Genomic DNA, 43,217 nt, shown 5'->3' with positions numbered 1-43,217 from the left:
TTGTTTCGTGTATAGTTGCCATGAGTAGGGTTCCTTTCTTGGTGACTTCACTAATCCCGAGAATACCCTACTTTTTTGTTGCCTGACTAGGCTCCAAATTGTGGTACACAAACAATTTTACACCGTCTTCCTCGCAAAAATAAATGCCAAATTAACGCCAGAAAATCAAGTTATATTTAAGCGTGCCGCCAAATTAAGGGAATTAGATGGAGCTTTTCCATCTATTCTAATCTATTGAATCAGCGTGGGCTCGACCGACCACCATGCAACGGTACCAAGCTCGCACGGGATTCGCGCGCGTTGGGTTCTTTTTCTGGTAATATCTAGTATTAACTTTCATCTAAAGCAAAAAAGTTTGGAGTTTCGTAAGCATTTAAATACAATATAATTAAGAATAAAAAACATTCATACATGAACCTATAGAAAGAGACGGACAAAAAACAGAGGGGCGTAGACTCGGGTGAAATCTTTTTTCAGTGTTGCGGTTATTGTGGTGTTGGGTCTTGCCGTTGCTATAGTTATCGGCTTTTATCCAAGCTTTATGCAGGCTCCTGTCGTTTATGATGATGAACAGATCGGATTTGACGAGCAGACTGTGATAAAGTTCAGTCATGTTGTCGCTGAAAACACCCCAAAGGGGTTAGCGGCACAGGAGTTTGCCCGGCTTGTTCAGGAAAAAACAAAGGGACGCGTTAAAGTAGAGGTGTATCCCAACAGCATTTTATATGCCGAGCCGGATGAAATAGAGGCCTTGCAAAAGGGAAATGTGCAAATGATCGCCCCCTCATTTCCCAATTTGTCCGAAGTGCTGCCGTCATGGATGGTGCTGGATTTACCTTACGCCTTTCTCACACAAGAAGCAGTCCAGGAAGCATTTGAGGGCAAAATCGGTAAGCTGCTGTTCGAACAGTTAAATCAGGTTAATATGGTAGGACTCGCTTATTGGAACAGCGGCTTCAAGCAGCTTACGAGCAATAAAGGACCGATTCTCCAACCAGATGATCTGAAGGGACAGCATCTTAGGACGATGCGAAGCACCCTGCTTGATGCCGAATTCCAGCTGTTAGGCGCAAAAACAACGCAGATGCCATTTAATCTTGTATATCGCGGCTTGGAAAGTGGAGCTGTAGATGGAGAGGAAAATTCCATCACCAACATTTATTCTAAAAAGTTTTTTAAAGTTCAGAAATATATGACGCTCACTAACCATGGTTATCTCGGCTATGCAGTGCTGATGAACCGCTCCTTTTGGCAGAAGCTTTCACCAGAAATTCAACAGCAAATTCAACAAGCGATGAAGGAAACGACTGCATGGGCTTACCACAATGCTATCCAGATGAATGATGAACAGTTCGAGAAAATAAAGCAGGAGTCGCAATTACAAATCAATTCATTGACAACCGAACAACTATCAGAGTGGATGCGGGCATGGGAGCCTATCTATCCGCAGTACGAAACGGTCATCGGGAAAGAGCTGATGGACGAAATTCGCCGATTGCGGAAAAAGTACATGCAATAATCAGCCGCCATGCAGGGGGATCTAACAGAAGCTCAAGCTGCCAAGCCTGCCTTTCGTTGTACATTGAGCTTTTGGAAAATACAAAAAAGCTTTCAAAACCACTGGTGTGGAGATGAAAGCTTTTTTGGGGGTAATGCGCTATTCATGCTTCTCAAGGTGCACCAGGCACTGAGCCAAATCATCAGGCAGCGGCGCTTCGAACTGCATCCATTGCTTCGTGCCAGGATGTGTAAAAGCCAGCAAACAAGCATGCAGTGCATGCCGTTTCAAGCCAAATGGAGCAGAAGCTGCGGCGAGAATAGCTTTACAGGCTTCATGGGTTTCTTGAGCTTCATGCGCTTCATGGGCCTCATGCGCTTCATGCGCTTCACAAGCTTCACAAGCTTCATGAGCTTCATGAGCTTCATGAGCTTCATGAGCTTCATGAGCTTCATGAGCTTCATGAGCTTCATGAGCTTCATGAGCTTCATGAGCTTCATGAGCTTCATGAGCTTCATGAGCTTCATGAGCTTCATGAGCTTCACAAGCTTCATGAGCTTCACGAGCTGCACTCGTACCATAGTCGCCTGCAGCATCGGGAGCTGTTCCTCCCGCCTCCAAGCCGCCTTGTACGCCCGCTATGCTTTGCTCATATTTGTCCAGCTTGTACAGTTTATCGCCCAACAGCGGATGTCCCAAATGCTTCATGTGCACACGGATTTGATGCGTCCGTCCAGTTTCCAGCCAAAGCCTCACCATTGTCGCTTCCCGAAACCGCCGCTCCACCTTGTAATGCGTGACCGCTGAGTATCCGTTCTCCGTCACGATCCTGATGTGCGGCTCCTCGGGGTCACGATCTATCGGCTCATTTACGGTGCCCTCATCGGCCTCCATTACACCATGCACCAGAGCTATGTACTCCTTTTTCACCTGATGCGCCTGCATTTGCTCGGACACCTGCTGGTGGATAAAAGGATTTTTGGCCACAGCAAGCGCCCCTGATGTTTCTTGATCGAGCCTATGAATCGGACGGAATCGATAGCTCTTCCCCTGCTGCTGCCAATAATGAACGACGCCGTTCGCCAACGTATTCACATAATGTCCATGGGTCGGATGAACAATCATTCCGGCTGCCTTATTAAGCATCATCAGCTGCTCATCCTCATACAAAATATCCAGAGGGAGCTCCTGCGGCAAAATATCATCGGATTCCTCCTGAAGCATTCTGACCTCAATTACATCCCCCGCATGAACCCGAATACTTATATATTGGCGATCACCATTAACCGTGATTCCCCGCTCCGTGAGCTTCAATCGCGATAGCAGCTTGCGGGAGAGCATCATCCGATTTTGCAAAATCGTTTTCAGATAGAAGCCTTCTTCCTCTTGAGAAACGATGTATACTAATGGTTCATAATAGGTACTCATTTGCGGCGAAACACATCCGCACTACGAGCATATTCAACATCTCCCACACCGCTTCTAACGTTTGCAAGGCGTGCAACAGTGAAGAACAAATCGGACAACCGGTTCAAATAGCGGCGTACTTCTTCATTGATCGGCTGCGTCCGGGCCAGTGTAACAACCCGGCGCTCCGCGCGGCGGCATATCGTCCGGCAAACGTGAAGCGCAGAGGACGCCTGCGAGCCGCCAGGCAATATAAACTTTTTAATATCCGGCGTCTCAGCATCGTACTTGTCTATCCATGCTTCCAGTTGGTCTACCATCTCCGACTTCACTTTATAAGGGCGAAGCTCTTGCTTAAGCAATGCCAAGTCGGAACCACAGTCGAACAATTCATTTTGTATATCCAATAAGTCCGCCAGCAAATCGCCAAATTTCTCCGCATCCAGAAACCCCATCGCTTGCCCTACAAAACAATTGAGCTCATCCACGGTTCCGTATGCTTCAACGCGCACATCGTCCTTGTCGACACGTCCCCCAATTACTCCGGTTTGACCGGCATCGCCAGTTCTTGTATAAATTCTCATCGTTTCGCCTCCCTACTCTTATAACCTATCATCTCATATAAACGATTCGTATCCAAATGACTTCTGACATGATCGGCTAGCCGGTCAAAAGCCGCCTCTCTGCGCTCCTGAAAGCGAAGCTCCGCTTGTAAAGGTTCCCAACCGCGACTTTCGCGAATTCCATTCAGCCAACCCCGGCGAAAATCATCGTTATGCAAAATTCCATGCACATAGGTGCCCCATTGTCTTCCGTTCGTCGAAACAGCACCATCCGGATGAGCCTCCTGACCGCTGCCCTCCTCCGCGATGAAGAATGGATGAGTTACCGGCTGTAAAAAGCGCGTTCGCCCCATATGAATTTCATATCCACTTACTTGCAGCAACGGATTTCGACCAGCAGCATCACTATATAAAAGAGACGTTCCAACAGCACGCACCGTCTTCTTATCAGCTGTGAACTCAGTCTCTGTCGGGAATAATCCGAGTCCAGCCGTTTCCGGATGTTCCGACTCCAGAAGATGCGGGTCCAGCAGCCGCTCTCCCATCATTTGATAGCCTGCGCAAATACCAGTGATCCAGCCGCCTCTTTGCGCGTGCTCCAGCAGCGCCTGATCAAGACCCGTTTCCCTTAAAAACAACATGTCGTCGACTGTGTTTTTGCTCCCCGGTATTATAACCGTATCCGGCCGCCCCAGCTCTTCGAGTGAGCTGACATAACGAAGGCGGACATCTTTTTCGTAGAACAGCGGATCAACATCGGTAAAGTTAGAGAGCCTCGGCAAACGAATCACTGCTATATCGAGCAGCTGCAAGCCCTGTCCTTCAGACGTACCTTGGGAAGCACCTGCATAATTATTACCATCGCTGCTTCCAAAAGCACCCGTTGCCAGCTTGCGATCCAACGAAGCCGAATCCTCATCCTCTAGCTCCAGATTGGGCAGATACGGAATGACTCCCAGCACCGGCTTGCCGGTTCTCTGTTCGAGCCAATCAAGGCCTGGCTTGAGCAAGGTTACGTCTCCTCGAAACTTGTTAATGATGAATCCCTTCACACGATCTCTTTCCTCAGGTGTAAATATTTCCATCGTACCGAGCAATGACGCAAACACGCCTCCCCGATCAATATCAGCCACCAATACTACAGGAGCATCCGCCCAACCAGCTAATCGCATATTGACGATATCGCGATCTTTCAGATTAACTTCTGCCGGACTCCCGGCCCCTTCGAGCACAACCACCTGATAATCGGAACGCAATCGGACAAGTGCATCCTTAACGATCGTCTCCGCCTCGGACAAATATTTTTCACGATATGTTCTGGCGTCAAAATCACGATATGGCTTACCATGCACAACTACCTGCGAAACCATATCCTTTTTCGGCTTAAGCAAAATAGGATTCATATCGGTTGTAGCCGCAATACGGCACGCATCCGCCTGCATCCCTTGCGCCCTTCCAATTTCTTTGCCATCGGCAGTAACGTAAGAGTTTAGCGACATGTTTTGTGATTTAAACGGGGCAACACGCAGACCATCCTGTAATAAAATTCTGCACAGTGCAGTTACCAGCAAGCTTTTTCCTGCATCCGAGGATGTCCCCTGCACCATTAAGGTTGGAGCGAGAGATGAGCCGACAGCTTCTTGAAGCACATCAACCTGCTGCTGTTGCTGCCCATGCCCGGTCGACAGAGTCACTTGTGCAGCATGGTCAACTGCTACTTGCTCAAGCTGCCGCACGTCACCCAACACCTCAATTGATGCTCGAAGCTCCTTGATCATCCGTTCGTTATGCTCTCTTAGTCGTATCGCTACACGAACATATGAGTTATCCAAACCTGGAAATAGGGATGCGTCACGGATCAAAATCCCCCTTTTCCCCATTTCTGCCTGCAAATCCTGCACAGTAATTTTTAACCGCTTAGTCGAAAATAATAAATAATTCGTATCGCTCGGCGTTACGATAAGCCCCAGTTCACTTAAACTGTTGGTCAGCCACGGACGTTCGGCAGCTAACCAATCATGCGTTCGGCGCTCGTAATCATGATCATCCAATACCGCCGCCCCTATCAGCTGGGCCATTGTATTAACACTCCACTGCACCTGCTGATGCTGCATTTCCCTAATCCTGTCTGGATGTGCCACTATAAAACCAAGCCGCAGCCCGGGTATCGAATAAAACTTCGTCATAGAACGAATAACCATCAGCTGCCGAGATTCAGCCGCTTTTCGAATCATTGTCAGGCGATTCTCTTCAGGATGAAAATCGATAAAGGCTTCGTCCAGAATAACCGGCTTTTTCGCTGCAGCCAGACGTTCAAGCACTGAAGCTTGCAACAGACGGCCAGTCGGATTATTAGGTGATCCTAGAAACAATAGATCCGCCATTGCCAGTGCCTGCTCAACATCTGCCTCCTGAAGCAGAAAATCATGACTAGCCTGCAATGGAATCTCGTAGATAGCTCCATTCGTTTTTTGCACCGCTTCCTCATACTCCGAGAAAGAAGGTCGCGCCAGAGCCGTAACTCCCGGCCGCAGGACACGCACCGCCAAATCTATCAGCTCCGCAGCACCGTTACCGACCAGAATGGCTTCCATAGGCACCCTATATTTTGCTGCCAGCTTGCTGCGCAGCTCCCTCACAGCAGGATCCGGATATGCGACTATATCTCGCCACCGTTCCCGCAATATGGTTTCTGCGGCAGCCGGCGGTCCAAGAGGATTCATGTTCGAGCTGAAATCAAGAAACGCGTCCTTACTTATGCCAAATGTTTCGGCAGCGGTCCACAAATCACCGCCATGCCCGTACCGTTCCAGCATGAAGTTTTCCCCTCCTAAAAGCCTTCCAAAGGAAAGCTTTTCTTCGTAAGCATAATCAGAGCTTTCATCAGGAAAGCTTTCTTCATTATTTTTGCTTGTAACAAATATTATTAAAATCTGCTATCCCTAACCTACTCGTTCCTTATCGAACCGTTATGTACAAAATTAGCAACAGCGCCGCTTCCAACAATTCATTCATGGCCCCATATGTATCGCCTGTTAATCCACCCAGCTTGCGGCTCAAGTAAATGCTTATGAGTACACCGGACAATACAGTACCAATCGCAGCAGCACTAACAATCAGCAGCCCGTCCAAGGACAAAATCCCCCCACCCGACAGCCAGACCAGTGCAAAAGACAGCAGCAACGCAAGCAAGGTATGAAAAATCAAATGCTTAACACTTAGTCCACGAAAAAAGGAACCGATCCCCCGGCTCGTTTGCCCTTGTCTAGCATAGGGCCAGTTAGCGATCGCCACGACCATGTACCAACGGCTCCACAATAATACAAGCGGAAGCATGAACATAAATGTATGATGCGGCAGGGTCAGCCATTGCTGCAGCAATGTCCATTTAACCAGCAGGAGCAATAGGCAAGCAATAACACCCATCGCACCCACCCTGCTGTCCTTCATAATCTCCAGCATCTGTTCTCTAGGTCGGTGGCTTAGGATGCCATCAGCGGTATCCATCAAACCATCGAGATGCAGCGCGCCTGTCAAACTAACCCACAGGAGGAGCAGTAGTGCAGCATTAACACTGGAACCAAGCCCGAGCCCTGCGGCTAACAGTAAATCCCCTTGTAGCAGCCCCCCTGCAAAACTTATCAGTAGTCCAAGCACCGTTCCTACCAGTGGATAAAAGATGACACTGCGCCGAAATAAAGAATCCGTATAGTCCAGCTTTACGGGTATGGGCAGCCGAGTTAGAAATTGAAAGGCGGCTGCGCAGCCCGCTAATCCTTTTACAACCAAGTCCAGCATAATGCGCACATCAGCCCCCCTGCAATTAAAAAGCTTACACCGTACAGCATATGGACCGTAACAATAATATCCTCCTTGCACCTTTCCCGAAGCGGCCATCCCATTCTCGCACGCTCACTTGTCCGCCCGTGATAGACATTGATGCCTCCAAGCTCAATGCCTAAGGCCCCCGCAACTGCCGATTCAGGTATGCCGCTGTTGGGACTCGGATGCAGCCGGGCAAACTTGCGAATCGCGCGGGCAGCCCGCGCAGCAGAGCAACCTTGCCGCAGAGCAGCCGTACATACAAGCAAGCAGCCTGTCAGTCTTGCCGGAAACCAATTCATCACATCATCCCAACGTGCTGAGGCCCATCCGAAATATAAATATTTTTCATTTTTATAGCCGACCATAGAATCCAACGTATTGGCCGCTCGGTACAGCATAGCAAGCGGCGCTGCACCTAATAAAGCATAAAACAATGGAGATACAACGGCGTCCACCGTATTTTCAGCTACCGTCTCTACTGTTGCGCGGGTAATTTCCGGCTCATCAAGCTTTGAGGTATCCCTTCCGACGATATAGCCTACATACTTCCGCGCTTCATCCATTCGCCCTTCGCGAAGAGGACGATACACCTTCATAGCTGCGTCTTTCAGCCCTTTGATAGCAATTGTCGTGGCAATGAACCACGTATTTATGGCATAACCGATCCATGGATGGATCTGGTGAGCGAGCCACAGCAGCAGCCACATTACAGAAAAAACAATCAGCAATGTCAATACAGTTAATACCACACCACGGCGTCGTAATGAACCAGGCGAAGCCGCGTTTATGTCAGATGGGAGCAGCCTGGACTCAGCCCAGCTTATCCATTGCCCTATTCGGATAACCGGATGCGTTGGCCAGCGCGGGTCCCCTATAATTATATCTATTATAATTGCGGCCAGCAGCATAACTGCGCTCTCCTGCCAAGAATAAAACAACAACTTACTCCCCACCCGCCTGCTTACTTGTGCTTCTTGTCGGCTTAGCGTTTAGCTAACATCAAATCGATCGCTGCCAATCTGCCAGTGCAACTCACTACCTAATTTAATTCGTTCTAGGTTCTAGGTTCTTTGTTCTTTGTTCTTTGTTCTTTGTTCTTTGTTCTTTGTTCTTTGTTCTTTGTTCTTTGTTCTTTGTTCTTTGTTCTTTGTTCTTTGTTCTTTGTTCTTTGTTCTTTGTTCTTTGTTCTTTGGTCTTTGGTCTTTCGTCTTTGGTCTTTCGTCTTTGTTCTTTGTTCTATGCTCTTTGTTCTATGCTCTTTGCTCTTTGTTCTATGCTCTTTGCTCTTTGTTCTTTGTTCTTTGCTCTTTGTTCTTTGCTCTTTGTTCTTTGTTCTTTGCTCTATGCTCTTTGTTCTTTGCTCTTTGCTCTATGCTCTTTGTTCTTTGCTCTTTGTTCTATGCTCTTTGTTCTATGCTCTTTGTTCTTTGCTCTTTGTTCTTTGCTCTTTGTTCTTTGCTCTTTGTTCTTTGCTCTTTGTTCTTTGCTCTTTGCTCTTTGTTCTTTGCTCTTTGTTCTTTGCTCTTTGCTCTTTGTTCTATGCTCTTTGTTCTATGCTCTTTGTTCTATGCTCTTTGTTCTATGCTCTTTGTTCTATGCTCTTTGTTCTATGCTCTTTGTTCTATGCTCTTTGTTCTATGCTCTAGCTTCAGCCTTCGTCTGAACTTACTTTCAACTTTTAATCAAGTTCGAGCAGAGCCCTATTATAAACTAATATTATTCAATATCTAAGCTTTAATCCCCTCTGGTCTCCTACCTCAGAACTCATAGCGGATGCTTTTCAACTCTACCGGAATTCCTGCTGTAACAAGAAACACCTTATCCGCTTCCCGGGCCAAAAGTTGGTTCATCCTGCCAGACAAATCGCGGAACTGGCGCCCCAGCTTATACTCGGGAACCAGCCCATAACCTACCTCATTGGTAACCAATACCAAATGCCTCACTTCATCCGCTGCATACTGACGGCATACACTATTCAGTTCGTCTAGCAGCGCATGCAGCCGCTCTTCCATATCTGTATTCTGCTCATACTGCAGCAGCCAATTTGACAACCATAGAGTCAGACAATCTACGAGGATGACTGGTTCTTGGTCTAATTTTCGATTGCATTCATCTCCAAGACCTATATCAGCAACACTAGTATCGTCGATGTGCAGTTCTTGAAGTATTTTGGCTAATGCATATGGCTCCTCTATCGTTGTCCAGCTAAAGCCTCCGCTGTCTCGCTGAAGCTTGTGCAATCCGATTCTCGCTCTCATCTCTTCATCATAGGCTTGCGCTGTTGCTATGTATTTGCCCTGCTGCCCCAACCTGGAGCTATACAGCTCAGCGAAAGAGCTTTTGCCGCTGCGGGCACCACCTGTTACCAGTATGAGCATGGTGTAACCTCCCTAAGAGCTTTGCCACAAGGCAAAGCTTTCTTCGTTAGCTTCAGCTTCGCTTTAACTCTTCGTTAGCTCAGCTCCGCTTTGCTGTAGGCAAAGCTTTCTTTGTTTGCTAAGCTTCAATTTGCCATAGGCAAGCTTTTTTTGGTTAGCTCGGCTCCGCTTTACCATAGGCAAGCTTTTTTCGTTTGCTCGGCTCCGCTTTGCCATAGGCAAGCTTTCTTCGTTTGCTCGGCTCCGTTTTGCTATAGGCAAGCTTTCTTCGTTTGCTCGGCTCCGCTTTGCCATAGGCAAAGCTTTCTTCGTTTGCTCAGCTCCAATTTGCCATAGGCAAAGCTTTCTTCGTTTGCTCGGCTCCACATAGCCTAAGCTAAGCTTTTTTCCTTTTGCTACACTTTCCTAGGCTAGACTTTTCTTATTAGCATGGGCTATTGCTCGGATGGGGCTTGAGATACCCCTGCACTTGCGAATGTTGCCATTTCTTTCATTACTCTGACTGAAGCCTCGATCAGCGAAAATGCCAGGACGGCTCCGGTGCCCTCGCCAAGTCGCATATCCATCCGCAGCATAGGCGACAATCCAATTGCTTCGAGTAATCGAGCATGTCCCTGCTCGTGGGAAAGATGCGAAGCAATTATGTAGGATGTGCTTTGCGGTGAAATTCGGCTTGCCACCAGTGCGGCCGCTGACGAAATGAACCCGTCGATCACTACAGGTCTGCGATAAATTGCCGCACCAAGGATCACACCGGTTAGCCCTGCAATTTCCAAGCCGCCCAATTTGGCAAGCACATCCAAAGGATTGTTAACATCAGGATTATTGATCTCAATTGCCCGTTCAATAACTTCTTGCTTGTGTCTCAGCATATCATTGTCGATACCCGTACCTCGACCTACGGCACCTGCCACATCCGTGCCCGTTAGCACAGCGAGCAAAGCAGAGCTTGCTGTCGTATTCCCGATGCCCATTTCTCCGGTAGCGAACAAGGTGTAGCCGTCATCAACCAGTTCTTTCACGAGGTTGATTCCGATGTGGATAGCTTCTAGAGCCTCTTGCTCCGTCATTGCCGGTCCACGCATCATATTGCGCGTTCCTTTACGCACCTTGCGCGAATACAGTTGTGGATGCTCCAAATCGGAATTAACGCCGATATCTACACAAACCACATCTGCACCGGCCTGACGCGCCAGCACATTAACCGCTGCGCCTCCACTCAAGAAATTAAGCACCATTTGCGGTGTTACTTCCGCTGGGAATGCGCTAATACCCTCCTCGCAAACTCCGTGGTCACCCGCCATGACGATGACTGCCTTCTTACCAAGCTCCGTAATCGTCTCTCCAGTAATTCCAGCGAGCTGTTGTGCTGTATCCTCCAGTTTGCCCAGACTTCCAGGAGGCTTGGTCAATTGGTCTAAATGGCGCCCTGCTGCCGCTATCGCCTCTTGATCTAACGGTTTTATTTCCTTCAATAAATGATTTAATGATTGAAGCATCTACCTTTTCCCCTCTCATGAACTATCTATCAATCTTTCATATTTTATCTATCATGTTCTATCCTTCTTCGTGATTATTCAGCCAAAGATTAAAAATCACGCTTTAGAAAATTTGATTGCGCAAAGCTATAAATTTAAGGGATATCAAACAATTACATGGAAAACCTCTGAAAACCTCCTGTTAATATCACTTCAAAATCATTTTTTAGAACATTAACAGGAAATCCTCACGCTAATCTTAGGTATTTATTGTGAAATGATTGAAATTCGAATTATTAGCACCCGTTTTTCCAGTTAAATGCTCAAAAAATGCTTAATACAGATAAAATACCTCCAGATATTCCAGCTAATTCTTTTCTATGTAATTCCAACTAATTTCCTGTGTAGTTCCTGCTAATTTTCTGCGTAGTACCTACTAATTTTTCTCTACCTATTTTTCATGCGTCCTGCTAGGTTTCCTTCTAGGTTGCCTATCACTTATCATAGTTCGATCACAAAAAAATTAGTCGCTCCTTCTTCCACCAGCTAGTAATACTGTAACTAAACAAAGCTTGAGGCTAACCTTTCAAGAAGGGGCAATTTCTTAAACGCTAAACAGGCTCACTATATTCCAAATACTTATCATCTTTCATCTTTCATCTTTCATCTTTTATCTTTCATCTTTCATCTTTCATCTTTCTCATCTTCTATCCGCCTGAAGCAAAATTTGCGGCACGTCGAGTATCGGATGACGCATTACGATCGGCTGTGTACCGTATACCTGTTCCAAAAGATCAGGTTGGATTACATCGTCAGGCTGACCGATTGCCACAGTTCGACCCTCTTGCAAAATCATCATCCGCCCGCAATACTGTGCAGCCAGATTCAAGTCGTGCAGCACTGAAATAACGGTCAGTCCTGTCTCCTTCTGCCAGCTGCTGATCCAATCCATCATCTGCATTTGATAGCCGATGTCCAAGAATGTCGTCGGCTCATCGAGCAGCAGCAGGCGCGGCTGCTGCGCCATCACCTTGCCCAAGGCAACGCGCTGCCTCTCGCCGCCGCTTAGTCCATCCACCGCGCGGTGCTGCAGCTTTCCAAGCTGCAGACGCTCGATGATGGAGTCCACCAAGCTCTCCGCATCGGTCAGCTCGGTGCCGAACCAATTCTGGAATGGGTAGCGGCCCATTCCAATGATCTCGCGCACGGTGAAGCCGAGCGGCGGCAGCGCATCCTGCGGCAGCACTGCCATCCACTGCGCCAGCTCCTTGCGCGGGTGATCGTGTGCAGCGCGGCCCTCCAGCTGCACATGCCCTGATGTCGGCGCCTCGATGCCCGACAACAGCTTCAGCAGCGTAGATTTCCCGCTGCCGTTAGGACCAAGGATGCCGAAGCATTCCCCGGCTTCTATATCAAAGCTTACGTGCTCAAGCACGCGCTGCTCCTGGTATATTTTGCACACATTACTCACCTGTACGAGTGCCACTGCATCACACCTCCCCAGTTGCAGCCCCAAGCAACTTGCACTCAGACTGACCGTTTATTTTTCCTGAGTAAATAAGCAAAGAAAGGAGCTCCCATAAAAGCGGTAACAACCCCAAGAGGGATTTCCGTAGGGCTCAAGAGCATTCTTGCCAAGGTGTCAGCCCACAGCACATAGATCGCCCCGCCTAACAGAGATAAAGGCAGCAGAAGCCGATAATCCGGTCCTATTATCAAACGCAGCAAATGAGGAATAATCAAACCAACAAACGCTACAACCCCTGATACCGATACAGCAGCCGCAGTAACTAGAGTAGCTGCGGTTAGCACGATCAGCTTGGTCCGCTCAACACGAACCCCCAGATGCGCTGCCTGCGCCTCACCCAACGCAAACAAGTTCATAGCCCTTCCAAATGACAGAAGGATGATGGCACCAACAGCCAAATAAGGAAGCAGCACAAGTGAATACGACCAGCCTCTCAGCGACAGGCTCCCCATCATCCAGAATACAATTTCATTAATAACCTGCTTTGACATAGCAACCATTAAAGACACAAAGGAGCCCAGAAACGAATGCAGCACCACCCCAGCCAAAAGCACAGTCTCCATCTTCAGCTTTCCATCCGTTCTCGCCAGCAGCAGCACCGTTAGCAGTGAAACTGCTCCTGTGGCAAAAGCAACAATAGGAACCGTCCATGAGCCAAAAAAAGCAAACTGCAAGCCATACAAGATTAGAAACGATGCCCCTAGAGCAGCACCTGAGGAAACTCCCAGCGTATATGGATCTGCCAGCGGGTTGCGCAGCACTCCTTGAAATGCGGCTCCAGCTACACCTAACGCTGCGCCTACTAATATTCCCAGCAGCACTCTGGGCAAGCGTACCCGCCATATAATTTGCTCCGCAGCTGGCTGCCAATCGACTGGAACATTTACACCTATCCACGGCAAATGGTGGGCTAATATCCCCCATACCTGTACAAGCGGCAGCCGGACTGTTCCAATCGACAAGCTGACCGTAACGGAAAGAAGAAGGAGAAGCATCCCTACTCCTCCCCACAACATCAGCTTACGTTTCATCTACTTCACCAGCTCCGGATAAATTCCTTTGGCAATATCGACTAAGCTGTCAGCCATACGAGGACCGGGACGACTCATAAGATTTTTATCCAAGCCGACAAAGCGGTTGGTCTTAACAGCCTCAATCCCTCCCCATCCGCTGCGTTCCTTAATTACCTGATCCAATGTCTTTTTTGATTTTTCATCAATTAAATTGTCTGGGTACAAAATAACCTGAGGGTTATCTGCAATTACTTTTTCCCCATTAATCTCCATATATCCTTGTTTGTCCGAAACCACATTAATGCCTCCGGCCAACGTAATCAACTCATCAATAAATTCACCTTTTCCAACCGTCCAGCCTGGTGAAAACTCTATAAATACCTTTTTCTTCTGCTCAGGCTTCAAATCCTTTACAGCATCGGTGACCTTCAAGCGCTTTTCCTTCATGGATGCAACAAGCGCCTCCGCCTGCCCCTGCTTGTCAAACAACTGACCAAACATCAGCAGGTTGTTCATCACATCATCCATCGTTTTTGGCTCGACCTTAAACACATTAACCTTCAAGCCTCGCAGCTGTTCAACAACCGGGACTTTAAGGGAAACTCCAGAAAGCACGATATCCGCATTCGCTGCGATCAACGACTCTTCATTCGGCTTCACAATACCGCCCATCTTCGGCTTCGACGCTGCTTCGGCAGGATAGTCACAGAAATCCGAAACTCCAACTACTCGATCCCCTAAACCGAGTGCAAACAGAGCTTCAGTCTCACTCGGCGATACAGAAACAATTCGAACAGGAGCCTTATCAAAGGTAAATTCCTTTCCTGTCGCATCCTTAACTTTATAGGGATAAACGGTTGCCTTGCTTGCATTAGCTGGCGGAGCTGCTGGTTGACCTTGTCCGGCTTGGGCTTGCCCCTCCTGCTTGGTATCCCCTGCCTTGGTCGAACCTCCAGGTGCTGGTGTGCCACCACAGCCAGCAGCGCTTCCTATCAAAGCAAGCCCCAGCAAGCCAATAATCCATTTGCTTCCTCTAAAAATATTCATGTCTTCCCCCTTACTTAATACTCAGCCTACACCGTTATGTATAGAACCTGACTCCCTCTTTTACACGAAAAAACCCTTCAGCTCCTTAACAAAAAGGATCCAAAGGGCGTAAACGCCTCAAACAACAAGAAAGGCTCAGGTTGAGCCCTTAATCATTTGTGCGTGACGCTCCTTTTTCCTCGAAAGAGACAGTCTCTATCTGAACAGGCAGGTCTCCTGACTCATGAGGGTATGAAGCTTCCTCGCCTTCCCGTTCCTTATACAGAACAGTGGCTTTCTTGAGGAACTCCTCATTCACAGTGGCGGGACCGTGCCGGATTCACACCGGCTTCCCTTTTAACCTATGGGCATCTGCTCACAGGCACCTGTTCAAAGCTTATAAAATTATTTAGAAGCTCTCTAAGCTCGCAACTCAAAACTTACTTCTGAGCAATTACTTTTATAACCTGCATGACTTTGTCTTGATTTTTAGCGTTAGCCGGCACAAAAGCAACTAAATCCTTACCGTTCACTTTAAGATCCGTAAACCACTTGGTATGTTCCAAAGGAATGCCGTATAAGTGCTTCTCTTTTTTGCCTTCCTTACTATCCTTACTATCTACAGGCAGTTCAAGCACACCCTCAGGGAAATCCTCCACCTTGGCAACAGCATCCAGACTTACATAACCACCTTGCTGTCCAATTGCTTTAAACTGCTCCATCGGTACGATAAGAATTCCATTATCCCCGGCAGCAATTTCGACAATCAGCTTCTCCATCGAAAAAATAGGCGTTGTCAGCACACTTACCGTTGGAGCTTCCCCTACCTTAGTCTTCAAATCTGCCTGCAATTTGTCCGCTATTTCATTAGGAACCCCGTTCTGAGCCATCATAAAAATAGGAACATCCGCTTTCGGACCTCCACCACAGCCTGCCAATGCAAATAATGATAACAACATAATAATTAACGTGAAATTCCTTTTCATCTGTTCTCCTCCTGCAAGTATTCCCTTTAGGAACACTGCTTTTATGCATAGGTAGTAACTGTTCGATACATAGTCCGATCCTGTAAATCACAACTCACATCTTACCATAAAAAAGTAGTTTCTACAAAAATTGCGCTCTAAGCAGGTCTTTAAATAAAATAAAAAAACATTCCAAAAAGCGGACACTTACGCTTCTCCACCCCACAGCAATTCCCTCTCTTGTTCTACGCTGTGGAGTGGGGTCTTGCTTCGAAGTTGATTCAGATACTTTGCGGGGAGCCCCGAAACATATAAGTTCTTTTAAGATTAAAAAAAGAACCGAGTTATCGGTTCCTCTTAGTTCGAGTCATGTATTCATTTATTTTGGTATCGAGCATCATGCTGATTTCCACTACCTTCGGAGAGGTTAAACTCTTCTCATGATGGACCAGCTGCTCTAAGTCACGACGTAAATGGTAAATTTCTTCTTCTAAAGATAAGACGGTAGATGATTGCTTCTTTGTTCCAAAAAACCACTTGGCCTGCTGATCCTTTTCACGAATCCAACCAACATTTAGAGAATGCCGAAGCTGATATTCCGGAAAAGCCACTATTCATCCCTCCTTGATGCATATCTTTAGATATAAAGTCTCATATATGACCAAATCTATGAAACTCTTATTATATAAAGATACCAGTTTTTCACGAGGTTGGAAATGGCTATTTTTGTCGTTTGATGCCGAAATTACAATTTTCTCAAGAAATTCCCAATCCTGTCTATCGCTTCAATTAATTGATTCACTGAAGATGCGTAAGAACACCGGAGAAACCCTTCTCCACCAAGGCCAAATACTCCTCCGGGCACTGCAGCGACCTTGCCTTCATGCAGCAAACGCTGGGCGAATTCTTCCGAACCTAGGCCTGTAGAAGCAATCGAAGGGAAAGCATAGAATGCTCCTTGAGGCTCATGACATTTTAGTCCGATTTCCCTAAAGCCCTGCACCACCAAACGACGGCGTTGGTTGTAAGACTCAATCATGCGGTCCTTTTCATCCATACCGTTTCTTAACGCCTCAAGAGCAGCAACCTGCCCCATAGCTGGAGCGCACATTACTGAATATTGATGTATTTTAAGCATGGCCGAGATCAAATCACGGTGACCACAAGCATAGCCCATACGCCATCCTGTCATGGCAAAAGCTTTGGAGAACCCGCTGACCAATATGGTCCGATCCCGCATACCCGGCATAGCGGCAAAGCTCACATGCTTTTGTTCATAAGTAAGCTCCGCATATATTTCATCAGATATGACCAAGAGGTCATGCTCTTCTACAATTTTGGCAATTGGCAGCCAGTCCTCATAGCTCATAATACCGCCTGTCGGATTGCTTGGGTAGCATAAGATCAGTACCTTTGACTTTGGAGTGATACTTGCTTTTAACGCTTCAGGCGTTAATTTAAACTCATCCTTCGCAAAAGTTTCGATACCGACAGGAATACCTCCGCCAATTCTGGTGATCGGGGAGTATGAAACATAGCATGGCTCTGTAATAAGAATTTCATCGCCCGGAACGATCAACGCTCTCAATGCCAAATCAATCGCTTCACTGCCGCCTACCGTAACAAGAACTTCATCAGAAGGCTCATAGGGTACCTGAAACGAATCGTACAAGTATTCGGCAATAGCTTCACGCAGCTCGTAAAGTCCGGCATTGGAGGTATATTTGGTATTACCCCGTTCCAGCGAATACACACATGCTTCACGTACATGCCATGGCGTACAGAAATCCGGTTCTCCTACGCCTAGAGAAATGATATCTTCCTTACTAGCACTAACCAGATCAAAAAACTTGCGAATACCTGAGGGGGGTATTTCTCTCACCAAAGGAGCTAAATAACCGCTCATAGTTTTATTAGATGATCCTTGTATTTGGTTCTGCTTTATCATAGCTCATCGTCCTTCACGGGGAGATTAGCAGGCGGGGATCCTCTTCTCTATCCTCAAAGATTATGCCGTCCTGCTTATATTTTTTTAATACAAAATGGGTTTTGGTTGATAGTACGCGTTCGATAGGAGAAAGCTTGTTGGATACAAAGGAGGCGACCTCCTTCAATGTTTTACCTTCAATCTCAACGAGCAGATCATAGGCGCCTGACATTAAAAATACAGACTTCACTTCCGGATATAAGTAAATCCGTTCCGCAATCGCATCAAACCCGCGGCCGCGTTCCGGCGTTATTTGCACTTCAATTAGCGCTGTAACCTTCTCATCATCGACCTTCGCCCAATTGACAACTGTCGCATATTTGACGATTACGTGCGCCGCCTCTAATTCCCGGATCGCTTCCGCCACTTCCGCTTCCGAGGCTCCCAGCAAGGTTGCGATCAGTCCAGGTGTTCTTCTCGCGTCTTCCTTTAATAATTCGATAATGCGCATTTTAAATTGTTCCATTGGTTGATAGTCCTCCTATTTACAGCAGCATTAAATCCTTGGATTCAAAGATTATTACTACATATTACACCCAATCAGCCGCTTATTGCAAAATAAAATTGGCAAAGCTCGGCATAGGACCAATTATGTGCTTCACTGTGTGGGCACAGCCCTCAAAGATCAGCTCTTTTGGCATGATCTGAACGCTGCTCTTATACTTGCCGCTCAACCGAAAAAAGCCCTCTGGCTTCCGTCTGCCCTGGGCTTTATTAGATGCTATTAGACATCGAATGGGGTCTATTGTGCATGAGTGAGTCAACCTATGCGGTTGGCAAATAGCAGCTTGCGCATATACGTATCAACATCACGAACCCGGTAGTTCTGCAGCATTGTAATATGGCATGTTTGATTGACCTCATTCTCATCGGCAACCCTGCCTATTCCAACAAGCCGACCTTGATCATAAGCTGCAAGTACATAACGACTGTTGCAATACTGTTCATACTGCTGTCCTGCATCCATCGAGTTGTCCTCCATAGAGGAAAGTAATTGCTTATATTCATTTAAGCCGGGAAGCTCGTTATCTAATGCTATTTTCATGATGATGACTCCACCTTCCAATAATTTTTTATTAGTTATTATATTCATAATTATACATAATGATGAATATTTATTCAATTAATTTTGTGTAAACTTAAAAAAAAGTCCCAGGAAGCATTCTCCTGGAACTAAACTTATTGAAATGTTATAGCTTCGATACAAGTTTAATAACCTATTATCTGGCAGCGGGTCTCAAAAGATATCCATGCTCAAATATCGCTCGCCTGTATCCGGAGCTATACAAAGCACCCGCTTACCCTTACCCAGCTTACGGGCTACCTGCAGCGCCGTCCACACGGATGCGCCTGCGGATGGTCCAACCAATATCCCTTCCTTGCTCGCCAAGTCGCGGGTTGTGCTAATCGCATCTTCATCGGCAACCTGAACGATTTCATCATATACGTTCGTATTCAATATCGCCGGAACAAACCCCGGGCTTGTTCCTACCAGCTTATGCGGCCCAGGCTGTCCGCCTGACAACACAGGTGAGCCAGCCGGCTCCACGACATAGATCCGGATCCCCGGCAGCTTCTCGCGCAGCACCTCACCGGTCCCTGTTATCGTTCCTCCCGTACCGGATGTCGCGACAAATGCATCGAGCTTGCCTTCCATCTGCTCGATAATTTCAACTGCGGTTGTAACCCGATGAATATCAGGGTTTGCCTTGTTTTCAAACTGCTGCGGTATAAAACTGTCAGGGATCTGATCCCGCAGCTCCAGAGCCTTACGGATCGCTCCTGGCATCCGTTCTGCGGCCGGCGTCAGTACAACCTGTGCGCCATAAGCCTTCAATATATTAATGCGTTCCTTGGTCATATTATCCGGCATGATCAATATAGCCTTATAGCCCTTCGCAGCCGCGTTCATCGCCAACCCAATGCCCGTATTTCCACTGGTCGGTTCAATGATCGTTGCCCCTGGCTTGAGAAGCCCATCCTTTTCCGCCTGAACAATCAGATTATAAGCCGCTCGATCCTTAACGCTGCCGCTCGGATTGAAATATTCCAGTTTTACATACACCTCTGCATCATTTTCACTTACCAGTCTGCGAATCCGTACAGCCGGTGTATCTCCAATGAGCTCGGTAATGCTGTTTACCATTCTACTGTTTTTATTCATGCTGCTTCCTCCCCATCATTTGCTCAAATCCTAGATTCCGGATAAGTCTACCGACCTTATTGTATCGAGACACATTTTTTTGTCAAGAATTAATAATAACTTATGAATAGATTTGGGGTCAAAAGACAGGAATTAGCATTCAATTGTCGAATATTTCCATAGCTTCAGCCTTATCTGCTCAATAGTTGTCACACCCAAAATCAATATGCCTTAGGAGGCCTGATCAATGTTTACTTCAATCGCCGCTTTTGAGCAAACCTGGGGGCATGAAAGTGCTTCTACTCTAAAAATTTTCGAGGCACTTACAGATGCATCCCTGCAGCAGGAAGTAACTCCGCAAGACCGAACGTTAGGCAGGATCGCTTGGCATATTACTACCACATTGCATGAGATGTTATCCCGCACCGGTCTGGATTTTGCACCGACTGAACATGAAGATCAAGTACCTGAAACCGCAAAGGAAATCTTGGATGCTTACCGTACCGGAAGCGAAGCCTTAATAAGCGCTATCAAAACCCAATGGACAGATGCCAATCTGTTAGAAAAAGTAGATATGTACGGCGAGCAATGGCCCAACGGAGTCACGCTGCAAATTTTAATCAGCCATCAAACCCATCATCGTGGACAAATGACCATCCTTATGAGGCAAGCCGGTCTCAATGTTCCAGGAGTATACGGCCCTTCGAGAGATGAATGGTCGCTAATGGGAATGGAACCGCCTGCTGTTTAACCCGTTCATATAATCAACTCTACATACAGCCGCTCACCTCTTGCAGAATGTCAGAGCCGTCACTCATTAATGAACGCTGACTTTTCTGCTTAAGGTGAGCGGTGTTTATTTACAGTTACATTTTACCCAGTATCGGCTTTCGCTGCATTCTCTTGGCCGCCCTGGACATGAACTTTACGCATAAAAAACCAGGCCGCTAGCGGCGAGCTCCCAATTCCCAGCAGCAACAAATTCAACGCCAGCGGTTCTTTCGTCATTGATACAACGATAATAAACACAGCAGAGCCCAGTATACGGCCAACATTCAACGCAAGCTCCCTCAGTACAATAAATTCTTCTCTACGTTTTACACTGTCTGAATTGCCCCCTATCAAATCAAACACGGAGGATGTAATCGGAATCGAGTATAAGGGGAAAAATAGCCCGACACCAACACCAAATATCAACAAAGTCGTAAAATTCACCTTCCAGAAAAATGGAACAACCACCAGTACAATCATTATTGCCCCGATGAGCATGGCCCCTTTACGTTGCTTGCGTTTTATTAATCTCCCTACAAACATAAAGCTGAACAAGGCTACGGTCGATGTAACTAACGAGAAATTGCCCAGCTTCATTTCGTTTCCGGTATGAACATATACGAGCAGCGCGATCATAAACCCGAAAACCCCTTCTCGAACCCCTTGAGCAATCAAGGCCGCGGTAACGGTCCGCCAAGCCGTTCCTTTTTCCCGTAAGCAGCGCGCCGCCAATAGCCACTCGTAATTACCTTCGGCTTTGCGCTTTTTCAGAAAAAAGCTGACTATTACCCCAAGCACAAATACAATTAAGGATATGGTAAAAATAAGCCGGTAGCCGCTGGTTTGCTTCATATGCACGATTAAGTAGCCAGAAATCCAAGGGGCCACCATGCCCGCCCCAGAACCTAATAAACCAGCCCAGCCATTAAATCGGTCGCGGTTCCCTGGATCGGTTACTTCAAAATAAACGACATTGAACGCCAGCCAGAAAAATCCCGCCGACATCCCCTGAATAACGCCTAACAACAAATAATAGTCAACGGCACGTCCGCCAAACCACAGCACCAGCATATAAAATATCGCCGATACCGCAACACCTGCCCGCAGGCAGTTCATTTTATTATGCTCCTTTACCCATTTGCCCGCGAGCCAGAAGGTCAGCGCCATTGCGACGTGATTCACCAGTGTAAACCAGCCAAGCACGAGAAAGTCTTGCCGGGCTTTCCATAAGAACACATTCACGAAGGTACCGGACAATGCATTAGCAACCGCACACAAGCCATGAACCGTTAACAGCAGACGCGATTGAGAGGTCAATGGTTCCTTTTTCTGAGAGGGAGAAGTGGAGTTGGTATGCTTGCCCCGGTAATTCCATGAAGGCCGTTTTTCCGAACTCCGCACCCATTTTTGTGGAAAATCCTTAGTTCCAGAATGCATATGTATCCACCTGTAATTGAGAGATATGACGTCCTAAGTTAACCTTCCCCATTCCCCCATAAAACATGACCGAATGACAAAAAGAGGGAATTCCTCGACACCGAAGCGCCCTGAATTCCCTTTTATAGATTGATGATTTTCAGTTAACTTTTGCCATGCTCTTTCAATAGTTGTATCATAGCATTTCTGTCATCATCCGCTAAAATATAATCTATTTTAAAACAGGACGGACATACGTATACTTTCGATGTATGGGATGGTTTCAACAAAGGCTGTTTAAGCTTGGAGGGGACAACCGGCGTATAACCAGGCGCCATTGTTTGAGTACCGGCAAACAGCATCAGACTATGGCAGGACGAGCATTCGGGAGCCTCTTCCTGTGTATCCATAACCCGCTGAACACCTTCTTCGTAATCATCGAAGGTATCCGCCTCCATGTCCTCCAAATCATCGTCATCTATATCTTCTTCATCCAATTCCTCTTCATCTTCGTCATATAAGAGCTGCTCCCCGTCCGACTTCACTTTCAGAGATACGCTGCGGTATTCACCAAGCTCATTATAGCAATGAGGACACGTGTCCTCCGGCCCGATCTCAGGGTCCCACACGATCTCGGTTTGGCACCAAGGGCACAGATGGTCAAGCTGCGTCATCATCATTCCTCCGGTTTCTTCATACTAATACTACTAATACTTACTATGCGTGATTAATAAAATAATAGATCCCTGCGCCTAAAAAAACAAGCGCCAAAGCAAATAAGGTTCCCCACAAATATTTCATGCTATGCCTCCCGGGCTGTCTGCAAACCAATTACGAAACACTGGCGCCAATGACATAAGAAATCGAAATCGAAATAATCATTGAAAGAAAACCGACGGCTTTATTATCCTTTTGGATCTCATCATCAATTTTAAAATACGGAGTCAGAAATTCAAAAATAAAATACGCAACCATCAATAAAATAAAGCCGTATCCAGCCCATAGTAAAGAATGAAGAATAGAATCGTTATTTAAGATTGCAAAACGAAAGAGGTTGCATATCCCAAATATTTTACCCCCGGTTGCCATTGCCACGGATAAATTACCCTTTTTAATTTCTTCCCAGTCTTTGTACTTTGTAACCAGCTCGAATATAGCCAAAAATACAACCAAGGCTACAACAGCCACTGAAAAGAATGCCAATGTCTCGATATACGGATTGCTTAACAACACATCCACCTCTTCATTCATCGTATAAACCTCACCCTCATAGACAAGTAGTCTGGCGATTGGATTCTCTTCCCATTATAACGGATGAAGAGACTGTGGCAAAAGCCCCAGCCTCCTTAAGCAACTCCATATTAAATTTAAAGTTCTTTCTTTGCTTGCAATTTGGCTCTGAGAGCGGCCATCTCATCATCAAGACCGTCACTCTTATTTAATTGATTCAGTTCGTCATCCAGGCTGCGATCCTTGGAACGAAGCTCATTGCTGGCTTCCGCTTCTGCTTCCATTTGCAGAACCTTTTCCGACATGCGGTCAAAGCCTCTGGATGCATTATCGACACCAAATCCGGACATTGCTTGATTGATTTGCTTTTGAGCTTTTGCTGCTTCTGCACGTGCTACCAACAAATCCTTTTTGTTCTTCATTTTGGTAAGCTCGTCTTTCATTTCACTCAGCTGATTGCGAAGACGGTCCGCATTACCTTTGGCAATATCGTATTGCTTCTTCATTTCATCAAAACGAATTTGATGTTCTTTCTTATCCTGCAACGCTCTGCGGGCCAAATCCTCATTGCCTTGCTCCAAAGCCTTCAACGCTTGCTCTTCACGCTTCGTTACCATTTCACTTGATTCTTCAAACTGTTGTTTGAATTTCTTCTCAACGGCGATTTGCTTAGCTACCGCAACCTCGGCCTCGTTGATGTCCTCTTCCATATCACGTAAAAACTGGTTAAGCATCTTAACTGGATCTTCAGCTTTGTCCAGCAAATCATTGATCGAAGCCGCTGTTAAATCACGCAATCTTTTAAAAATTCCCATTGTTTATTTCCTCCCATGATTTATTAATTTTATAATAACATCAGAATTAAACCTTTTCGAGAAGCTTGTATTATTTCTGATGTTTCAAGAAAAAACTTTCATATAAATTGAGGGAACTGCATTAACAATGATGTGGATGTTTTTCATACTATACATACGTATAAAAAGAAAAGGAGTTTCAGAGCGTCTCAAAAATTTTTTGTCATTTTAGCTCAGCTACTGTTACCCCCATACCGCCTTCGTGGTAACTGCCGATTCGGTAGCTCTTGACATGCTTATGCTTACGCAGAAATTCCTGGATACCCGTTCGTAATACGCCCGTTCCTTTTCCATGAATAATGTACACATTGCCGAAATTCGCCAAATACGATTCATCAAGGAAACGGTCGACTTCTATCATGGCTTCCTCCAGATTAGCACCGCGCAGATCAAGCTCCATTCGCGCGTTCTCATCTCGCGTCCGCTTCAAGCTGGCAGCTACCTGCTGCGGCTTCTTGGGCGCTGGGGCTGCTTTGATCAGCTCAAGATCGGCCAATTGCACCTTCATCTTCATAATGCCAAGCTGTACGGTTGCTTCAAGGTCACCTACTAATTCTACAATATGGCCTTTTTGGCGCAAGTTTGTCACCAATACCTCATCGCCTGCTTGCAGCTTATCAGGCTTGCTGGAGCCGCTCTTCACCGTAGCTTTTTTCTTTCTCAGCTCCGGTGCTGCTTGATCCAATCTTCGTTTCGCATCACTTAAGTGGTGATCCTTAACGCCAAGAACCGCTTCGCGCTGCATACGCCTCAGCTCAGCGATGATCTCATCGGCCTCGCGGCGCGCCTTGGCCACCGCCTCCTGCGCTTCGCGCTCAGCCTTCTCGAACAGCTTGTCGCGCTGTTCCTCGAAGCGCTGCTGCTGCGCCTCCAATTGAGCGCGCAAGGTCGCTACCTCGCGGCGCTGCTGCTCGGCGGTGTTCCTCTCGGCTTCTGCGATAAGCCGATTCTCCTCAAGCGTGGCGATCATCGATTCCACGCGCTGATCCTCTTCGCCGACCTGCCCGCGGGCATGGTCGATGATGGACTTCGCGAGCCCGAGGCGCTCGGCGATGGCAAATGCGTTGCTTCGCCCAGGAACGCCTACAAGCAGGCGGTAAGTAGGGCTCAACGTTTGCACATCGAACTCCATACTCGCGTTGATGATGCCTTGACGATCGAAGGCATAAGCTTTCAGCTCGCTGTAATGCGTGGTTGCAACAATTCTGCAGCCCATTCTGTGTATGTACTCCAACAGGGCGATAGCAAGCGCGGAGCCTTCAGCCGGATCGGTTCCTGCTCCGAGCTCATCCATCAGCACCAAACTTTTCGGAGTCATATCTCTAAGAATGCTAATAATGTTGGTCATATGGCTTGAGAATGTACTTAAGCTTTGCTCAATACTTTGCTCGTCTCCAATATCCGCATATATGGCATCAAAAACACAAAGCTGGCTGCCTTCCTCCGCGGATACAAACAGTCCTGACATAGCCATTAGAGAAAGTAAACCAATCGTTTTGAGGGATACGGTCTTCCCCCCTGTATTAGGACCGGTAACAATTATAGTTGTATAGTTATTTCCCAGCTCAATATCTAGAGGCACTACCTTATCTGCAGCGATAAGCGGATGACGGCCGCGCTTTATCTTAATGAATCCACGGTCATTCAGCATAGGCAGCGTTGCTTTCATTTCGTGAGCAAGCCCGGCCTTGGCAAATGTGAAATCCAGCTCAGCCAAAACGTCCAGACTCCCGAGCAGCTCGTCAGCAACCTCAGCGACCAAAGCAGTCAGTATTTGCAGGATCTTCTCGATCTCCCGCTCCTCCTTAAGCTTCAGCTCGCGTACTCTGTTATTCAATTGGACAACCTGCTCGGGTTCAATGAACAGCGTTGCTCCTGAAGCGGACTGATCGTGAATCATCCCGCCGAAATGGCCGCGGTATTCCTGTTTTACGGGTATGACATAACGATCATTCCGAATCGTAACCAAATTATCCTGCAGCATCTTTTGAATCGATGGAGTGCGGACCATTTGCTCCAACCGTTCACGTGCACGAGTTTCACTACCGCGAAGCTCTTGACGAATCCGCGCAAGCTCAGCGCTCGCTGAGTCGACTACTTGAGCGTTATCGTCGATGCACAGCTTAATTTTATCCTCAGTAGTCTTTAGATCAGCTATCGACTCCGTAAGTGCGACCAGCAGCGGAATCGAGTACTCCTCATGAACGGTTTCTAAAAACCGTTTTAAGCGGCGGCCACCCGAGATCGTATTGGCTATATCAAACAGCTCAGCCGGATTCAGCATGCCCCCGATTCTGGCGCGGTGTACAGCTGCTGTAATATCTCGAATACCGCCAAAAGGCGCACTGCCTTTGAGCCTGTTTACATTTACGGCTTCATCCGTAGCCTTCAGGCGTTCCTTAACCTCTACAAAATCCCCGCTGGGCAATAGTTTTTCCAGGCGAGCCTTGCCTAAGCTTGTCGCCGCATGATGGGCGCATTTATGTAAAATGGCGGAGAAATCCAATGTCTTTAATATTTTGCTGTTCAATTCCGCTTCCTGCCTTTCTTTCCTATACACAGGATATTCGCATAGCAGCTAAAGCTTAATGCCAATATACCTGATATTGTAAAAACTTCTCTCTATTATATTATATCCAAGACAAGAGGGATTAGCTAATTTTCAAATAAAGTCATTTTCGCCCTGCAGCGACCAAATAATGGTCTACATAAGCAGTTTTCACAAGGAACATAATATGATGTGCACCGATTAAACGATGTCGAACACATTGACGAACAAAAGCCAATATAACGTGCTGCGGATCACGATCCGCTATTCCCAAAAGGAGGTATCAGCGATGCATTTGATTGGACATTTAATCCGGTTTATCGTATCTGCTTTGGTGCTAATGTTTGTGAGCTTTATCGTTCCGGCTTTTGAAGTTGGCGGTTTCTGGAGTGCCTTTTTCTTGGCATTGGTCATTGCTGTTGCCGCTTGGGTCATTGAGGGTATATTCGGCAAACGAATTACACCATTCGGCCGCGGAATTGTAGGTTTCATTACAAGCGCGGTCATCATCTGGCTTGCACAATTTATAGTCAGCGGTGTTACGACAAGTATTATTGGTGCGCTGCTGGCGGCCCTAGTCATCGGGATAATTGATTTGTTCATCCCAGTCAAAACTCCCTTTGAACAAGGTCTCTCCGGGCACGAGAAACGCAATTAATCATGTGCTTGTGGAGGGACAGCGAAAAAATCAGCCTGCGGATCATCTCGCAAGGCTGATTTTTTTGTATAGGAAGCGTTGTACATACAATCCGACAAATGTCCATGATTAATCGCATAGTGCTGGTTTTTGTTCGTAAATACATCATTTTTTTGTCACCTTATTGTCACTGCAAACCCTGCGCAGATCATGTAAGATTGCGTTATAAAATAAATTTATTTTTATAACGGAGGGTTATTTGATGAAAAAATTAATCGTATTAGCCATGGCTGTATGTTTGGTGTTCGCGATTTCCGCTTGCGGTAAAAAAGAAGAGACAAAAGCGCCAGCCGCTCCTGCTGGAGCAGCAGGCGGTGCAAGCTCCGCGGCTTCGCAAGATTTAAAGCTCGTTGCATCGAACTTTAAATTTGACCAAGCTGAATACAAAGTAAAAAAAGGCCAGGATATTAAAGTTACCCTGGAGAACAAAGAAGGAATGCATGGCGTTGAAATTAAAGGCTTGAGCGTTAAACTTGACGGCAACACAAAGACAGCAACCTTCAAAGCCGACAAAGAAGGCACTTATGACATCATTTGCTCCGTCCCTTGCGGTCAAGGACACATGACTATGAAATCCAAGCTGATTGTTGAAAGCTAAGCTTAACCAATCCATGTAATTACATAAGCCGACTATCCCTCAAGCTTGCAGCAGGGAAGTCGGCTTTTTTGTGTGCGAAAAAGAGAGTTCAACACCATTATTTCTTAAGAAAGTTCCCAAACAATTTCCTCTAATTGCATCCCTCGGGAGCCCTTTACCAAAAGTATATCTTGTGACCGGATAATCTTACGGATCTCTTGGATTGCTTCTTTTTTATGTTGAAAAGCTTTGACACGATCAGTATTTTTGAATTTTTTGGTTGCTTCTATAGCCATTTCTTTGGCCAGCTCACCTAATGTAAATAGATAGTCGACTTTATCTGGGTTGATGCTCTCCCCTATTTCCCTATGAAATTGTTTTTCAAGCTCACCTAACTCCAGCATATCACCCAATACTAAAAATTTGCGATTATATCCTTGCAGCTCCTCGAAAGTTTCAATGGCTGCCCTCACGGATACAGGGCTTGCATTCCAGGCATCATTTATAATCGTAAATCCAGCTTCAGACTCCACCTTTTCCATTCTCATTCCGGTCATTTGTAATTGCGCCAATCCCATCCTTATGCGGTTTGTTGGAATGCCCAGAATTGAGCCAACAGCTATGGAAGCAAGGGCATTCTGAACATTATGTTTACCAAGGATTGGAATCTTGCAAGGTTCATTAAATGTATTTACTCTAAATGAAGTAGCTTCATCCTGCTGTTGAATAGCAGTCGCATAATAATCATTTGATTCATCTACTCCAAAATGAACTATCCGAATGGAGCTGGAAAGTTGTAGTTCATTTATTCCATTTTTTCAACAACGGCTCATCACCATTGAACACAAGAACACCATTACTCTGCAACCCTTTTGCTATTTCCAGCTTAGCCGCCGCTATTTCCTCTATGGATCCTAAAGATGATAAATGAGAAAGTCCAATCATTGTAATTACAGCTATATCAGGGTTGGCTATCTTTGACAGCCGTTCAATCTGTCCGCGTTCGCTCATCCCTAACTCAAGAACGACTACCTCCACATTTTCCTTTATCTCAAGAAGAGTTAAAGGCAGCCCGATCTGGCTGTTAAGGTTTCCTTTAGTTTTATGGACTTTGTAAGTAGTCTCTGCGATTGAGCTTACCATATCCTTGGTTGTAGTTTTCCCATTACTTCCTGTAATAGCGATTACTTTTATTGACAGCTGTTTTCGATAAGAACTCGCCAAATGCTGAAGAGCTGCTACACAATCATCTACGAAGATTAATGGAATGCCTTGAGGCGGATCAGGTTGATCCTTTTGCCAAAGTGACGCCGCAGCACCTTTTAGAATGGCCTCTTTAACGAAATCATGCCCGTTTTTCAACCTAACAATGGGCACAAACAAAGACCCAGCTTCAATAGTTCTTGAATCTATAGAAACGCCTTGAACCACTGTTTCTAAAAATGAGTCCTCCAAGCCTTCTCCGAAACACATTTCTTCTACTTGCCGAAGAGTACGTTGTATCACATTACTTCCCTCCTTAAATTCAAATGAATGTATTCATATATATATGATAGCTAAAATAAAATTCGATTAGTTAACGATAAGTGCAGTGGCTTCATTTTGCAGAAAAAGCTCAAAATAAAAAAACGGTTTTGTTCGCGAATCATTTCGCATAAAACCGTTTTCCCATTAACAATGGTTACTATGTGGATGATATGAACTGTATAATGCCCTCAACCTCACTACTACACATTTTTCTTGTTCCACAGCTCATGAAGCTTATCCGTGACAGAAGGCAATGCGTTCAGAATATACGGGGCTGTTGTGGATCCCTTCAGCAAGCGTTGTGCCGTATCATTCGGTATAACTGTCATTACTTGTACAGCAATAATTACAAGCAGCACTGCTTCAGCGAAGCCTAACAAGCCGCCGCTCCATTTGTTAAACATTTTGATTCCCGGTGTCAATGCTATCCAGTTCAGTACCCGCCCGACTATGCTTAGAGCCAGTTTTACTCCGAAAAGCAGCAGAGCAAACGCAATGGCATTGTACATATAAGCATCCAGGTTAAGTCCTTTGACAAGAAACTCATATTTCTTGTAAGTCTCATATGAAGGCAAAGACAGCACCTCGGCAATCCAAGGTGCTGCATCGCGATAAAAGGCAAATGCCACAACATAAGCGATAAATAAACCTGCGACGGATACTAGCTGACTGACTAACCCACGGTAATACCCTAACATGGTGCCAGCTACCGTTAAAACAACGGCCGCCCAATCCAATCCGTTCATGCTGCTTCCTCACTTATGCCTTTATTCTATTCCTTTTCTACAAGCTCAATCCATTCGTTGTATTCGGTTTGCAGCTTTTCATATTCGGATTTCAGTTCCCCGAGCTCCGTGAAAATCCGTTCAGCACGCTCTTGATGGCTCATGTATTCATTTTGCAGTGAATGATGCTGTTGAGTCTGTTCATCATATTTGTCCTGCAGCTCATTATATAGCTCTATTTGCAGCAGCAATTCTTCTTGCTGGCTTGTAAACTGACGGCGGATCTTCTCGGCCTCTCCAGATAATTCGTCCGTACGGGTCTGCCATTGTCTGGACTGCTGCTCCAAAAGTTCAATTCGCCCCTGTTGTTCCTCCTGAAGCTTATCCAATGCTTGGTTATGCTCCAATTGTTCGAGATATTCACGCTCAAGCGCTGCATATTGACCAGTACCTTGCTGAAGTTGAGCTTCAAGCGCTGCTGCTGCTTCCCCTTGCCCTTGAAGCTGCTCTTGCAGCGAATGGCAACGTTCTTCCAGCTTCATTATCGCTTCGCGGCTCTGACCCTCCTGCTGCTTTAAACTGGCTTGCAGCTCGGTAAACTGGCCTTCAAGCTCGCTGTAGAGCTCCTCTTGAAGTTCCAACTCTTCGCGTTGTCCATTCAATTGACTGCGCTGCTCCTCGATCTGCTTGGTCAGTTCATCGCTGCGGCGTTGCCATTGACCGACAGTATCCTGCAGCTGCTGCTGATAAGCTTGCTGCTCACGGAATTGCGACAATAATCCGCGATGTTCCTCTTGCATAGTCGTAAGCTGCTGCTGCTGCTCTACAAGCCGTTCTCCACGCTGACGCAGCTCCTGCTCTAGAAGAGCATAGCGCTCATCTCGCTCGCGAAGTGCTTGTGCGCTTTGAGCATACTGCTCCTGAAGCTGCTTTTCTAGACTTTCATGCTGCGACTGCAGCTCATCTTGCAGCTCCTGTAGCAGCTGAGCCTCCTCCAACGCGCTATCCAGCTGACGCTGCTGCTCAGCGAATTGCTCCCGCTGTGCTTCTAGCTGAGCCTGCAATTGAGCTGCAACTGCTTCATTTTGCTTGCGCTGCTTCTCCTGAAGCTCCTGCTGCTCCATTAGCGCTAGCTCGCTCGCTTCACGCTCTTCCGCCAGCTGTCGCTCCAGACGTGCCTGCTGCTCGCGCTGCTCTTGCACGCTTTGCTCGCGCAATTGCGCCAGCTGCTGCTCCAAGCTCTCTTGCTTCTCTTGCAGCGCTAGCTCACTCGCTTCGCGCTCATTCGCCAGCTGTCGCTCCAGACGCTCTTGCAACTCGCGCTGCTCTTGCGCGCTTTGCTCGCGCATCTGTGCCAGCTGCTGCTCCAAGCTCTCTTGCTTCTCCTGCAGCGCTAGCTCGCTCGCTTCGCGCTCTTCCGCCAGCTGTCGCTCCAAATGTGCTTGCAGCTCGCGCTGCTCTTGCTCGCTTTGTTCGCGCACCTGCGTCAGCTGCTGCTCCAAGCTCTCTTGCTTCTCCTGCAGCGCTAGCTCGCTCGCTTCACGCTCCTCCACCAACTGTCGCTCCAGACGTTCCTGCAGCTCACGCTGTTCTTGCGCGCTTTGCTCGCGCACCTGTGCCAGCTGCTGCTCCAAGCTCTCTTGCTCCTCCTGCAGCGCTAGCTCGCTCGCTTCGCGCTCTTCCGCCAGCTGTCGCTCCAGACGTTCCTGCAGCTCACGCTGCTCTTGCGCGCTTTGCTCGCGCACCTGTGCCAGCTGCTGCTCCAAGCTCTCTTGCTTCTCCTGCAGCGCTAGCTCGCTCGACTCTCGCTCTTCCGCCAGCTGTCGCTCCAGTCGCTCTTGCTGTTCACGCTGCTCTTGCGCGCTTTGTTCGCGCACCTGCGCCAGCTGCTGCTCCAGACGCTCTTGCTGTTCCATTAACGCTAGCTCGCTCGACTCTCGCTCCTCCGCCAGCTGTCGCTCCAGACGTTCCTGCAGCTCACGCTGCTCTTGCGCGCTTTGCTCACGCACCTGTGCCAGCTGCTGCTCCAAGCTCTCTTGCTTCTCCTGCAGCGCTAGCTCGCTCGACTCGCGCTCTTCCGCCAGCTGTCGCTCCAGACGCTCTTGCTGCTCACGCTGCTCTTGCGCGCTTTGTTCGCGCACTTGCGCCAGTTGCTGCTCAAGGCGCTCCTGCTGCTCCATTAGCGCTAGCTCGCTCGCTTCGCGCTCCTCCGCCAGCTGTCGCTCCAGACGCTCTTGCTGCTCACGCTGCTCTTGCACGCTTTGCTCTCGCACTTGCGCCAGCTGCTGCTCCAGACGCTCCTGCTGCTCCATTTGCGCTAGCTCACTCGCTTCGCGCTCTTCCGCCAGCTGTCGCTCCAGACGCTCTTGCTGTTCCATTAGCGCTAACTCGCTCGACTCGCGCTCTTCCGCCAGCTGCCGCTCCAGACGCTCTTGCTGCTCACGCTGCTCTTGCACGCTTTGCTCGCGCACCTGCGCCAGCTGCTGCTCCAGACGCTCCTGCTGCTCCATTAGCGCTAACTCGCTCGCTTCGCGCTCTTCCGCCAACTGTCGCTCCAGACGTTCTTGCTGCTCACGCTGCTCTTGCACGCTTTGCTCTCGCACTTGCGCCAGCTGCTGCTCCAGACGCTCCTGCTGCTCCATTTGCGCTAACTCGCTCGCTTCGCGCTCTTCCGCCAACTGTCGCTCCAGACGTTCTTGCTGCTCACGCTGCTCTTGCACGCTTTGCTCGCGCATCTGCGCCAGCTGCTGCTCCAGACGCTCCTGCTGTTCCATTAGCGCTAGCTCGCTCGCTTCGCGCTCTTCCGCCAGCTGTCGCTCCAGACGTTCTTGCTGCTCACGCTGCTCTTGCACGCTTTGCTCACGCATCTGCGCCAACTGCTGCTCCAAGCTCTCTTGCTTCTCTTGCAGCGCTAGCTCGCTCGCTTCGCGCTCTTCCGCCAGCTGTCGCTCCAGACGTTCTTGCAGCTCACGCTGCTCTTGCACGCTTTGCTCGCGCAGCTGTGCCAGTTGCTGCTCCAGACGCTCCTGCTGCTCCATTAGCACTAACTCGCTCACTTCGCGCTCCTCCGCAAGCTGTCGCTCCAGACGCTCTTGCAGCTCACGCTGCTCTTCCACGCTTTGCTCGCGCACCTGCGCCAACTGCTGCTCCAAACTCTCTTGCTTCTCTAGTAGCGCTAACTCGCTCGACTCGCGCTCTTCCGCCAGCTGTCGCTCTAGACGCTCTTGCAACTCACGCTGCTCCTGCAGCGCTAGCTCGTTTTTCGCTCTTTCCTGCTCCAGACGCTCTTGCAGAAGACGTCCTTCCTCAGCTTGATGGCCGAGCTGTACCTGCAGCTGCCTCTTCTGTTCATGCTGCTCTTGCAACTGCTCCTCACTTACACGACCACGATCCTGCTCTTGTTTAAGCTCAACCTGGAGCTCATTGTATAGTTCAAGCTGCAATTCATACTCTTGCAGATGTTCGCGTACTTGCTCCTGCAGTTGATCGTTCTGCAGACTCAGCTCCTCCAGCTGCTGCTGTCGGCTGTTGCAAAGAGCTTCCAGTTCCTGCACCTCGCCTTGCTGTTCCTCCAACTGGGACCGTAAGGTTTGCAGCTGTCCTTGCTCCTGCTGCAGCTGCTGTTCTAACTTCCGTTGTGCCTCCCCTTGTTTATTCAGTTGGCTTTGCTTCTCTTCCAATTGGCCGCGCAGGCTGCGCTGCTCCTTCAACTGCTGCTCAATCCGCTGATCCTGCTGTTTCTTCTCCTCGGACTGCTTCACCAATCGCTGTTCCAATGCAGCTGATCGCTCTGTTCCCGCCGCAAGCTCCGCTTCCTGTAACTTGTTCAGCTCCTGAAGCTCAGCGGCTTCCTTCTGTACAGCCTGCAGCTGTTCTACAGCTTGACTGCGGTTCTCTCGCTCGGTTCGATAATTCGCTTCCAACCGCTCCTGCTGCTGCTTCGATTGAATCGCAGCCTCGCGAAGCTTTTCCACCTCAGCTTTCACTTGCTTCTTCTCAGCTTCCAGACCTTGGCTGACCGATTCCAATTGCTGTATTCGTCCCTGCTCGCCTACCAACTGCTGCTGAAGCAGCGTATGCTGTTCTTGGAGCTTGCTGAGATCCTCTCGGGATTGCTCCAGCTGCCGCTGTTTATCAAGAGATTGCTCCAGCTCCTCCTGCATTTTAAAATAATCACTAGCCATATGTACCGCCGCTAACACAGCAATCTTCGGCGTATCCAATCGCGGGGATCCCGCGGCAATTTTATGCATTTGTTCATTGACTTGCGCAGCTACCCGCTTCATATATGTAACGTTCGTCTGGGCAACCAGCTTATATTGGCTGCCAAATATATCTACCGTCATCCGGATTTTATCTTCACTCACCTGTAAGCTCTCCTTTCGGACTTAACTTAATTCCCCTAAAGAGGTATAAACATCCTTACCAGCCTTTCGGCAATCTTCCCTGTTTCTAAAAAAAAACGATCTTTCTAAATTCATTTTAAGTAAAGTAAAGACGGCATAGTCCTATTGCTTTTCAGAAAATCCTTATCCAAGGATATACATCTGCTATGTCCTTGGAACAAGCACGTTTGTGTCAAGGTAAAGCGAAGGAAAGTGTTTAAAACTTATACTTTCCAGCCAACCAAAAAAGCGGTCCCTCGTATCTCATGTTAATTCGATACGTTGAACCGCTTTTCCTGCTATTAAAGGCGTACTTTTGTTCAAATTCCAGAGACATTCTTCCTATAAACTATTTACGCAACTCCGCAGCAAAAGTCTTCTCTAATGCATCAACGACCTTGGCATGCAATTCGCTTACCTCTTCATCCGTCAACGTACGTTCAGGAGTCCGGTAAACCAAAGAAAGAGCTACGCTTTTTTTATCAGCGCCCAAACGATCTCCTGTGTAAATATCGAATACCTGGATGGATTCAAGCAGTTCAGCGGCAACTTCGCTTACTTTGGCAGTCAAATCACCGACCTGCACTTCGCGATTAACAACAACGGCAATATCACGTCCTATAGATGGGTAACGAGGCAATTGCTTGTAAGTAATTTGTTCATCCGCATGTTCTGCCAGCACGGTGAATTCAACCTCTAATACGTACGTATCAGCCAAATCCTTCTGCTGTTGAAGTGTAGGATGAAGCTGCCCAAGCGTTCCAATTACTTTGGTGCCCTCAGCCGTTGTCAAAGTGATATGTGCTGTACGTCCCGGATGGAAGCCTTCCGGCTGAGCTACTGTATATCCAACAGTGCCTGACAGCCCAAGATAGCTGATCAAGCTCTCAAATGCACCTTTTAAATCATAGAAATCGACATCTCTTGATTTACCGGCCCAATGAGTTTCCTGACGTTTACCGGTCAAAAGTATCGCCAACATCAAGCGCTCATCTGGCAAATGGGAAAGCGATGCTTCCTCCGTTACGAATACTTTGCCAATTTCAAATACTGCAACATCGTTTGTATTACGATTACGGTTATACGAAGCCGCATCCAGCAAATGAGGGATAAGACTCGTACGCAATGTGCTCCGATCCTCACTCATAGGCATAGCAAGCGCCACCGGTTTAGCTTCTTTATAAGCGCCGGGGAAATCAACAATCTGCTGAGGATGTGTAAATGAATACGTAATTGCCTCATACAGCCCGCTGCCGGTAAGCAGATTGCGAGCCAGACGGCGAATCGTCTGCTCTTTATTAAGCGCCCCCGGTGTCGTTACACCTGACATAAGTGTTGTAGGAATATTATCGTAGCCATATAGACGCGCTACTTCCTCGATTAAATCAACTGTTCTTGTGATATCGCCACGACGGCTCGGTACATGAACCGTGAATAGCTCGCCGTTAGCATCAGAAGTAAAACTTAAACGGTCAAAAATACTTTTCACCTGTTCAGCAGTCAGTTCTGTACCCAAGTAATCATTGATACGTCCAACGGACAAGTCAATCTTTACCGGTTGATGCTTCTGAGTCGTTGCCTCAACCGTTCCCACCGCTACCTGTCCGCCAGCGTACTCGCTAATAAGCGAAGCCGCACGATTCAATGCCGGCAGTACAGCCTCAGGATTAACTTCCTTCTCGAAACGCAAGGAAGCTTCCGAACGAAGCCCAAGCTGACGTGATGTTTTGCGCACTGTGCCGCCGTCAAATTTAGCTGATTCCAGTAAAATACGAGTTGTACTTTCCGTAACCTCGGAGTTTTCCCCGCCCATCACGCCTGCTATTGCTACCGGTTTAGTTCCGTCAGTAATCAGAAGCATGTGGGATTCTAATGTACGCTCAACACCATCTAACGTTATAAGCTTCTCACCCTGCTTCGCCATACGAACGTCGATATGACCATTGGAGAGCTTATCTGCGTCAAACGCGTGTAGCGGCTGACCATATTCAAGCATCACATAGTTTGTGATATCGACAATATTGTTGATCGGGCGAATGCCTGCCGCCATCAGACGGTTCTGCATCCATAGTGGAGATGTCCCAATGCTCACGCCTTCAATCAATCGTGCAGCATAGTGAGAGCATTGCTCCTCCGCTGTAATTTCGACAGAGATGCGGCTGGCTGCTTGAACAGCAGAAGCGCTGCCGGCAATACCCTGCTCTGAATCAGGAAGCTTCACTGGACGTCCAAGAATAGCACCGATTTCGTAAGCGGCACCCAGCATGCTTAAGCAATCGGATCGGTTCGGCGTCAAATCCAGATCCATTACATGATCACTTATGGCAAGCACATCCAGGATAGGCTCCCCAACCTTGGTATCCGCCGGCAGTACCAGTATACCTTCTTGAATTTCCTTCGGCAGCAGCTTATCATTCAAGCCGAGCTCCTTGGCTGAGCAGATCATTCCCTGCGATTCCACACCACGCAGCTTCGCCCGCTTAATGTTCAAGCCGTCCGGCAGCTTCGCTCCAACGATAGCTACAGGCACTTTTTGCCCTGCATCCACATTTTTTGCCCCGCATACGATTTGCAAATCTTCTGCTTGACCCACATCCACCGTACACACGCTCAGCTTATCCGCATCCGGATGCTTTTCACGCGTTTTCACGTAGCCGACGTACACGCCCTCCACGCCCTTGTTACGGTCCTCCACAAAATCCACTTCAATACCGCTGCGCGTTAGCTTTTCCGCCAGCTCTGCGGCTGTATATCCACTCACGTCCACATATTGGGACAACCATTGATATGATACTTTCATGTCCGCTCACGCTCCTCTCTTTTACAGATGTACAAATTGCTTCAAGAATCGAAGGTCGTTCGTATAAAAATGTCTAATGTCTTCAACGTCATACTTCAGCATCGCAATCCGTTCGACTCCCATTCCAAAAGCAAAGCCGCTATATTCTTCCGGATCATAGCCGGCCATTTCCAATACACGTGGATGCACCATTCCGGAACCTAGAATTTCCAGCCATCCGGTTTGCTTGCAGACTCTGCATCCCGCACCGCCGCACATGGCACAGGTCACATCAACCTCAGCGCTTGGCTCCGTAAAAGGGAAAAAGCTCGGGCGCATCCGAATTTGTGTCTGTTTGCCGAACAGCTCTTGTACGAACTGTAGCAAAGTTCCCTTCAAATCGCTCATACGAATATTCCGGTCGATTACAAGACCTTCAATCTGTGTAAACATATGGCTGTGAGTCGCATCATCATCATCGCGGCGGTATACGCGTCCCGGACAAATGATTTTAACCGGCACCTCGCCCTTCATTTTCTCCATCGTCCGCACTTGTACGGGTGAAGTATGCGTACGCAGCAAAATATCTTCCGTCACATAAAAGGAATCCTGCATATCTCGCGCCGGATGATTTTTCGGCAAATTCAAAGCCTCAAAGTTATAATAGTCCTGCTCAACCTCGGGACCCTCTGCCACGGTATAGCCCATACCTACAAAAATATCTTCAATCTGTTGAATTACCTTGCTGATAGGATGCACGGCACCAAGACCCGCCGGTCTGCCTGGAAGGGTTACGTCGATCGTTTCCGCACGAAGCCGGGCCTCGGTTTCCGCTTGCAGGTACTCGGCTTGCTTGCTCTCAATAACCGCTTCGATAGCTCCACGCACATCATTCGCCACTTGGCCGATAACTGGGCGCTCCTCGGCGCTTAATGCTCCCATACCTCGCAGAACCTCGGTTAACGGTCCTTTCTTGCCTAAATATTTGACCCTCATGTCGTTTAATTGCTGTTGGTTCGTTACTTGCGCCAGCTCCTGCAGCGCTTCTGCTTTTAAAGCCTCTAAACGCTCTTTCATGATTCTTCTCCTCCTTCGAGTTTTGCCTTGGCAAAACTTTCTTCGTAAGCCTTATCGAACTTTACTTTAACCAAGCTTTTTTCGTAAGCGGTACTTGTGTGCAACACAACGAACGCAAAAAAGACTTCTCCCATCCCGGATCAGGGACGAAAAAGTCGTGGTACCACCCTAGTTTCGAAAAGCCCGCGTTTCCTTGCAGACCGGTAATTCCCGGAATACAAGCAACAGTCGATGCCTCTCGCTTCATTAAACATAACGGTTCACGCATGTGATGCGGCCGGTTCCTTCTACTTGCCGCGGATTTCACCGTACGGGTTCAAAGGTCTGCTCAGGAGCGAACTTCGGCAGCCTGTTTCTGTAGAACCGCTCTCAATCTCCGGCGGCTCCTCCCTGTATAGAGGCACTGCTTACTCTTCTCCGTCAACGCATTTCATTGTATGTAAGTATTAGCATATTATATGCAAATTCGATTAAAGATGCAAGCCAGGCAGTCCAGATCCGGAAAGTACGCCTTTGAGAAATGGGTATTTGAAGCAGGGACAATCGAACAGACCAATTGGTCGAATGTAACGTATAGTGTCTTATACCCAATCAAAGGAGCTGAAGAAAATGGCTTTTTGTCCAGATTGCCCTACCAAAACTATTTTTGATCCACCGGTGACTATGTATGAGAATCACTTTCATCCTCAACTTGTTGAAGTCATTCATCCTATTGAGATCATTAACCAGCATCATTGCGTGCCTCATTACGAGCATATCTACACCGCTACCTCCAAAGACGTAATGTGCAGCGTATCCTCCGTCAAACAGAAAAAAAATCGTGCCGGCAAAAAAGTTGGCATATCGCAGCGTAAAACCAGAAGAGGCTAATAAACTCTAAAAGCCATACTAAAAACCTCCGTCAAAAAATACTTTTGACGGAGGCGGCTTTCAAATATCAGCTTACTTGGGATCCAACACACCGATATCGGCAATTGGATAATAGCGAAACATCACTTTACCTACCAGCTTGTCCTTGCTCACAAATGGGGTTGGCCATAAGTGCGAGTCAAGACTGTCATTGCGATTATCGCCCAAGAAAAAATATTGATCCTCCGGCACTTGAACCGGACCAAAGCTGTATTTGATCGGTTCCTTTACATAAGCTTCCTCTATGATCTGTCCGTTACGGATTAGCTTACCCTGCTTGATTTCAATTGTATCTCCCGGCAGCCCTATCAACCGTTTAACAAATCGCTCCTCTTCATGGCCAGGAAGCGGAGGATAGAAAACAACAACATCACCGAATTGAAAATTGGTAAGCCCTACCATTTTTTCGACCAAAATCTTGTCTTCGAGCTGAATAGTCGGCAGCATGGAACCGGTCGGCACGGTCATCCCTTGTGCTATATACGTATTGAAAGTGAAGCTTATCGCTATAGTTATCGCCAGAGTCGGCACCCATTCCTTGATCCATCGTTTCACTCGCTGCACAATACTCCCATCCCTTCGCCTGATCCTTATGTATACCTTACAAGATTCAGACAAAGGAAATATTAATAAAACATAAATTTTGTATATAAGGTTTATTTGGGGGCTCCAGCTGCCGATTTATTTTCCACCGTTACATATTCCTTTATTCTTGTTTCACCGATTTTCCATTCGACTGCAACCTGTTCCGTATCCTTCCAATTTTTAACGGCCCCTTTATCAACAAAGGTCAGCGGTTGGCCTGATCTGAACAAAGACGGTTCAGTAACAGGCAGTGCTTTAGGTTCCTGGTCTTTATGATAGATGGTTGCCGTAACTTCTTCCATAGTTTGTTCAGTTATTGTTGTTTGCATGGACAGGATCTCGTCAAGCGCATCTCCATTAGCCGCATATTGGATTTTTACTCTCCAATGCTCGGACTGACCCTCCAGCACTGCAGGACTTGCTCCTGTCTTGTCTATTTTCTTGGTACAAGCCGTTAACCCAGTGACAGCAGTGGTTAGTGCCAGCATCAAAATAATGATTTGTTTTCGCATTGTTGAATTACCTCCTAAGCCTTCGAAAAGCTGATTTCATCTTTTCTACTTCATAATTTGCATATTTAATCAGCATTTTATCCCAAAACTAATAGGCAATCAAGAAATTGGCTTTTTTGACTTCATGGAAATAATATCGTTAAAATATAGGAGAACACATATGATCATGGGAGGGATTCGATTTGAAATACCGGCGGTTAGGAACAACGAATTTGAAAGTATCCATCATTGGTGTTGGCACCTGGCAATTCGGAGGAGAATGGGGCAAGCAATTTCTTCAGCAAGAGGCCGATGCTATTTTGGATCAAGCCCAAGCTTCAGGCATTAATCTGATTGATACGGCGGAATGCTATGGGGACCATGTTTCAGAAGCGCTGATCGGTAATTATATTTCTCGAAAACGCCGTGAGGATTGGGTTATTGCAACCAAGTTCGGACATCACTTCAATGAAAATTTCAGCCGTAACCAGCTATGGTCCGCCTCTGATGTGCTTAAGCAGCTTGAGGATTCGTTAAAGGCTCTGCGAACCGACTATATAGATGTGTATCAATTTCATTCCGGCTCGGATGAAGCTTTCGATAACGATGAGTTATGGACGGTGCTGGATAAGCAGGTTCAAGCGGGAAAAATCAGGCACTTGGGCACTTCAATCGGCAGCAACGATAACCTGCACCAAACCGCGGCCTCAACCAAAGTTAACTCACAGGTCATTCAAGTCGTTTATAATCGACTGGACCGAAAGCCGGAGGAACGCGTATTCCCGTCCTGCCAGGAGCAGGATCTGGGTGTGCTGGCACGCGTGCCTTTGGCCAGCGGTTATTTGAGCGGCAAGTACAAGCCGGGAGCTGTATTCGCGGAAAATGACGTGCGCAATAACCATGACCGTGAACAGACGCTGCGCAAGCTTGAGGAAGTGTCGCATATCCGCGAGAACGAGGTGCCGGAAGGTGTCGATATGGCGACCTGGGCATTAGCGTGGTGCCTCAAGCACCCGGCAGTGACGGCCGTTATTCCAGGCTGCAAAAGCCCGGAGCAAGTGATCAGCAATGCAGCAGCGGCAGCCTATATTTCCGATTTACATCCTCAAAGCTGGAAAGAATGATGTATTATTCTCTAATATTTCCAAAGCATGATAATCCATGTTTTTCAATAGCACCGTCCATGTAATTCGTCAACTTATCGAGGTATGCTAGTCGGAGAAGTCACTAACGGAGCTTATGCTCGACTCCGCAGCCAAGATAAGAAAGGTATTGAGAACCGATGAAGCTTTCAACTCGCATCTACCTGGACGCCGCATTGCAAAACATGAAAAGCGTATTCTTCTTCACCTTTTTGCAGGTATTAATCGCACGTTTAGGTGCAACCAATTTCCAAATAGCTTTGTCTAACTCACTTCCGCCTCTGTTCTGTGCATTGTCGTTAGCGTTTCTAACGCGACAGCTGCCGGTCACCAGAGGTGTTTTTCTTACAGGCGGCTATATCCGTCAGTTTGCATTTTTGTGCATGGCCTTTTCCGTACTGCTTCCCAATCCAATTCCTTACTTATTGTTTTTCTGGTCCGTCAATGCGGTATCGGTCATGGTGTCGGATGCCCAGAAGCCTGCTCTTATGCGGAGATGGGTGTCTCCCAATGATTTTTCCAAAATATTCAGTAACAATAAAATTATCGGGATCGTAATCGTCACCATCGGAAGCTTTACAATCGGGCATTTTCTTGATGCCTATAATTGGATGTTTCCAAAAAACTATGTATTTTCGATGCTAATCGGATGCTTATCCACATTTGCCGGAATGTCCCTTATGGCTGAGCTGGCTCCTAAAGAAAAACAACCGATCAAGCTTACCTGGGTACGTCCCTTTCAAGAATGTGACCGTAAAACGTGGTGGCTCGGGCTTAACAATGCGGGAATCGCCATGGTAGCTCCACTGCTCGTCATTTATCATGTCAACGTATTGAAATTAAGCAACTCGCAGATCGCTTATTTTGTAGTCATAGCAGGTGTTGTATCGACACTGCTGCTGCCAGTTGCCCGCATGCTCATGGATCGCTTCGGCATGATGAAGGTATATGGAATAGCCATTATCGGCATGGCGCTTGCTTTACTGCCCTATGGATTTATCCATTCGTTCTGGCTGCTGCTCGTTATCCAAGGCTGGGTTGGAGTTTGCCTTGCCGTCAATGAGGTCGCTTCTCAAACCATTATGATGAGGGAAGCTGCTAAACACCGGAAAGAGATGGTCTACTTCTCTGACTTTCAGCTCGTTATGAATGCTGGTAACGGGATCGGTGCGCTCCTGTCCGGAGCACTGCTTGCCTTTTTGCCAATATGGGGCTGCTTTGTCCTCATTGCCATTACACGAGTTTTATTCTTCTTCAGCTACCGCTCGGCTGAAACCCCGGAGGCAGAAGATGTCGCGGCACTCCAAAGCGTACAGCAAGGAAGCCCGGCACAATCAGCCAAAAGCTAATAAGAAAAACCATCCGGATAATCTGAATCCATACGTTGGTGCATGGGAGGAAATCAGTTGTCCTGACAACTAGCTGTGCTGCATCCACGTAAGTGGAAGCCCGTAGCGGAAGGACTTCTTCCTTTAATCACCTGAAAAGCACAAAAACAGAGAGGTAACGGAACAGCCCATTCCGTTATCTCTCTGTTTTGTGCCTAATACTGATCATTCGCCCCAAATAGTCGAGTAGGCGGGGCCTCTCCTTCTCTTGGATTGCGCCCCTTACCCCTCACAGATCCGTACGTGCGCTATTAACGCATACGGCTCTTCACTTCACCATTACAGGTCGACTGACGAACAGGTTC

At 47.5% G+C, this 43,217-nt stretch carries 35 protein-coding genes, 2 pseudogenes and 1 riboswitch; of the genes and pseudogenes, 7 read left to right on the top strand and 30 right to left on the bottom strand.

Translation table 11 applies throughout. The features are described 5' to 3' along the window. Window positions 1-460 precede the first annotated feature (460 nt). Window positions 461-1,519, top strand: a complete 1,059-nt coding sequence (locus tag NV381_RS35820) for a DctP family TRAP transporter solute-binding subunit (protein WP_258218055.1) — start codon at window positions 461-463, stop codon at window positions 1,517-1,519. 639 nt (window positions 1,520-2,158) lie between these two features. Here NV381_RS35820 and NV381_RS35815 read toward each other — a convergent pair. The 16 genes and pseudogenes from NV381_RS35815 to cysK form a co-directional block, all read right to left on the bottom strand. Beyond that, window positions 2,159-2,926: pseudogene (locus NV381_RS35815) on the bottom strand (RluA family pseudouridine synthase); the annotation flags it as partial. Further along, window positions 2,923-3,489 carry a cob(I)yrinic acid a,c-diamide adenosyltransferase gene (locus NV381_RS35810; RefSeq protein ID WP_258218054.1) on the bottom strand — a complete coding sequence of 189 codons (567 nt, stop codon included), beginning with the start codon at window positions 3,487-3,489 and terminating at the stop codon, window positions 2,923-2,925. The gene NV381_RS35810 and the pseudogene NV381_RS35815, both read right to left, overlap by 4 nt. Next, a complete protein-coding gene (locus NV381_RS38315; protein WP_308862430.1) occupies window positions 3,486-6,284 on the bottom strand; it encodes a cobyric acid synthase in 2,799 nt (932 codons plus the stop codon). The genes NV381_RS35810 and NV381_RS38315 overlap by 4 nt, the downstream gene beginning before the upstream one ends. Window positions 6,285-6,426: 142 nt before the next feature. Next, window positions 6,427-7,266 carry an adenosylcobinamide-GDP ribazoletransferase gene (gene cobS / locus NV381_RS35795; RefSeq protein ID WP_258218057.1) on the bottom strand — a complete coding sequence of 280 codons (840 nt, stop codon included), beginning with the start codon at window positions 7,264-7,266 and terminating at the stop codon, window positions 6,427-6,429. Next, window positions 7,248-8,234, bottom strand: a complete 987-nt coding sequence (gene cbiB, locus NV381_RS35790; RefSeq protein ID WP_419182333.1) for an adenosylcobinamide-phosphate synthase CbiB — start codon at window positions 8,232-8,234, stop codon at window positions 7,248-7,250. The genes cobS and cbiB overlap by 19 nt, the downstream gene beginning before the upstream one ends. 816 nt (window positions 8,235-9,050) lie before the next feature. Further along, window positions 9,051-9,671, bottom strand: coding sequence for a bifunctional adenosylcobinamide kinase/adenosylcobinamide-phosphate guanylyltransferase (locus NV381_RS35785; RefSeq protein ID WP_258218052.1), 621 nt, complete (start codon window positions 9,669-9,671; stop codon window positions 9,051-9,053). Window positions 9,672-10,105: 434 nt separating this feature from the next. Next, window positions 10,106-11,170, bottom strand: a complete 1,065-nt coding sequence (gene cobT / locus NV381_RS35780; RefSeq protein WP_258218051.1) for a nicotinate-nucleotide--dimethylbenzimidazole phosphoribosyltransferase — start codon at window positions 11,168-11,170, stop codon at window positions 10,106-10,108. Between the two features lie 679 nt (window positions 11,171-11,849). Continuing rightward, window positions 11,850-12,635 carry an ABC transporter ATP-binding protein gene (locus NV381_RS35775; protein WP_258218050.1) on the bottom strand — a complete coding sequence of 262 codons (786 nt, stop codon included), beginning with the start codon at window positions 12,633-12,635 and terminating at the stop codon, window positions 11,850-11,852. A 41-nt stretch (window positions 12,636-12,676) separates the two neighbouring features. Beyond that, window positions 12,677-13,708 (bottom strand): FecCD family ABC transporter permease, encoded by a 1,032-nt coding sequence (locus tag NV381_RS35770; protein WP_258218049.1) that lies wholly within the window; start codon window positions 13,706-13,708, stop codon window positions 12,677-12,679. After that, on the bottom strand, window positions 13,709-14,737 hold the full coding sequence (locus NV381_RS35765) for an ABC transporter substrate-binding protein (protein WP_258218048.1): 1,029 nt from the start codon (window positions 14,735-14,737) through the stop codon (window positions 13,709-13,711). A 188-nt stretch (window positions 14,738-14,925) separates the two neighbouring features. After that, window positions 14,926-15,121, bottom strand: a riboswitch (cobalamin riboswitch). A gap of 35 nt (window positions 15,122-15,156) precedes the next feature. Further along, a complete protein-coding gene (locus tag NV381_RS35760; RefSeq protein ID WP_258218047.1) occupies window positions 15,157-15,702 on the bottom strand; it encodes a hypothetical protein in 546 nt (181 codons plus the stop codon). 323 nt (window positions 15,703-16,025) lie between these two features. Further along, window positions 16,026-16,292 carry an aspartyl-phosphate phosphatase Spo0E family protein gene (locus NV381_RS35755; RefSeq protein WP_258218046.1) on the bottom strand — a complete coding sequence of 89 codons (267 nt, stop codon included), beginning with the start codon at window positions 16,290-16,292 and terminating at the stop codon, window positions 16,026-16,028. Between the two features lie 134 nt (window positions 16,293-16,426). Beyond that, entirely contained in the window at window positions 16,427-17,629 is a 1,203-nt protein-coding gene (locus NV381_RS35750; protein ID WP_308862429.1) for an aminotransferase class I/II-fold pyridoxal phosphate-dependent enzyme, read from the bottom strand. A gap of 13 nt (window positions 17,630-17,642) precedes the next feature. After that, entirely contained in the window at window positions 17,643-18,134 is a 492-nt protein-coding gene (locus NV381_RS35745) for an Lrp/AsnC family transcriptional regulator (RefSeq protein ID WP_258218045.1), read from the bottom strand. Window positions 18,135-18,428: 294 nt separating this feature from the next. Continuing rightward, window positions 18,429-18,713: a hypothetical protein gene (locus NV381_RS35740; protein WP_258218044.1), complete on the bottom strand. Its 285-nt coding sequence runs from the start codon at window positions 18,711-18,713 to the stop codon at window positions 18,429-18,431. Window positions 18,714-18,905: 192 nt separating this feature from the next. After that, a complete protein-coding gene (cysK, locus tag NV381_RS35735) occupies window positions 18,906-19,832 on the bottom strand; it encodes a cysteine synthase A (protein ID WP_258218043.1) in 927 nt (308 codons plus the stop codon). A gap of 226 nt (window positions 19,833-20,058) precedes the next feature. Between cysK and NV381_RS35730 the strand changes: the two genes are divergently transcribed. After that, a complete protein-coding gene (locus NV381_RS35730) occupies window positions 20,059-20,562 on the top strand; it encodes a DinB family protein (protein WP_258218042.1) in 504 nt (167 codons plus the stop codon). Window positions 20,563-20,684: 122 nt separating this feature from the next. Here the strand turns inward: NV381_RS35730 and NV381_RS35725 are convergent, their stop codons facing one another. The 5 genes from NV381_RS35725 to NV381_RS35705 all read right to left on the bottom strand — a co-directional run bounded on the left by NV381_RS35725 (window position 20,685) and on the right by NV381_RS35705 (window position 26,612). After that, the gene (locus NV381_RS35725) at window positions 20,685-22,019 is read right to left on the bottom strand and encodes an MFS transporter (protein ID WP_258218041.1); all 1,335 of its coding nucleotides are present in this window, start codon (window positions 22,017-22,019) and stop codon (window positions 20,685-20,687) included. A gap of 143 nt (window positions 22,020-22,162) precedes the next feature. Continuing rightward, window positions 22,163-22,672 carry a hypothetical protein gene (locus NV381_RS35720; protein WP_258218040.1) on the bottom strand — a complete coding sequence of 170 codons (510 nt, stop codon included), beginning with the start codon at window positions 22,670-22,672 and terminating at the stop codon, window positions 22,163-22,165. A gap of 157 nt (window positions 22,673-22,829) precedes the next feature. Further along, window positions 22,830-23,249 (bottom strand): DUF350 domain-containing protein, encoded by a 420-nt coding sequence (locus tag NV381_RS35715; RefSeq protein WP_258218039.1) that lies wholly within the window; start codon window positions 23,247-23,249, stop codon window positions 22,830-22,832. A gap of 116 nt (window positions 23,250-23,365) precedes the next feature. Beyond that, a complete protein-coding gene (locus NV381_RS35710; protein ID WP_258218038.1) occupies window positions 23,366-24,043 on the bottom strand; it encodes a PspA/IM30 family protein in 678 nt (225 codons plus the stop codon). 202 nt (window positions 24,044-24,245) lie between these two features. Next, the gene (locus NV381_RS35705) at window positions 24,246-26,612 is read right to left on the bottom strand and encodes an endonuclease MutS2 (protein ID WP_258218037.1); all 2,367 of its coding nucleotides are present in this window, start codon (window positions 26,610-26,612) and stop codon (window positions 24,246-24,248) included. A 307-nt stretch (window positions 26,613-26,919) separates the two neighbouring features. Between NV381_RS35705 and NV381_RS35700 the strand changes: the two genes are divergently transcribed. Both NV381_RS35700 and NV381_RS35695 read left to right on the top strand, forming a co-directional pair. Next, window positions 26,920-27,288 (top strand): phage holin family protein, encoded by a 369-nt coding sequence (locus tag NV381_RS35700; RefSeq protein ID WP_258218036.1) that lies wholly within the window; start codon window positions 26,920-26,922, stop codon window positions 27,286-27,288. A 241-nt stretch (window positions 27,289-27,529) separates the two neighbouring features. Then, window positions 27,530-27,925, top strand: coding sequence for a cupredoxin domain-containing protein (locus NV381_RS35695; RefSeq protein ID WP_258218035.1), 396 nt, complete (start codon window positions 27,530-27,532; stop codon window positions 27,923-27,925). A gap of 104 nt (window positions 27,926-28,029) precedes the next feature. On the opposite strand, the gene NV381_RS38310 is transcribed toward NV381_RS35695, so the two are convergent. The 7 genes and pseudogenes from NV381_RS38310 to pheS form a co-directional block, all read right to left on the bottom strand. Beyond that, complete coding sequence (locus tag NV381_RS38310) at window positions 28,030-28,476, bottom strand: glutamate ligase domain-containing protein (protein WP_308862427.1); 447 nt, start codon at window positions 28,474-28,476, stop codon at window positions 28,030-28,032. Between the two features lie 102 nt (window positions 28,477-28,578). After that, window positions 28,579-28,632: pseudogene (locus tag NV381_RS38305) on the bottom strand (hypothetical protein); the annotation flags it as partial. Window positions 28,633-28,705: 73 nt separating this feature from the next. Continuing rightward, complete coding sequence (locus NV381_RS38300) at window positions 28,706-29,410, bottom strand: UDP-N-acetylmuramoyl-tripeptide--D-alanyl-D-alanine ligase (RefSeq protein ID WP_308862426.1); 705 nt, start codon at window positions 29,408-29,410, stop codon at window positions 28,706-28,708. A 221-nt stretch (window positions 29,411-29,631) separates the two neighbouring features. Then, complete coding sequence (locus NV381_RS35685; protein WP_258218034.1) at window positions 29,632-30,177, bottom strand: CvpA family protein; 546 nt, start codon at window positions 30,175-30,177, stop codon at window positions 29,632-29,634. A 26-nt stretch (window positions 30,178-30,203) separates the two neighbouring features. After that, window positions 30,204-34,523 (bottom strand): hypothetical protein, encoded by a 4,320-nt coding sequence (locus NV381_RS35680; protein ID WP_258218033.1) that lies wholly within the window; start codon window positions 34,521-34,523, stop codon window positions 30,204-30,206. Between the two features lie 367 nt (window positions 34,524-34,890). Beyond that, a complete protein-coding gene (pheT, locus tag NV381_RS35675; RefSeq protein ID WP_258218032.1) occupies window positions 34,891-37,341 on the bottom strand; it encodes a phenylalanine--tRNA ligase subunit beta in 2,451 nt (816 codons plus the stop codon). Window positions 37,342-37,362: 21 nt separating this feature from the next. Beyond that, the gene (gene pheS, locus NV381_RS35670; RefSeq protein ID WP_258218031.1) at window positions 37,363-38,397 is read right to left on the bottom strand and encodes a phenylalanine--tRNA ligase subunit alpha; all 1,035 of its coding nucleotides are present in this window, start codon (window positions 38,395-38,397) and stop codon (window positions 37,363-37,365) included. Window positions 38,398-39,006: 609 nt separating this feature from the next. Between pheS and NV381_RS35665 the strand changes: the two genes are divergently transcribed. Beyond that, window positions 39,007-39,267 (top strand): hypothetical protein, encoded by a 261-nt coding sequence (locus tag NV381_RS35665; RefSeq protein ID WP_258218030.1) that lies wholly within the window; start codon window positions 39,007-39,009, stop codon window positions 39,265-39,267. A 72-nt stretch (window positions 39,268-39,339) separates the two neighbouring features. On the opposite strand, the gene lepB is transcribed toward NV381_RS35665, so the two are convergent. Both lepB and NV381_RS35655 read right to left on the bottom strand, forming a co-directional pair. Next, window positions 39,340-39,870: a signal peptidase I gene (gene lepB / locus NV381_RS35660; protein WP_258218029.1), complete on the bottom strand. Its 531-nt coding sequence runs from the start codon at window positions 39,868-39,870 to the stop codon at window positions 39,340-39,342. Between the two features lie 92 nt (window positions 39,871-39,962). Continuing rightward, a complete protein-coding gene (locus tag NV381_RS35655; RefSeq protein WP_258218028.1) occupies window positions 39,963-40,403 on the bottom strand; it encodes a hypothetical protein in 441 nt (146 codons plus the stop codon). A gap of 182 nt (window positions 40,404-40,585) precedes the next feature. On the opposite strand from NV381_RS35655, the gene NV381_RS35650 reads away from it, so the two are divergent. Beyond that, the gene (locus tag NV381_RS35650; protein WP_258218027.1) at window positions 40,586-41,506 is read left to right on the top strand and encodes an aldo/keto reductase; all 921 of its coding nucleotides are present in this window, start codon (window positions 40,586-40,588) and stop codon (window positions 41,504-41,506) included. Window positions 41,507-41,664: 158 nt separating this feature from the next. Further along, a complete protein-coding gene (locus NV381_RS35645) occupies window positions 41,665-42,873 on the top strand; it encodes an MFS transporter (protein WP_258218026.1) in 1,209 nt (402 codons plus the stop codon). Window positions 42,874-43,217: the final 344 nt, after the last annotated feature.

The organism is Paenibacillus radicis (ex Xue et al. 2023) (assembly GCF_024722015.1).
Taxonomy (GTDB): Bacteria; Bacillota; Bacilli; order Paenibacillales; family NBRC-103111; genus Paenibacillus_S.
Note: the sequence above shows the minus strand (reverse complement) of the source record. Positions and strands in the feature narration are given on the sequence as shown.

Excerpts from the sequence above, each read along its gene's own strand:
- NV381_RS35750 (WP_308862429.1), bottom strand. The coding sequence starts at position 17,629 with ATGATAAAGCAGAACCAAATACAAGGATCATCTAATAAAACTATGAGC.
- NV381_RS35700 (WP_258218036.1), top strand. The coding sequence starts at position 26,920 with ATGCATTTGATTGGACATTTAATCCGGTTTATCGTATCTGCTTTGGTG.
- NV381_RS35710 (WP_258218038.1), bottom strand. The coding sequence starts at position 24,043 with ATGGGAATTTTTAAAAGATTGCGTGATTTAACAGCGGCTTCGATCAAT.
- NV381_RS35740 (WP_258218044.1), bottom strand. The coding sequence starts at position 18,713 with ATGAAAATAGCATTAGATAACGAGCTTCCCGGCTTAAATGAATATAAG.
- NV381_RS35730 (WP_258218042.1), top strand. The coding sequence starts at position 20,059 with ATGTTTACTTCAATCGCCGCTTTTGAGCAAACCTGGGGGCATGAAAGT.
- NV381_RS35655 (WP_258218028.1), bottom strand. The coding sequence starts at position 40,403 with ATGCGAAAACAAATCATTATTTTGATGCTGGCACTAACCACTGCTGTC.
- NV381_RS35765 (WP_258218048.1), bottom strand. The coding sequence starts at position 14,737 with ATGAATATTTTTAGAGGAAGCAAATGGATTATTGGCTTGCTGGGGCTT.
- NV381_RS38315 (WP_308862430.1), bottom strand. The coding sequence starts at position 6,284 with ATGCTGGAACGGTACGGGCATGGCGGTGATTTGTGGACCGCTGCCGAA.
- NV381_RS35685 (WP_258218034.1), bottom strand. The coding sequence starts at position 30,177 with ATGAACGGATTGGATTGGGCGGCCGTTGTTTTAACGGTAGCTGGCACC.
- NV381_RS35665 (WP_258218030.1), top strand. The coding sequence starts at position 39,007 with ATGGCTTTTTGTCCAGATTGCCCTACCAAAACTATTTTTGATCCACCG.
- NV381_RS35760 (WP_258218047.1), bottom strand. The coding sequence starts at position 15,702 with ATGAAAAGGAATTTCACGTTAATTATTATGTTGTTATCATTATTTGCA.
- NV381_RS35810 (WP_258218054.1), bottom strand. The coding sequence starts at position 3,489 with ATGAGAATTTATACAAGAACTGGCGATGCCGGTCAAACCGGAGTAATT.
- NV381_RS35745 (WP_258218045.1), bottom strand. The coding sequence starts at position 18,134 with ATGGAACAATTTAAAATGCGCATTATCGAATTATTAAAGGAAGACGCG.
- NV381_RS35695 (WP_258218035.1), top strand. The coding sequence starts at position 27,530 with ATGAAAAAATTAATCGTATTAGCCATGGCTGTATGTTTGGTGTTCGCG.
- cysK (WP_258218043.1), bottom strand. The coding sequence starts at position 19,832 with ATGAATAAAAACAGTAGAATGGTAAACAGCATTACCGAGCTCATTGGA.
- NV381_RS35715 (WP_258218039.1), bottom strand. The coding sequence starts at position 23,249 with ATGAATGAAGAGGTGGATGTGTTGTTAAGCAATCCGTATATCGAGACA.
- NV381_RS35645 (WP_258218026.1), top strand. The coding sequence starts at position 41,665 with ATGAAGCTTTCAACTCGCATCTACCTGGACGCCGCATTGCAAAACATG.
- NV381_RS35720 (WP_258218040.1), bottom strand. The coding sequence starts at position 22,672 with ATGACGCAGCTTGACCATCTGTGCCCTTGGTGCCAAACCGAGATCGTG.
- NV381_RS35770 (WP_258218049.1), bottom strand. The coding sequence starts at position 13,708 with ATGAAACGTAAGCTGATGTTGTGGGGAGGAGTAGGGATGCTTCTCCTT.
- cobS (WP_258218057.1), bottom strand. The coding sequence starts at position 7,266 with ATGCTGGACTTGGTTGTAAAAGGATTAGCGGGCTGCGCAGCCGCCTTT.
- pheS (WP_258218031.1), bottom strand. The coding sequence starts at position 38,397 with ATGAAAGAGCGTTTAGAGGCTTTAAAAGCAGAAGCGCTGCAGGAGCTG.
- cobT (WP_258218051.1), bottom strand. The coding sequence starts at position 11,170 with ATGCTTCAATCATTAAATCATTTATTGAAGGAAATAAAACCGTTAGAT.
- NV381_RS35725 (WP_258218041.1), bottom strand. The coding sequence starts at position 22,019 with ATGCATTCTGGAACTAAGGATTTTCCACAAAAATGGGTGCGGAGTTCG.
- NV381_RS35785 (WP_258218052.1), bottom strand. The coding sequence starts at position 9,671 with ATGCTCATACTGGTAACAGGTGGTGCCCGCAGCGGCAAAAGCTCTTTC.
- pheT (WP_258218032.1), bottom strand. The coding sequence starts at position 37,341 with ATGAAAGTATCATATCAATGGTTGTCCCAATATGTGGACGTGAGTGGA.